Source organism: Mesorhizobium sp. WSM4833, from assembly GCF_055811095.1.
In genome coordinates, this window is record NZ_JBVVQG010000005.1 from 224,058 (window position 1) to 280,165 (window position 56,108).

At 64.1% G+C, this 56,108-nt stretch carries 57 protein-coding genes (2 of these 57 cut by a window edge); 35 read left to right on the plus strand and 22 right to left on the minus strand.

The window, feature by feature from the left end; translation table 11 throughout:
- On the minus strand, window positions 1-165 hold the start of the coding sequence (locus tag AC0L2D_RS11815) for a hypothetical protein (RefSeq protein WP_064992829.1). It extends 219 nt beyond the left edge of the window; 165 of the gene's 384 nt are visible here — the first part of the coding sequence; its start codon is at window positions 163-165; its stop codon lies beyond the left edge, outside the window.
- 182 nt (window positions 166-347) lie between these two features.
- Between AC0L2D_RS11815 and ureC the strand changes: the two genes are divergently transcribed.
- The 7 genes from ureC (at window position 348) to AC0L2D_RS11850 (ending at window position 6,086) form a co-directional block, all read left to right on the plus strand.
- Window positions 348-2,060 carry an urease subunit alpha gene (gene ureC / locus AC0L2D_RS11820; RefSeq protein ID WP_473541104.1) on the plus strand — a complete coding sequence of 571 codons (1,713 nt, stop codon included), beginning with the start codon at window positions 348-350 and terminating at the stop codon, window positions 2,058-2,060.
- 92 nt (window positions 2,061-2,152) lie between these two features.
- Window positions 2,153-2,746 (plus strand): hypothetical protein, encoded by a 594-nt coding sequence (locus AC0L2D_RS11825; RefSeq protein ID WP_013528402.1) that lies wholly within the window; start codon window positions 2,153-2,155, stop codon window positions 2,744-2,746.
- 159 nt (window positions 2,747-2,905) lie between these two features.
- Window positions 2,906-3,499: an urease accessory protein UreE gene (gene ureE, locus AC0L2D_RS11830; RefSeq protein ID WP_013528404.1), complete on the plus strand. Its 594-nt coding sequence runs from the start codon at window positions 2,906-2,908 to the stop codon at window positions 3,497-3,499.
- The gene (locus AC0L2D_RS11835; protein WP_473541235.1) at window positions 3,492-4,163 is read left to right on the plus strand and encodes an urease accessory protein UreF; all 672 of its coding nucleotides are present in this window, start codon (window positions 3,492-3,494) and stop codon (window positions 4,161-4,163) included. The genes ureE and AC0L2D_RS11835 overlap by 8 nt, the downstream gene beginning before the upstream one ends.
- Window positions 4,160-4,600, plus strand: coding sequence for a DUF3995 domain-containing protein (locus tag AC0L2D_RS11840; protein WP_024502040.1), 441 nt, complete (start codon window positions 4,160-4,162; stop codon window positions 4,598-4,600). The genes AC0L2D_RS11835 and AC0L2D_RS11840 overlap by 4 nt, the downstream gene beginning before the upstream one ends.
- The gene (ureG, locus tag AC0L2D_RS11845) at window positions 4,597-5,241 is read left to right on the plus strand and encodes an urease accessory protein UreG (RefSeq protein ID WP_473541105.1); all 645 of its coding nucleotides are present in this window, start codon (window positions 4,597-4,599) and stop codon (window positions 5,239-5,241) included. Before AC0L2D_RS11840 ends, ureG begins: the two co-directional genes overlap by 4 nt.
- Before the next feature lie 77 nt (window positions 5,242-5,318).
- Complete coding sequence (locus AC0L2D_RS11850; protein ID WP_473541107.1) at window positions 5,319-6,086, plus strand: class II aldolase and adducin N-terminal domain-containing protein; 768 nt, start codon at window positions 5,319-5,321, stop codon at window positions 6,084-6,086.
- Window positions 6,087-6,170: 84 nt separating this feature from the next.
- Here AC0L2D_RS11850 and AC0L2D_RS11855 read toward each other — a convergent pair whose 3' ends face one another.
- Window positions 6,171-6,803 (minus strand): HAD family hydrolase, encoded by a 633-nt coding sequence (locus tag AC0L2D_RS11855; RefSeq protein ID WP_473541108.1) that lies wholly within the window; start codon window positions 6,801-6,803, stop codon window positions 6,171-6,173.
- A gap of 259 nt (window positions 6,804-7,062) precedes the next feature.
- Between AC0L2D_RS11855 and AC0L2D_RS11860 the strand changes: the two genes are divergently transcribed.
- A complete protein-coding gene (locus AC0L2D_RS11860) occupies window positions 7,063-8,022 on the plus strand; it encodes a sugar-binding transcriptional regulator (RefSeq protein WP_013528410.1) in 960 nt (319 codons plus the stop codon).
- Between the two features lie 37 nt (window positions 8,023-8,059).
- On the opposite strand, the gene AC0L2D_RS11865 is transcribed toward AC0L2D_RS11860, so the two are convergent.
- Window positions 8,060-8,245 (minus strand): hypothetical protein, encoded by a 186-nt coding sequence (locus AC0L2D_RS11865; protein WP_473541236.1) that lies wholly within the window; start codon window positions 8,243-8,245, stop codon window positions 8,060-8,062.
- 110 nt (window positions 8,246-8,355) lie between these two features.
- On the opposite strand from AC0L2D_RS11865, the gene gcvA (AC0L2D_RS11870) reads away from it, so the two are divergent.
- The 10 genes from gcvA (AC0L2D_RS11870) (at window position 8,356) to AC0L2D_RS11915 (ending at window position 19,927) form a co-directional block, all read left to right on the plus strand.
- Window positions 8,356-9,261, plus strand: coding sequence for a transcriptional regulator GcvA (gcvA, locus tag AC0L2D_RS11870; RefSeq protein ID WP_013528412.1), 906 nt, complete (start codon window positions 8,356-8,358; stop codon window positions 9,259-9,261).
- A gap of 224 nt (window positions 9,262-9,485) precedes the next feature.
- The gene (locus tag AC0L2D_RS11875; protein ID WP_013528413.1) at window positions 9,486-10,796 is read left to right on the plus strand and encodes an ABC transporter substrate-binding protein; all 1,311 of its coding nucleotides are present in this window, start codon (window positions 9,486-9,488) and stop codon (window positions 10,794-10,796) included.
- Between the two features lie 123 nt (window positions 10,797-10,919).
- Window positions 10,920-11,792, plus strand: a complete 873-nt coding sequence (locus AC0L2D_RS11880; protein WP_013528414.1) for a carbohydrate ABC transporter permease — start codon at window positions 10,920-10,922, stop codon at window positions 11,790-11,792.
- An 11-nt stretch (window positions 11,793-11,803) separates the two neighbouring features.
- Window positions 11,804-12,628, plus strand: coding sequence for a carbohydrate ABC transporter permease (locus AC0L2D_RS11885; protein ID WP_013528415.1), 825 nt, complete (start codon window positions 11,804-11,806; stop codon window positions 12,626-12,628).
- Between the two features lie 49 nt (window positions 12,629-12,677).
- Window positions 12,678-13,676: an ABC transporter ATP-binding protein gene (locus tag AC0L2D_RS11890; RefSeq protein WP_013528416.1), complete on the plus strand. Its 999-nt coding sequence runs from the start codon at window positions 12,678-12,680 to the stop codon at window positions 13,674-13,676.
- 2 nt (window positions 13,677-13,678) lie between these two features.
- Window positions 13,679-14,449, plus strand: a complete 771-nt coding sequence (locus AC0L2D_RS11895) for an L-iditol 2-dehydrogenase (RefSeq protein WP_013528417.1) — start codon at window positions 13,679-13,681, stop codon at window positions 14,447-14,449.
- A gap of 146 nt (window positions 14,450-14,595) precedes the next feature.
- Window positions 14,596-16,074: a mannitol dehydrogenase family protein gene (locus AC0L2D_RS11900; protein WP_473541110.1), complete on the plus strand. Its 1,479-nt coding sequence runs from the start codon at window positions 14,596-14,598 to the stop codon at window positions 16,072-16,074.
- Window positions 16,075-16,089: 15 nt separating this feature from the next.
- Complete coding sequence (locus AC0L2D_RS11905; protein ID WP_024502046.1) at window positions 16,090-16,773, plus strand: HAD family hydrolase; 684 nt, start codon at window positions 16,090-16,092, stop codon at window positions 16,771-16,773.
- On the plus strand, window positions 16,770-18,356 hold the full coding sequence (locus AC0L2D_RS11910; protein ID WP_473541111.1) for an FGGY-family carbohydrate kinase: 1,587 nt from the start codon (window positions 16,770-16,772) through the stop codon (window positions 18,354-18,356). Before AC0L2D_RS11905 ends, AC0L2D_RS11910 begins: the two co-directional genes overlap by 4 nt.
- A gap of 167 nt (window positions 18,357-18,523) precedes the next feature.
- The gene (locus AC0L2D_RS11915) at window positions 18,524-19,927 is read left to right on the plus strand and encodes an MATE family efflux transporter (protein ID WP_473541112.1); all 1,404 of its coding nucleotides are present in this window, start codon (window positions 18,524-18,526) and stop codon (window positions 19,925-19,927) included.
- Between the two features lie 99 nt (window positions 19,928-20,026).
- Here the strand turns inward: AC0L2D_RS11915 and AC0L2D_RS11920 are convergent, their stop codons facing one another.
- The 10 genes from AC0L2D_RS11920 to AC0L2D_RS11965 form a co-directional block, all read right to left on the minus strand.
- Window positions 20,027-20,608 carry a cupin domain-containing protein gene (locus AC0L2D_RS11920; RefSeq protein ID WP_013528422.1) on the minus strand — a complete coding sequence of 194 codons (582 nt, stop codon included), beginning with the start codon at window positions 20,606-20,608 and terminating at the stop codon, window positions 20,027-20,029.
- 1 nt (window position 20,609) lies between these two features.
- Complete coding sequence (locus AC0L2D_RS11925; RefSeq protein ID WP_473541113.1) at window positions 20,610-21,866, minus strand: cysteine desulfurase-like protein; 1,257 nt, start codon at window positions 21,864-21,866, stop codon at window positions 20,610-20,612.
- 70 nt (window positions 21,867-21,936) lie between these two features.
- Window positions 21,937-22,695, minus strand: coding sequence for a cyclase family protein (locus AC0L2D_RS11930; RefSeq protein WP_013528424.1), 759 nt, complete (start codon window positions 22,693-22,695; stop codon window positions 21,937-21,939).
- Between the two features lie 2 nt (window positions 22,696-22,697).
- Window positions 22,698-23,876: an ABC transporter substrate-binding protein gene (locus AC0L2D_RS11935; RefSeq protein WP_473541114.1), complete on the minus strand. Its 1,179-nt coding sequence runs from the start codon at window positions 23,874-23,876 to the stop codon at window positions 22,698-22,700.
- Window positions 23,873-24,916 carry a branched-chain amino acid ABC transporter permease gene (locus AC0L2D_RS11940; protein WP_473541115.1) on the minus strand — a complete coding sequence of 348 codons (1,044 nt, stop codon included), beginning with the start codon at window positions 24,914-24,916 and terminating at the stop codon, window positions 23,873-23,875. The genes AC0L2D_RS11935 and AC0L2D_RS11940 overlap by 4 nt, the downstream gene beginning before the upstream one ends.
- Window positions 24,913-25,815, minus strand: a complete 903-nt coding sequence (locus AC0L2D_RS11945; protein ID WP_027161081.1) for a branched-chain amino acid ABC transporter permease — start codon at window positions 25,813-25,815, stop codon at window positions 24,913-24,915. Before AC0L2D_RS11945 ends, AC0L2D_RS11940 begins: the two co-directional genes overlap by 4 nt.
- Complete coding sequence (locus tag AC0L2D_RS11950) at window positions 25,812-26,543, minus strand: ABC transporter ATP-binding protein (protein ID WP_473541116.1); 732 nt, start codon at window positions 26,541-26,543, stop codon at window positions 25,812-25,814. The genes AC0L2D_RS11945 and AC0L2D_RS11950 overlap by 4 nt, the downstream gene beginning before the upstream one ends.
- Window positions 26,530-27,288: an ABC transporter ATP-binding protein gene (locus AC0L2D_RS11955; protein ID WP_473541237.1), complete on the minus strand. Its 759-nt coding sequence runs from the start codon at window positions 27,286-27,288 to the stop codon at window positions 26,530-26,532. Before AC0L2D_RS11955 ends, AC0L2D_RS11950 begins: the two co-directional genes overlap by 14 nt.
- A gap of 305 nt (window positions 27,289-27,593) precedes the next feature.
- Window positions 27,594-28,052 (minus strand): nuclear transport factor 2 family protein, encoded by a 459-nt coding sequence (locus tag AC0L2D_RS11960; protein ID WP_473541117.1) that lies wholly within the window; start codon window positions 28,050-28,052, stop codon window positions 27,594-27,596.
- Between the two features lie 86 nt (window positions 28,053-28,138).
- Window positions 28,139-28,498, minus strand: coding sequence for a hypothetical protein (locus tag AC0L2D_RS11965; protein WP_473541118.1), 360 nt, complete (start codon window positions 28,496-28,498; stop codon window positions 28,139-28,141).
- A gap of 80 nt (window positions 28,499-28,578) precedes the next feature.
- Here AC0L2D_RS11965 and AC0L2D_RS11970 point away from each other — a divergent pair, with 80 nt between their 5' ends.
- From AC0L2D_RS11970 to AC0L2D_RS11980, 3 genes are all read left to right on the plus strand, one after another.
- Window positions 28,579-29,157, plus strand: coding sequence for a TetR/AcrR family transcriptional regulator (locus AC0L2D_RS11970; protein WP_027161084.1), 579 nt, complete (start codon window positions 28,579-28,581; stop codon window positions 29,155-29,157).
- A 44-nt stretch (window positions 29,158-29,201) separates the two neighbouring features.
- Window positions 29,202-30,467, plus strand: coding sequence for a beta-ketoacyl-ACP synthase II (gene fabF / locus AC0L2D_RS11975; RefSeq protein WP_473541120.1), 1,266 nt, complete (start codon window positions 29,202-29,204; stop codon window positions 30,465-30,467).
- Between the two features lie 93 nt (window positions 30,468-30,560).
- Entirely contained in the window at window positions 30,561-31,376 is an 816-nt protein-coding gene (locus tag AC0L2D_RS11980; RefSeq protein WP_013528434.1) for an oxidoreductase, read from the plus strand.
- Window positions 31,377-31,398: 22 nt separating this feature from the next.
- On the opposite strand, the gene AC0L2D_RS11985 is transcribed toward AC0L2D_RS11980, so the two are convergent.
- The 4 genes from AC0L2D_RS11985 to speB all read right to left on the minus strand — a co-directional run bounded on the left by AC0L2D_RS11985 (window position 31,399) and on the right by speB (window position 34,656).
- Window positions 31,399-32,046: an amino acid ABC transporter permease gene (locus AC0L2D_RS11985; protein ID WP_024502056.1), complete on the minus strand. Its 648-nt coding sequence runs from the start codon at window positions 32,044-32,046 to the stop codon at window positions 31,399-31,401.
- On the minus strand, window positions 32,043-32,699 hold the full coding sequence (locus AC0L2D_RS11990; RefSeq protein ID WP_024502057.1) for an amino acid ABC transporter permease: 657 nt from the start codon (window positions 32,697-32,699) through the stop codon (window positions 32,043-32,045). The genes AC0L2D_RS11985 and AC0L2D_RS11990 overlap by 4 nt, the downstream gene beginning before the upstream one ends.
- A 6-nt stretch (window positions 32,700-32,705) precedes the next feature.
- Window positions 32,706-33,512, minus strand: a complete 807-nt coding sequence (locus tag AC0L2D_RS11995; RefSeq protein WP_473541121.1) for a transporter substrate-binding domain-containing protein — start codon at window positions 33,510-33,512, stop codon at window positions 32,706-32,708.
- A gap of 82 nt (window positions 33,513-33,594) precedes the next feature.
- Window positions 33,595-34,656: an agmatinase gene (gene speB, locus AC0L2D_RS12000; protein WP_024502058.1), complete on the minus strand. Its 1,062-nt coding sequence runs from the start codon at window positions 34,654-34,656 to the stop codon at window positions 33,595-33,597.
- A 206-nt stretch (window positions 34,657-34,862) separates the two neighbouring features.
- On the opposite strand from speB, the gene gcvA (AC0L2D_RS12005) reads away from it, so the two are divergent.
- The 8 genes from gcvA (AC0L2D_RS12005) (at window position 34,863) to AC0L2D_RS12040 (ending at window position 43,870) form a co-directional block, all read left to right on the plus strand.
- Window positions 34,863-35,837, plus strand: a complete 975-nt coding sequence (gene gcvA, locus AC0L2D_RS12005; RefSeq protein ID WP_473541122.1) for a transcriptional regulator GcvA — start codon at window positions 34,863-34,865, stop codon at window positions 35,835-35,837.
- A 136-nt stretch (window positions 35,838-35,973) separates the two neighbouring features.
- Complete coding sequence (pncB, locus tag AC0L2D_RS12010; RefSeq protein ID WP_027161087.1) at window positions 35,974-37,278, plus strand: nicotinate phosphoribosyltransferase; 1,305 nt, start codon at window positions 35,974-35,976, stop codon at window positions 37,276-37,278.
- A gap of 15 nt (window positions 37,279-37,293) precedes the next feature.
- Window positions 37,294-38,961 carry a hypothetical protein gene (locus AC0L2D_RS12015; RefSeq protein WP_473541124.1) on the plus strand — a complete coding sequence of 556 codons (1,668 nt, stop codon included), beginning with the start codon at window positions 37,294-37,296 and terminating at the stop codon, window positions 38,959-38,961.
- 127 nt (window positions 38,962-39,088) lie between these two features.
- On the plus strand, window positions 39,089-40,393 hold the full coding sequence (locus AC0L2D_RS12020) for an ABC transporter substrate-binding protein (protein ID WP_473541125.1): 1,305 nt from the start codon (window positions 39,089-39,091) through the stop codon (window positions 40,391-40,393).
- A gap of 180 nt (window positions 40,394-40,573) precedes the next feature.
- Entirely contained in the window at window positions 40,574-41,455 is an 882-nt protein-coding gene (locus AC0L2D_RS12025; RefSeq protein WP_013528443.1) for a branched-chain amino acid ABC transporter permease, read from the plus strand.
- Window positions 41,452-42,414 (plus strand): branched-chain amino acid ABC transporter permease, encoded by a 963-nt coding sequence (locus AC0L2D_RS12030; RefSeq protein WP_473541126.1) that lies wholly within the window; start codon window positions 41,452-41,454, stop codon window positions 42,412-42,414. The genes AC0L2D_RS12025 and AC0L2D_RS12030 overlap by 4 nt, the downstream gene beginning before the upstream one ends.
- Window positions 42,411-43,139, plus strand: coding sequence for an ABC transporter ATP-binding protein (locus AC0L2D_RS12035; RefSeq protein ID WP_063169740.1), 729 nt, complete (start codon window positions 42,411-42,413; stop codon window positions 43,137-43,139). The genes AC0L2D_RS12030 and AC0L2D_RS12035 overlap by 4 nt, the downstream gene beginning before the upstream one ends.
- Window positions 43,136-43,870 (plus strand): ABC transporter ATP-binding protein, encoded by a 735-nt coding sequence (locus AC0L2D_RS12040; protein WP_024502064.1) that lies wholly within the window; start codon window positions 43,136-43,138, stop codon window positions 43,868-43,870. Before AC0L2D_RS12035 ends, AC0L2D_RS12040 begins: the two co-directional genes overlap by 4 nt.
- Here AC0L2D_RS12040 and AC0L2D_RS12045 read toward each other — a convergent pair whose 3' ends face one another.
- Window positions 43,871-45,289 carry a sodium:proton antiporter gene (locus AC0L2D_RS12045; protein WP_473541238.1) on the minus strand — a complete coding sequence of 473 codons (1,419 nt, stop codon included), beginning with the start codon at window positions 45,287-45,289 and terminating at the stop codon, window positions 43,871-43,873.
- Between the two features lie 27 nt (window positions 45,290-45,316).
- Window positions 45,317-45,931: a bifunctional nicotinamidase/pyrazinamidase gene (pncA, locus tag AC0L2D_RS12050; protein ID WP_013528448.1), complete on the minus strand. Its 615-nt coding sequence runs from the start codon at window positions 45,929-45,931 to the stop codon at window positions 45,317-45,319.
- A gap of 251 nt (window positions 45,932-46,182) precedes the next feature.
- On the opposite strand from pncA, the gene AC0L2D_RS12055 reads away from it, so the two are divergent.
- From AC0L2D_RS12055 to AC0L2D_RS12080, 6 genes are read left to right on the plus strand one after another with little or no spacing between them, the layout of a single operon-like run.
- Entirely contained in the window at window positions 46,183-47,037 is an 855-nt protein-coding gene (locus AC0L2D_RS12055; protein ID WP_027161092.1) for an FAD binding domain-containing protein, read from the plus strand.
- Complete coding sequence (locus AC0L2D_RS12060; RefSeq protein ID WP_473541127.1) at window positions 47,034-49,868, plus strand: molybdopterin-dependent oxidoreductase; 2,835 nt, start codon at window positions 47,034-47,036, stop codon at window positions 49,866-49,868. Before AC0L2D_RS12055 ends, AC0L2D_RS12060 begins: the two co-directional genes overlap by 4 nt.
- Window positions 49,865-51,406 carry a hypothetical protein gene (locus tag AC0L2D_RS12065; RefSeq protein WP_063170955.1) on the plus strand — a complete coding sequence of 514 codons (1,542 nt, stop codon included), beginning with the start codon at window positions 49,865-49,867 and terminating at the stop codon, window positions 51,404-51,406. Before AC0L2D_RS12060 ends, AC0L2D_RS12065 begins: the two co-directional genes overlap by 4 nt.
- Window positions 51,406-52,290 (plus strand): UPF0280 family protein, encoded by an 885-nt coding sequence (locus AC0L2D_RS12070; RefSeq protein ID WP_027161095.1) that lies wholly within the window; start codon window positions 51,406-51,408, stop codon window positions 52,288-52,290. The genes AC0L2D_RS12065 and AC0L2D_RS12070 overlap by 1 nt, the downstream gene beginning before the upstream one ends.
- Entirely contained in the window at window positions 52,283-52,867 is a 585-nt protein-coding gene (locus AC0L2D_RS12075) for an amino acid synthesis family protein (protein WP_024502071.1), read from the plus strand. Before AC0L2D_RS12070 ends, AC0L2D_RS12075 begins: the two co-directional genes overlap by 8 nt.
- Window positions 52,864-53,325, plus strand: coding sequence for a MarR family winged helix-turn-helix transcriptional regulator (locus tag AC0L2D_RS12080; protein ID WP_013528454.1), 462 nt, complete (start codon window positions 52,864-52,866; stop codon window positions 53,323-53,325). The genes AC0L2D_RS12075 and AC0L2D_RS12080 overlap by 4 nt, the downstream gene beginning before the upstream one ends.
- Before the next feature lie 41 nt (window positions 53,326-53,366).
- On the opposite strand, the gene AC0L2D_RS12085 is transcribed toward AC0L2D_RS12080, so the two are convergent.
- The 3 genes in view from AC0L2D_RS12085 to AC0L2D_RS12095 are tightly spaced (each overlapping or abutting the next) and all read right to left on the minus strand, a layout consistent with a single transcriptional unit that may run on beyond the window.
- Window positions 53,367-54,335 (minus strand): substrate-binding domain-containing protein, encoded by a 969-nt coding sequence (locus tag AC0L2D_RS12085; RefSeq protein ID WP_013528455.1) that lies wholly within the window; start codon window positions 54,333-54,335, stop codon window positions 53,367-53,369.
- Window positions 54,332-55,648: an ABC transporter permease gene (locus tag AC0L2D_RS12090; protein WP_013528456.1), complete on the minus strand. Its 1,317-nt coding sequence runs from the start codon at window positions 55,646-55,648 to the stop codon at window positions 54,332-54,334. Before AC0L2D_RS12090 ends, AC0L2D_RS12085 begins: the two co-directional genes overlap by 4 nt.
- On the minus strand, window positions 55,645-56,108 hold the 3' portion of the coding sequence (locus AC0L2D_RS12095) for a sugar ABC transporter ATP-binding protein (RefSeq protein WP_127366601.1). The gene runs 1,120 nt beyond the window's last position; 464 of the gene's 1,584 nt are visible here — the last part of the coding sequence; the start codon falls outside the window, past its right edge; it ends in the stop codon at window positions 55,645-55,647. Before AC0L2D_RS12095 ends, AC0L2D_RS12090 begins: the two co-directional genes overlap by 4 nt.

Here is a 56,108-nt window from a genome sequence, read left to right on the forward strand (position 1 = left end):
GATGTTGACGCTCTGGATCGTCGGAACGGCCGGCTGAGCCTGGGGCGTGGCTGGAGCAGGCGTTGCCGGCGCCGGAGCGGGCTGTGGCGCGGGTTGCTGCTGGGCACTGGCGGCGCCCGCCAGCATCAGGCTGGCTGCGGCGGCAAGAGCTATCGTTTTGCGCATGGATTTTCCTTTCCATCGATTGGCAAACGGTCGGTCTGGGGTGACCCCCTAACCTCAACCGCCAAATGGGATCAGAAGGTGTCGCCCAGCAGGTCATTGCGTGACCATAGGATGGCAGCAATGTGCAGCCGCGCTTCAATCCAACCGCATTTCGGCAAACCGCATTTCGGGAGCAATCGCTGATGGCCAGAATTACCCGCGCCGCCTACGCGCAGATGTACGGCCCGACGGTCGGCGACAGAGTACGGCTTGCCGACACCGAACTGTTCATCGAGGTCGAGAAGGATCTCACCATCCATGGCGAAGAGGTGAAATTCGGCGGCGGCAAGGTGATCCGCGACGGCATGGGCCAGAGCCAGGTTTCCAAGGCGCAAGGCGCCGTCGATACCGTGATCACCAACGCGCTGGTGATCGATGCCAGTGCAGGCATCTTCAAGGCCGATGTCGGGCTTCGCGACGGGCGCATCGCGGCCATCGGCAAGGCGGGCAATCCGGACACGCAGGATGGCGTCACCATCATCATCGGCCCCGGCACCGAGATCATCGCCGGCGAAGGCAAGATCCTGACATCAGGCGGCTTCGACGCGCATATCCACTTCATCTGCCCGCAGCAGATCGAGGAAGCGTTGATGTCAGGCATCACCACCATGCTCGGCGGCGGCACCGGTCCGGCGCACGGCACGCTGGCCACCACCTGCACACCGGGGCCATGGCACATGGCCCGCATGATCCAGTCCTTCGACGCCTTTCCGATGAACATCGGCCTGTCGGGCAAGGGCAATGCCTCGCTGCCCGCCGCGCTCGAGGAAATGGTGCTGGGCGGCGCCTGCTCGCTGAAGCTGCACGAGGACTGGGGCACGACGCCGGCGGCCATCGATTGCTGCCTGTCGGTCGCCGACGATTACGACGTGCAGGTGATGATCCACACCGACACGCTGAACGAATCCGGCTTTGTCGAGAACACGGTCGCCGCCATCAAGGGCCGCACCATCCACGCCTTCCACACCGAGGGCGCCGGCGGCGGCCACGCGCCCGACATCATCAAGGTCTGCGGCCTGCCCAACGTCATTCCGTCTTCGACCAATCCGACGCGGCCCTACACGGTCAACACGCTGGCCGAGCATCTCGACATGCTGATGGTCTGCCATCATCTGTCGCCCTCGATCCCCGAAGACATCGCCTTTGCCGAAAGCCGCATCCGCAAGGAGACCATCGCGGCGGAAGACATTTTGCACGACATCGGCGCCTTCTCGATCATCTCGTCGGATTCGCAGGCCATGGGCCGCGTCGGCGAAGTCGCGATCCGCACCTGGCAAACCGCCGACAAGATGAAACGCCAGCGCGGCTCGCTGCCGCAGGAGACCGGCAACAACGACAATTTCCGCGTCCGCCGCTACATCGCCAAATACACGATCAACCCGGCCATCGCGCATGGGCTGTCGAAAGACATCGGCTCGATCGCGGTTGGCAAACGCGCCGACCTGGTGCTGTGGAACCCGGCCTTCTTCGGCGTCAAGCCGGACATGGTGCTGATCGGCGGTATGATCGCCGCCGCCCCGATGGGCGACCCCAACGCCTCGATCCCGACGCCGCAGCCGATGCATTACCGGCCGATGTTCGGCGCCTATGGCAAGGCCAGGACCAACTCGTCGGTGACGTTCGTTTCGAAAGCAGCGCTCGAGTCGGGACTGCATGGCAGGCTCGGTGTCGACAAGCAGTTCGTCGCCGTCGAAAACACCCGCGGCGGCATCGGCAAGCATTCGATGGTGCTCAACGACGCAACGCCGCATGTCGAGGTCGATCCGGAAACCTACGAGGTGCGCGCCGACGGCGAGTTGCTGACCTGCGAGCCGGCGACGGTGCTGCCGATGGCGCAACGGTATTTTCTGTTTTGAAGCGGCGCTTCCACCGGGCGAGCATTATCCGTTGCAGCCCTTGGTGGAAGGCAGCACTATGCGGCCAACCAACAGCTGCATTGTGATCGAGCATGACCACCGAAATCGCTTCCGCCCACGACATCTTCCCGCACATCCGCATCGTCATGGGCATGGTGATCGGGCTTGGTGTCGCCCGCCTGCTGTCGGGGGTGGCGCGCATCGTCCAGCATCCCGGCCAGTACAAGCTCTATACCGTGCATCTGGCCTGGGTCGTCTCGGTGCTCCTGATGCTGGTGCATTTCTGGTGGTGGGAGTTCGGCCTCTACGCCGTCGAGACCTGGACCTTCGGCAAATATTTGTTCATCATTTTCTACGCGATCACGCTGTTCCTGCTGTGCGCGCTTTTGTTTCCCGATTCGATGCTGGACTACACCAGCTACGAGGATTTCTTCTATTCGCGCCGGGCGTGGTTCTTCGGCCTGCTGGCGGCGACCTATCTGCTCGACGTGGTCGACACGCTGCTGAAGGGTCCGGAGCATTTCGCCCGCTTCGGCAGCGAGTATCTGTTCCGCACGCCGGTCTTCGTCGCGCTCTGCATCATCGCGATCCTGGTGCGCGACCGCCGCTTCCACATCGCCTTTGTCACGGCGGCGCTTATCTACCAGATATCGTTCATCCTGCGGCTCTTCGACACCATCGTCTGAACGAACGCGATGATCTAGCTTGTTGGGGAAAGGCAGGGTTCGACATGTACAAGGCCGTTGGATCCGCGTGGATCCCGGGTCAGCCGCGCGTCAACGCTTATTTCGACCGCTGGCGCGGCCTGCGCGTGTGCGGGCACAAGCAAATGGGAAATCCATGAAATGAAACTCAACCTCAACACCGACTTCACCAAATTCCCGCGCGCCGTCTCGGTGCTGTCCGCCGGCGCTGCCGGAACCACCCTACCGTCCGGCCGGGCCATTCTCGCCCATGACGAGCGGCATCTGCGCCGCCGGGCCATCGAACTTGCCGACGGCGGCAAGGTGCTGGTCGACCTGCCCGAACCCGTCGCCTTGAACGATGGCGACCGGCTGGTGCTGGAGAATGGCGGCCATATCGAGATCATCGCGGCACCGGAAGAGGTCTACGACATCCGCGCCCGCGATGGCGTGCATCTGGCCGAGCTCGCCTGGCATATCGGCAACCGCCATCTCGCGGCAGGCATCGAGGCCGGACGCATCCTCATCCTGCGCGACCATGTCATCAAGGCGATGCTGGAGGGGCTGGGCGCCACGGTGAGCGACGTTTCCGAACCGTTCAAGCCGGTGCGCGGCGCCTATTCCGGGCATGGCGGGCAAAGCCACGATCACGGCCATGCGCATGCCCACAGCCACGCCGAAGCGCACAGCCATTCTCATGGCGAAGCGCATTCCCATTCGCACAGTCATGCCGGCCATCACCACGATCATGACTGACCAGCCTTCGAACATCGCCCTGCTGCGGCTGATGGCGTGGCTGTCGCCTGCCTTTCCGGTCGGCGGCTTTTCCTACAGCCATGGTCTCGAGCGGGCGGTGCAGGACGGGTTGGTTGCCGATGCCGGGAGCCTCGCCGGCTGGCTGGAGACGCTGGTCGAGATGGGCTCGGGCTGGAACGACGCCGTGCTGTTCGCCGAGAGCTGGCGCCGAGCATGCGGCACCGGTGATCTCGATGAAGTGGCGGCACTCGCCGAAGCCCTGGCCGGCTCGCGCGAACGCCATACCGAGACCATGCTGCAGGGTGCGGCCTTCCTCAAAGCGGCGGCCGCCTGGCCTAATCCGGTGCTGGAGCGCTTACCGGCCGAATGCGCCTATTGCGTCGCCGTCGGCGCCATTGCGGGTGGCAACGGCATCGCGCTTCAGGATGCGCTGTCAGCCTTCCTGCAAACCTTCTTCTCCAACCTTGTGCAGGCAGCGATCCGGCTTGGCATCGTCGGCCAGAGCGGCGCGACCACGTTGTTAGCCGGCTTCGAGCCGCTGGCCCTGGCGACCGCAAGCCGCGCCGCGCGCTCGACACTCGACGATCTCGGTGGCTGCGCCTTCGTCTCCGATGTCATGGCGATGAAGCATGAAACCCAATATTCGCGACTGTTCCGCTCATGATTTTTCTCGCCTTCTCGCTATCCTTTGTCCTGCTGCTGATCACCGTTCTGCATGTCTATTGGGGCCTTGGCGGCATCTGGCCGGGCCAGGACGCAGCCTCCTGCGCTCGCGCCGTGGTCGGCTTTCGCGGCGTCGATGAGATGCCAACGCCGTTTGCCAGTTTCGCCGTTGCCGCGTGCTTGTGCCTGGCGACACTATGGCCGCTGGCGCTCATGGGAGTCTTCGCTTCACCCTTCCCCAAGGAGGGTCTCGCCGCCACGTCGCTGCTCATCGGTCTGGTGTTCCTGGGACGCGGCATAGCCGGCTTCACGCCATGGTGGCGGCGGCTGACGCCTGAACAGCCTTTCGCGCGGCTCGATGTCCGCTATTATTCGCCGCTGTGCCTGTTGATCGGGCTCGGCTTTGCCATCCTCGCCATCACGGAGTTTCCCGCATGACACAGACAAATGGTCCGCTGCGCGTCGGCATTGGCGGCCCGGTCGGTTCGGGCAAGACGACGCTGACCGAAAAACTGTGCAAGGCGCTGCGCGACGAGTTTTCCCTCGCCGTCGTCACCAACGACATCTACACCAAGGAAGACGCCATGATGCTGGCGCGGCTGCAGGCGCTGCCCGAGGACCGCATCATGGGTGTCGAGACCGGCGGCTGCCCGCATACCGCGATCCGCGAGGATGCCTCGATCAATCTGCAGGCGATCGCGCAGATGAACAGGAAGTTCCCGGATCTCGACATCGTCTTCATCGAATCCGGCGGCGACAACCTTGCCGCCACCTTCTCGCCGGATCTCGCCGACCTGACGCTCTATGTCATCTCGGTCTGCCAGGGCGAGGAGATTCCGCGCAAGGGCGGGCCGGCGATCACCCGCTCCGATTTCCTGGTCATCAACAAGAGCGATCTGGCACCCTACGTGAACGTCAATCTCGATGTCATGGAGAGCGACGCCGGCCGCATGCGCGGCAAGCGGCCGTTCGGCTTCACGGACCTGTCGCGCGGCAAGGGACTGCAGGAGGTGATCGATTTCATCATCGAGCATGGCGGCCTGCGAGCCGGCGCTGCCGCTGCCAGCACGGCGGCGTGAGCATCCCTGCACCAACCAAAACCGGTTGCGGGAATGGGCTGGCCACGGCATTCTTGCCGAAACCGGAGAATTTTTCGATGAGCCTTGCCCGTCTGCAAAAGGAAACGCTGACCAACCTGCCCTACTATGAGGAGCGCGTCGATCTCGCCTGTGCCTTCCGCTGGACGGCGCGGCTCAACATGCACGAGGCGGTGGCCAATCATTTCTCGCTGGCCGTCAACGATGAGGGCACACAATTCCTCATGAACCCCAACCAGGTGCATTTCTCGCGCATCAAGGCGAGCGACCTTCTGATGATCGATGCCAACGATCCGGAAACGCTCTCCGGCCCCAATGCGCCCGACCCGACGGCGTGGGGGCTGCATGGCGCCATCCATCGCAATGTGCGTCACGCGCGCTGCGTCATGCATGTGCACTCGATCCACGCCACGGTGCTGGCATCGCTCGCTGACTCGAAATTGCCGCCGATCGACCAGAATTCGGCGATGTTCTTCAACCGCCATGTCGTCGACGCGCACTATGGCGGGCTGGCCTTCGAGGAGGAGGGCGAGCGCTGCTCGCAGCTTCTCGTCGATCCCAAGGTCAAGGTGATGGTGATGGGCAATCACGGCGTGCTGGTCATCGGCGACACGGTCGCCGATGCCTTCAACCGCATGTTCTATTTCGAACGCGCCGCCGAGACCTACATCAAGGCGCTGTGGACCGGCCGCCCGCTGCGCACGCTGTCGGACGCGATCGCCGAAAAGGCGGCGAGCGAGATGGACGATTATCCCGGCCAGGCCGAACGCCATCTCAGCGAGTTGAAGGCGATCCTCGACGAGCAGGAACCGGTCTACCGGAATTGAGCGTCCTTCTCCCCGTGCCGTCACTATACGGGGAGAAGGTGCCGGCAGGCGGATGAGGGACGGCGCCGACCTGGGCGGTTTTCCTCAGAGCCCCAGCTCTTTCCCCAATTCCTCGGCGCTGTTGATGACGACGGCGCCAGTCGGGCCTTCCATCGGCTTTTCCGGCCAGAAAATCGTCTTCATTCCCGCTGCCAGCCCTGCCATGGCGCCCGGCCAGCTATCGTCGATCGCCACCGCCTGCGCGGGGTCGACATCGGCCAGATACGCGGCGCGCAGGAATGGCTCGGCGTGCGGCTTGCCTTCGCGCACGTCGTTGCGGCTGATCGTCTTCATGCCGGGGTAGATCAGGCCGACCATGCTCAGATTGGCGTCGACGATCATCCGGTCCGAATTCGAGACCACGGCCTGCTGGATGCCTCTTGCACGCAGCTCGTTGAAGATCTCGATCGCGCCGGGGCGCGGCTTCAAGCTCTCCACCAGCGGCAGGTAGTGTTCGTATTTGCGCAGGATCCAGTCGTCGAAAGGCAGGTCCAGGCCGAACTCGTCGCGCATCATCTCGTAGACCGGCCAGGCGGCGACGCCGAGCACGCGCTCATGCAGATCGTCCGGCGGGACAAGGCCGACATTGCGCATCGCCGCCACCAGGGCAGCTTCGTGCAGCGGTTCGCTGTCGACCAGCGTGCCGTCCATGTCCCAGAAAACCGCTTTCGGCGTCATGCGAGGCTCCTTTTTGCCATCCCTTAAAGGGTTTGAGCCGGGAGATAAACCTTCGGAGCGCAAGAACGTGCCGCCTGCCGGGACCGCAGCCAAGTCTCTTGGCGAGACAGACATCGTGGGGAGACGAGAAACTGGGCCGTGCCTACGCCGAGGGACAGCAAGCAATTGCCCCCGAGATTTGACAATTGCGCAGCAGGCCGTTCCCTGCGAAAGTGGGCATGGGCCGCTCTCATGACCGGCGGTCTCGGGAGGCAGGACTTTGAATAGCCGGCAGGATGGTGGCAGCAACAGGCTGGACGATGCGGCACGCGCCGGCTGGCTTTATTATGTTGCCGGCAACACACAGGACCAGATCGCTTCGACGCTTGGCATCTCGCGGCAAACGGCGCAGCGGCTGGTATCGCTGGCGGTGTCGGAGGGCTTGATCAAGGTTCGCGTCGACCATCCGATCGCCAACTGCCTCGATCTGGCGGCACGGCTGAGATCGCGCTTTGCGCTCGATCTGGTCGAAGTGGTGCCGAGCGACCCCAACTCGTCCTCGACCACGATCGGCATCGCCGAGGCGGCTGCCGCCGAGATCGAGCGACGGTTGCGTTCACCGACGCCGATCGTCATGGCGATCGGCACCGGGCGCACGCTGAAGGCGGCGATCGAGCAGCTGCCGCCGATGGAATGCCCGCAGCACAAGGTGGTGTCGTTGACCGGCAACATCTCGCCGGACGGCTCGGCCGCTTTCTACAATGTCATCTTCACCATGGCCGACAGGGTCAAGGCGCGTTCGTTCCCGATGCCGCTGCCGGTCATCGCCTCGTCGCCGGAGGAGCGCGAGATGCTGCTCAACCAGCCGATGATCCAGCCGACGCTTGCGCTTGCCGCCGAGGCCGACGTCACCTTCATCGGCATCGGCGACCTCGGCCCCAAGGCGCCGCTCTACGAGGACGGCTTCATTTCGGAGAGCGAATTGAAGGCGCTGCAGAAGGCCGGCGGCATCGCCGAGATCGTCGGCTGGGTGTTCGATAGGGAAGGCCGCATGATCGAGGGCATCACCAACGACCGGGTGTCGTCGGCGTCGCTGCCGTCACGCGAGAAATCGCTGGTCATCGCACTGGCGATGGGAGAACGAAAGCTGCCGGGCATCCTGGCGGCCGCGAACCGGCGGCTGATCAACGGCCTCATCACCGATGAACGGACCGCCGCCGCGCTGCTCGCCAGCATCTGACCGGAAGCACAACTGATTTGCGATAAAACCAACCGCGCTAGCTGTGCCGCCCGAAAGGGTCGTTGCCATCGAGAAAACCGAGATCGCGCTGCAGATGCGGCGACAGGTCCCTGATGTCGAGATGTGCCCGTTTTTGGGCTGCGAACCAGCCGAATCCATCCGTCAGCCACGAAAACCAGCGATGATCGGGTGCGGAAGTGCATTTTTGCTGCGCCATGGTCATGATCGTCAACCTTCGCTATCCTGAACCCGAATGACGGGTTGACTGGAAATGTCGGTCTTGACGGCGGCCTTTGCCAATCGAACGTCGATAAGGACCCATAAGGAGGCTTTATGCCGGACCTCAGCTCTCGGCAGGTTTCACAGCTTCCGCCGCTGCAGGCGATCCGGGTGTTCGAAGCGGTGGCGCGGCATCTTTCCTTCACCAAGGCGGCCGAGGAACTTGCCATGACGCAAGCGGCGGTCAGCTATCAGATCAAGGTGCTGGAGGAACGGGTCGGCGCGCCGCTGTTCCTGCGCCGGCCGCGCCAGATCGCACTCACCGAGGCTGGACAGCGCCTTGCGCCAGCGGTCAGCGAGGCCTTCGCCATTCTCGGCCAGGCCTATGCGGCGGCGCGTGGCGGCGCCGACGGATTGCTGTGCGTCACGACGGTGCTGACCTTTGCCTCGAACTGGCTGGCGCACCATCTGGGCTCATTCCAGATCGCTCATCCCTCCCTTGCCGTGCGGCTCGAAACATCGAGCCGGCTGACGGATTTCGCCCGCGAGGATGTCGACCTCGCCATCCGGTCGGGCGGCGGCAAATGGCCGGGGCTGGAAGCCTACAAGCTGCTCGATGCCGATTTCACGCCGATGCTGAGCCCGAAGCTCGCGGCAAGCATCGGCGGCGTCAGGGAACCGGCGGACCTGTTGCGGCTGCCGATCCTCGATCCCGGCGACATCTGGTGGACGCAATGGTTCGAGGCTGCCGGCGTGCACTCGCACGATCTCGCCAAACGGCCCGGCAGCAGCATGGGCGCGCAGGCCTATGAGGCCAATGCGGCGATCGCCGGTCATGGCGTCGCGATCCTGACCAGGGCGCTGTTCAAGGCGGAACTTGCCGGTGGGCGCCTGATCCAGCCTTTCGATCTGGTTGGCGACGACGGCCATGCCTTTTGGCTGGTCTACCCCGAAGCGCGCCGCAACGTGCCGAAGATCCGTGCCTTCCGCGACTGGCTGCTGGCCGAGATCGCCTGCTGACCGGCAGGCTTGCGGGCTGCACCTGGTCTCACAGATCCATCCGCTGTTGCCGCACTGTATCCGGCCAGGACGCTCTTCGTCCTGGCAATTTCCGCTCGTCCCGGCCTGCGGTGTCGCCCGGGTGCTGCGCTGCAGCATCGAATCCGACTTGACATAATTCACGCCAAGTGAGTAATTGCCCAAAGCCAAGGCAAATGCTCATCTTGGTTCAAGGGAGGAATTTGATGAAACTTCGCACGCTCACCCTGGGCTTGTTGTCGGCCAGCACGCTTGCGTTCGCCGCACACGCCGAATCCATCACCATCGCCACCGTCAACAATGGCGATATGGTCCGCATGCAAAAGCTGACCGAGGACTTCACCAAGGCGAACCCCGACATCCAGCTCAACTGGGTTACGCTCGAAGAGAATGTACTGCGCGAGCGCGTCACCACCGACATCGCCACCAAGGGCGGCCAGTACGACGTGATGACCATCGGCACCTATGAGGTTCCGATCTGGGCCAAGCAGAGCTGGCTTTTGCCGCTCGACAAGCTCGGCGACGACTACGACGCCAAGGACATCATCCCGGCCATTGCTGGCGGCCTTTCGGTCGACGGCAAGCTCTATGCCGCGCCCTTCTACGGCGAAAGCTCCTTCGTCATGTACCGCAAGGACCTGATGGACAAGGCCGGGCTGAAGATGCCCGACGCGCCGACCTGGGACTTCATCAAGCAGGCCGCCGACAAGATGACCGACCGCGCCAATGGCGTGAACGGCGTGTGCCTGCGCGGCAAGGCCGGCTGGGGCGAGAACATGGCTTTCCTGACCGCCATGTCGAACTCCTTCGGCGCCCGCTGGTTCGACGAGAACTGGAAGCCGCAGTTCGATCAGCCGGAATGGAAGAACACGTTGCAGTTCTATGTCGACCTGATGAAGGCCGACGGCCCCGAGGGGGCTTCCTCCAACGGCTTCAACGAAAACCTGGCGCTGTTCCAGCAGGGCAAATGCGGCATGTGGATCGACGCCACGGTCGCCGCGTCCTTCGTTTCGGACCCGAAGAACTCCACCGTCGCCGATAAGGTCGGCTATGCGCTGGCGCCCGACAATGGCCTGGGCAAGCGCGGCAACTGGCTGTGGGCCTGGTCGCTGGCCATCCCCGCCGGCACGCAGAAAGCGGATGCCGCCGAGAAGTTCGTCTCCTGGGCGACCAGCAAGCACTATGCGGAGCTCGTCGCTTCGAAGGAAGGCTGGGCCAACGTTCCTCCGGGCACGCGCTCCTCGCTCTACGCCAATGCCGAGTACCAGAAGGCGGCTCCGTTCGCCAAGATGACGCTGGACTCCATCAATGCCGCCGATCCGACGCATCCGACGGTCAAGCCGGTGCCCTATGTCGGCGTCCAGTTCGTCGCCATCCCTGAGTTCCAGGGCCTTGGCACCACGGTCGGCCAGCTCTTCTCGGCGGCGCTTGCCGGCCAGTCGAGCGTCGACGACGCGCTGAAGCAGGCCCAGGACGCTGCCACCGCGGCAATGACCGAGGGCGGATACATCAAGTAAGGCTCCTCCCGGTGCCGACTGCCGGTCGCCTCCTTGACCGGCAACGGCCGCCCGAGTTCCCAGTTCGGGCGGCCGCCTTTAACGCCTTTGAAAATTCCGTCTGACCAGTGAAGGGTGACCGTCATGGCTACTCAGCAGACCCGTTCGCTTGCCCGTTTCATGATGGCGCCATCCGTGGTGCTGCTGTTCGTCTGGATGATCGTGCCGCTGGTCATCACCATCTGGTTCTCCTTCCAGCAGTACAACCCGCTCAATCCGATCCGCGACGGCTTCGTCGGCTTCTCGAATTACGCGCTGTTCTATTCCAACCCGGCCTTCCTGCAGTCGATCCTCAACACGCTCACCTTGGTGGTCAGCGTGCTCCTGATCACGGTGATCGGCGGTATCCTTCTGGCGCTGCTGATCGATCAGCCGATGTGGGGCCAGGGCATCGTGCGCATCCTCGTCATCTCGCCGTTCTTCGTCATGCCGCCGGTGGCCGCATTGGTCTGGAAGAACATGATCATGCACCCGCAATACGGGGTGTTCGCTGATATAGCCCGCTTCTTCGGGGCCCAGCCGATCGACTGGTTCGGGCAACATCCGATGCTGGCGATCATCATCATCGTCGCCTGGCAGTGGCTGCCCTTCGCGACGCTCATTCTTCTGACCGCGCTGCAGTCGCTCGACGGCGAGCAGAAGGAAGCCGCCGAGATGGACGGCGCCGGCTTCATCAGCCGCTTCATCTATCTGACGCTGCCGCACATGTCGCGCGCCATCACGGTCGTCATCCTGATCCAGACGATCTTCCTTCTCTCGGTCTATGCCGAGATCCTCGTCACCACCAATGGCGGCCCGGGATACGCCTCCACCAACCTGCCCTTCCTCGTCTACCAGAAGGCGTTGCTGGAGTTCAAAATCGGCCAGGCATCCGCCGGCGGTGTGATCGCCGTCATTCTCGCTAACATCGTTGCCTTCTTCGCCATGCGCGCCGTCGGCAAGAACCTGGACAAGTAAGGGAGGCTACGATGGCACGCTCAGTCACCACCCGGCACAAGACGATCGCGACGGTTGCCGCCTGGATCGTCGCCCTGCTGATCTTCTTCCCGATCCTCTACACGATCATCACCTCGTTCAAGTCGGAGCAGGAAGCCATCCAGGGCTTCAGCATCATCCCGTCGGGAACGTTCGAGAGCTATACCGAGGTCCAGGCACAGAGCGGCTACTTCAAGTTCTTCTTCAACTCGGTGCTGCTCTCGGTCGGCTCGACCATCCTGGCCCTGCTGGTCGCCATACCGGCGGCATGGTCGATGGCCTTCTCGCCGACCAAGCGGACCAAGGACATCTTGATGTGGATGCTGTCCACCAAGATGATGCCGGCGGTCGCGGTGCTGTTCCCGATCTACCTGATCTTCCGCGACACAGGCCTGCTCGACAGCCGCATCGGCCTCATGATCATGCTGATGCTGATCAACCTGCCGATCGTGGTGTGGATGCTCTACACCTATTTCCGCGAAATCCCTGGCGAGATCCTGGAAGCGGCGCGCATGGACGGCGCATCGCTGTGGAACGAGATCGTCTATGTGCTGACGCCGATGGCGGTGCCGGGCATCGCCTCGACAATGCTGCTCAACATCATCCTGGCCTGGAACGAGGCGTTCTGGACGATCCGGCTGACGACGACGGAAGCCGCACCCCTGACCGCCTTCATCAGCTCGTTCTCAAGCCCGCAAGGCCTGTTCTGGGCGAAGCTTTCGGCCGCCTCGACGCTGGCCATCGCGCCGATCCTGATCATGGGCTGGTTCAGCCAGAAGCAGCTGGTGCGCGGCCTGACATTTGGTGCGGTGAAATAACGGAATTGCCCGAAGCAATCGGCAGAAATAACCCCTCGGGGAGGAAACCATGGGAAACATCACGCTCAAGAACGTCTCGAAATCCTTCGGAGCGACGTCCATCATCCCCGGTCTCGACCTGGTGATCGAGAATGGCGAGTTCGTCGTCTTTGTCGGCCCGTCGGGTTGCGGCAAGTCAACGCTGCTGCGCCTGATCGCCGGGCTCGAGGACACCAGCGGCGGCTCCATCAACATCGACGGCCGCGACGTCACCGGCGAGGCACCGGCCAAGCGCAAGCTCGCCATGGTGTTCCAGTCTTACGCCCTCTATCCGCACATGACGGTGGCCAAGAACATCGGCTTCCCGCTGAAGATGGCCGGTGAGGACAAGGCGACCATCGACAAGAAGGTGGGAGACGCGGCGCGCGTGCTCAACCTGACCAACTACCTCGAACGCCGGCCCGGCCAGCTTTCCGGCGGCCAGCGCCAGCGCGTCGCGATCGGCCGCGCCATCGTGCGTCAGCCGACCGCCTTCCTGTTCGACGAACCGCTGTCCAACCTCGATGCGGCACTGCGCGGCACCATGCGGCTGGAGATCAGCGAGCTGCACCATCAGCTCAAGACCACCATGATCTACGTTACCCACGATCAGGTTGAAGCGATGACCATGGCCGACAAGATCGTCGTGCTGAACGCCGGCAACATCGAGCAGGTCGGCTCGCCGATGGAGCTCTACAAGACGCCGAAGAACCTGTTCGTCGCCAGCTTTATCGGCTCGCCGAAGATGAACCTGATCGAGGGCGCGCCGGCTGCCAAAAACGGCGCCAAGACCATCGGCATCCGTCCCGAACACCTGGAGATCTCGACCACGGCGGGCGAATGGAAGGCGGTCGTCGGCGTCGCCGAGCATCTCGGCTCCGACACCTTCCTGCACGTCCAGGCCGACGGCGTCGGTCCGCTGACCGTGCGCGCCGACGGCGAACTCGGCGTCCATCACGGCGACACCATTTACCTGACACCAGACAAGGCCAAGCTGCATCGCTTTGGCGCCGACGGAAAGGCAATCTGAACATGCGACTGGCCGGCAAATCCGCGCTGATCACGGGTTCGGCCCGCGGCATCGGCAGAGCCTTCGCCGAAGCCTATGCCGGCGAAGGCGCAACCGTCGCCATCGCCGACATCAATCTCGAGGCGGCGCAGAAGACGGCCGCAGAGATTGGCGGCAAGGCCTATGCGGTCAAGCTCGACGTCACCGACCTCGCCTCGATCGAGGCGGCGGTGAAAGCCGTCGAGACGAAGACCGGTGGCCTCGATATCCTGATCAACAACGCCGCCCTGTTCGACCTGGCGCCGATCGTCGAAATCACCAGGGCAAGCTACGACAAGTTGTTTTCCGTCAATGTCGCCGGCACGCTGTTCATGCTGCAGGCAGCCGCCCGCTCGATGATCGCGCGAGGCAAGGGCGGCAGGATCATCAACATGGCGAGCCAGGCCGGACGCCGCGGCGAGGCGCTGGTCGGCGTCTATTGCGCCACCAAGGCCGCCGTCATCTCGCTGACCCAGTCGGCGGGGCTCGACCTGATCAAGCACCGCATCAACGTCAACGCGATTGCCCCTGGCGTCGTCGACGGCGAGCACTGGGATCACGTCGATTCGCTGTTCGCCAAATATGAGAACCGGCCGAGGGGCGAGAAGAAGAAACTGGTCGGCGAGGCGGTGCCGTATGGCCGCATGGGCACGGCACAGGACCTCACCGGCATGGCTGTGTTTCTCGCCAGCAGCGACGCCGAATACATCGTCGCCCAGACCTACAATGTCGATGGCGGCCAGTGGATGAGTTGAGGGCGGGGGACGGCCTCTGCTCCTCGTCCCTCCGCGGGGAGCAGAGGCCGACTTCAGCGGGCGCGTAGCAAGTGCCACCCCTTATCCTCTCCCCGACGGGGAGAGGAGCGTAACGAAGGCCGAAACCCGGCCAAAGGGTAAAACAGATGACCGTGAAACTCTCGTCCTCTAACCTCTCCAAGCTGCCCGCCAACGTCGCAGGTCCTAAGTATGACCGCGCGACGCTGAAGGCCGGCATCGTGCATTTCGGCGTCGGCAATTTCCACCGCTCGCATCAGGCCGTCTATCTCGACGATCTGTTCAATGCGGGCATCGGCCATGACTGGGCGCTGATCGGTGCCGGCGTGTTCGACGGTGAAAAGATCGGCCGCGCCAAGCTGGAAGAGCAGGACTGGCTGACCACGGTGGTCGAGCAGGACTCTGGCCATATGAATGCCCGTGTGACCGGCGCGATGATCGACTTCCTGATGCCCGGCGATGCGGCCGCTATCATCGAACGGCTTACCGACCCGGCGATCAAGATCGTTTCGCTGACCATCACCGAAGGCGGCTACTTCATCGACCCGGCTTCCGGCGTGTTCAACCCGACCCATCCCGACATCGTTGCCGATGCGCAGCCCGGCGCCACGCCGAAGACGGTGTTCGGCATCATTCTTGCCGGGCTGGTGCGCCGCCGCGATGAAGGCACCGTGCCGTTCACCGTGATGTCGTGCGACAACATTCCCCACAATGGCCATGTCACCTCCGACGGCGTCATCGGCCTGGCCCGTTTGATCGACCAGGATCTGGCGAACTGGGTCAGCGAGCATGTCGCTTTTCCGAACGGCATGGTCGATCGCATCACGCCGGCCACCACCGACCGCGAGCGCGGCATCCTGGCCAAGGATTTCGGCCTCGAGGACAACTGGCCGGTGTTCTGCGAGCCGTTCCGGCAGTGGGTGCTGGAGGACCATTTCACCGATGGCCGGCCGCCGCTGGAAAAGGTCGGCGTGCAGTTCGTCAAAGACGTTGCGCCTTATGAACTGATGAAAATCCGCATCCTCAATGGCGGCCATGCAGCGATCGCCTATCCGGCCGGCCTGATGGACATCCATTTCGTGCATGAGGCGATGCAGGAGCCGCTGGTGAGCGGTTTTCTGGCCAAGCTCGAACGGGACGAAATCATCCCGACGGTGCCGCCGGTGCCGGACACGGTTCTGGAAGACTATTACCAGCTCATCGAGAGCCGCTTCTCCAACCCGAAGATCGGCGACACGGTGCGCCGGCTCTGCCTCGACGGCTCCAACCGCCAGCCGAAGTTCATCATCCCGACCATCGCCGACCGGCTGAAGGCTGGGAAAAGCGTCGCCGGCCTGGCCCTGGAATCGGCATTGTGGTGCCGCTACTGCTTCGGCACGACGGACAGCGGCGCCGTCATCGAGCCCAACGACCCGAGTTGGGACCGGCTACAGGCGACGGCAAAGGCAGCAAAGGACGCTCCCGCCGCCTGGCTCGCCATGGAGGACATCTATGGCGATGTCGGCCGCGCAACGGCGTTTGTCGAGGCCTTTGCCCATGCGCTCAACGTGCTGTGGGCGAATGGCGCGCGCGCCACGCTGACGCGCTACCTCGCCGGCAAGCTCTGAGAGCCATTCTCGGCCATGACGCCTGAACTGGTCATTTTCGACTGCGATGGCGTGCTGGTCGACAGCGAGGCGCTCTCCGTCTCGGCGCTGCTCGGCATGGTCAGGCTTGCCGGCGGCAGCGTCAGTGAGGATGCCGCCTACGAGCATTTCCTCGGCAAGAGCATGAAAAGCGTGCGCGAGATCCTCGGCCGCGACTTCGGGCTCGATATCACCGACCTGCACCTGACCGAGATGCGCGTCGAATTGATGCGCAAATTCCGCGAGGAGCTGAAGCCGATCGCCGGTGTCAAGAAGATGCTGCCGAAGCTTGGGCTGCCGTTCTGTGTCGCGTCCTCGGGCACGCTCGACCGCATCCGCTACGCGCTCGACGTCACCGGATTGCTTGGGCTGATGGAACCGCACCTGTTCAGTGCCACCATGGTGGCCAAGGGAAAGCCCGCGCCGGACCTGTTCCTGCATGCCGCCGCCAGCATGCGGGCCCATCCACGCAAATGCCTCGTCATCGAGGACAGCCCGGCCGGCATCATTGCCGCGCGGGCGGCGGGGATGCGCGTGTTTGCCTTCACCGGCGGCTCGCATGCCGGCAACCCGACCTTGAAAGCGCGGCTTGCGTCGAGTGAACCGGACTTTATATTCGCTGACATGCTGCAATTGCCCGATCTGATTGCAGGCCTGGGAGCGAGAGACAGAGCATCTTGACGAAACAGTTCGTTTGCGCGGTCGATGTCGGCACCGGGAGCGCTCGCGCGGGCATTCTCGACACCAACGGCACCTTGCTCGGCCGCGCCGAGCGGCCGATCGCCATGAACCAGCCGAAGCCCGATCACGCCGAACATGATTCGCGCGATATCTGGTCGGCCGTCTGCGCCGCCGTGTGCGCTGCCCGCGAAAAGGCCGGCATAGCTGCCGAGGAGGTCGTCGGCATCTCCTTCGATGCCACCTGTTCGCTGGTGGTGCGTGACCGGCAAGGCGGCCAGCTCAGCGTCTCGACCACGGGCGACAAGCGCTGGGACACCATCGTCTGGCTCGACCACCGCGCCATCGCGGAGGCCGACGAATGCACGGCAAGCGGCCATGCCGTGCTGAATTACGTCGGTGGCGTCATGTCGCCGGAAATGGCGACACCGAAGCTGATGTGGCTGAAGCGCAATTTGCCGGAGACCTGGAATGAAGCCGGCTATTTATTCGATCTCACCGATTTCCTGACCTGGCAAGCGACAGGTTCGCTGGCCCGCTCGCAATGCACGCTGACCGCCAAATGGACCTATCTGGCGCATGAAGAGGCCGGCTGGCGGCGCGACTTCTTTGCGCTCGTCGGCCTCGGCGATCTTTTCGAGCACGGCAATTTGCCGGAAAAGGCCAGCCCGGTCGGCGCTTATATTGGCCAACTGACCGCCCAGGCAGCGGCCGAGCTTGGGCTGAGCGAGAAATGCCGGGTCGGCGCCGGCGTCATCGATGCCTATGCCGGTGCGCTTGGCGTGCTCGGCGGCTTTGCCGGCGACCAACAGGACATCGGCCGGCATTTGGCGCTGATCGCCGGCACGTCGAGCTGCGTCATGGCGATGTCACCGGATCCGCAGCCCTTCGCCGGCGTCTGGGGTCCCTATTACGGCGCGGCGCTGCCCAGGCTGTGGCTGTCGGAAGGCGGCCAGTCGGCGACCGGCGCCCTGCTCGACCACATCATCCGCTGGCACGGCGCCGGCGGCGAGCCGGATGCCGCCATGCATGCGAAGATCGCCAGGCGTGTCGCCGAGCTGCGCGCCACCGAGGGCGACAACCTTGCCGCGCGGCTGCATGTGCTGCCCGATTTTCATGGTAACCGCTCACCGCTCGCCGATCCGCATGCCGTCGGCGTCGTCAGCGGACTGACGCTGGACTCCTCCTTCGACAGCCTGTGCAAGCTCTACTGGCGCACCGCCGTCGGCATCGCGCTCGGCGTGCGCCACGTGCTGGAGGCGCTGAACGAGAACGGCTATCTGATCGATACGCTGCATGTCACCGGCGGCCACACCAAGAACCCGCTGTTGATGGAGCTCTATGCCGACGCCACCGGCTGCACGGTGATCGAGCCGCTGGCCGACGAGGCGGTGCTGCTCGGCACCGGCATGATCGCCGCCACCGCGGCCGGGCTGTTTCCCGACCTCAACGCGGCCTGTCTTGCCATGCAGCAAGGCGGCAGGAAGCGCGCGTCGAACCCGAAATCATCAGGGCGTTTCGACCGCGACTACAAGGTTTTCCTCGAGATGCACCGCCAGCGGCGGATGCTGGACGCGATCCGCTAGAGCATCGGGGCCGGTCCCTGGCTCAATCCGTTCCCGTCCCTCCTCTCTTGCCTTCATGTCGCGTTTCGTCCAGAAGCTGACGCAAACGCCGCGAAACCGAAGGTTTTGCCGTTTGACATGCGGCTTCCGGCTCTGGCCGACGCGCCGTAGCTGGAAAGAGCGGAACAATGTCTGCGATCGAAGCCGGCGCTCGCGCGCCGGAAAATCTTTGGCGTCAGGAAATCAGGGCGACGCTGGCGCTCGCCTGGCCGATGGTGCTGACCAATCTCGGTCAGACCGCGATGACGGCCACCGACGTCATGATGATGGGCCGGCTGGGGCCGGATACGCTGGCCAGTGGCGCGCTTGGCGCCAACCTCTATTTCATGCCGCTGATCTTCGGCCTCGGCCTGATGCTGGCGACATCGCCGATGATCGCCACCGAGCTTGGCCGCCGCCGCTATTCGGTGCGCGACCTGCGCCGCACCGTGCGCCAGGGCCTGTGGCTGGCGATCCTGATCTCGATCCCGATCTGGCTCGTGCTTTGGCACGGCGAAGGCATTCTGCTGGCCATGGGCCAGGAACCGGCGCTGGCGCATCAGGCCGGCATCTATCTACGCTGGCTCGAATGGGCGGTGCTGCCCTTCTACGGCTATATCGTGCTGCGCTCGTTCATCTCGGCGCTGGAGCGGCCGGGCTGGGCGCTGGTCATCGTCTTTGTTGCCGTCGCCTGCAACGCCTTCTTCAACTGGGTGTTCATGTTCGGCAATCTCGGCGTGCCGTCGATGGGCATTGCCGGGTCGGGCCTTGCCACCTCGCTGTCCTCAACGCTGATGTTCATCGGCCTGGCTGCCGTGGTGATGCTGGAGAAGAAGTTCCGCCGTTATCGTCTGTTCGGACGGTTCTGGCGATCGGACTGGCCACGCTTCAAGGGCCTGTTGCGGCTCGGCCTGCCGATTGCCGGCATTCTCGCCTTCGAGGTGACTATCTTCAATGCGGCCGCCCTGCTGATGGGCCTGATCGACGCGGATTCGCTGGCCGCGCACGCGATCGCCATCCAGATCGCCTCGATCTCCTTCATGGTGCCGCTTGGCCTCAACCAGGCGGTGACGGTGCGCGTCGGCCTTGCGCATGGCGCCGGCAATCCGCAAGGCGTGTCGCGCGCCGGCTGGACCGCCTTCGTCATCGGCGTCTCGTTCATGGCGCTGATGGGGCTGGTGATGATCCTGTGGCCGCATCCGCTGATCAGCGCCTTCATCGATCTGAGCAATCCGGCCAATGCCAGGGTGATCGAACTTGCCGTGTCGTTCCTGGTCTTCGCGGCGCTGTTCCAGGTCTTCGACGGCGCCCAGGCGGTGGCCGCCGGCATGCTGCGCGGCCTGCACGACACAAAGGTGCCGATGATCTATGCCGCGATCGGCTATTGGGGCGTCGGCCTGCCGCTCGGCGTGCTGCTCGCCTTCCATTTCGGCCTGCATGGCGTCGGCATCTGGATCGGCCTGTCGACGGGGCTGGCCGTGGTGGCCGCGCTGCTGCTGGCGCGCTGGCTGCGGCGCGACCGACTGGCGCCGCCGCTCGCGTTCGGGCATTGAACAGGACGGTTGGGCTCGGCGGCTGTTGTCCTGTGGACGTTGGCTCATTGAACGACGTCTTCAGAACTCCCTCGAAATCCGGCGCCGCGCTGGAGGCGGTCAGAATGTCGGCGGCGTGTTGACCCAGAGGATGCGGACCGTGGTCGAACCGATATTGCGGTAGCCGTGGCCGAGTTCGGAGTTGAAATAGAACGCGTCGCCTGCCTCGAGCGCCACCACGTTCGCCTCGACCAGCAATTCGACGGAACCTTCGAGCACGTAGCCGAACTCTTGTCCCTTGTGGCTGATCAACTCGGGGCTGCCGCCGCCGGCCTCGATCACATGAACGTTGATCTGCAGCAGATATTCCGGACCGGACGGCACCAATTGCTCGAGCACGACATGGTTGCCCGAACGCCGATGTCCCGTCTCCATGTGCGGACGCTCGTTTTGCCGCAAAACGAACACTTCCGAGGCATTGTGCTGCAGCGTGCCGAACATCGCGTTCATGTTGATGCCCAGTGCCTGCACCAGCCGGTGCAGAGCCGCCATGGACGGCGTAGCGCGGTCGTTTTCGATTTTCGAGAGATAACCCTCTGTCAGCCCGATGCGGGCGCCGAGCTCTTCCAGGCTGAGGCCAAGCACCTGTCTGGCATGGCGCAGCTTGACGCCGATCCTCGGGGTTCCGTTTCTGTCGCGCATGTCAGGTCCGCGTCTTCATCCAGTCCGCCAGCTTCGCCAGCAGGAAATCGACTTCCACCTCGGTGTTGTAATGGGCCAGCCCGATGCGGACGACACCGTTGCGGTCCGCAAGCCCCAGCCGCTTGATTGGCTCCAAACCGTAATTGTGACCGTGCCAGAGATAGATGCCTTCCTCTGCCATCGCCTTGGCGATGTCCGCGGGATCGGTTCCGTCAACGGTGATCGACACGGTAGGCACACGGCGCGCCAGCGCCGCCACATCGGATATGCCCTGGATCAAGACGCCATCAATTCTGGACAATCCGGCAATCAGCCGTGCTGTCAGGACACGCTCATAACGGTCGGCGACTTCAATGCCGGCGACGATGCGCTCCCGCCGCGTCGCCTGCGGGTGGACGTTGCCGAAGGACTGTCCGAGCCAGGCATAGTGCTCGACGGCGCCAAGCACCCCGGCAAGCGCCTCGCGGCTTGTCGTTCCCGTCTCGAATTTTCCAGGTGGCGTATTGGAAGCCGCGCGCACCTTATAGGCGGTCAGCGCCTGCAGCAGATCGAAACGGCCCCACAACACCCCGTGATGCGGTCCAAAAAATTTGTAGGCCGAGCAAACCAGGAAATCACAGCCGATCTCCTGGACGTCGATCACCCCATGCGGCGCGAACTGCACCGCGTCGATATAGCTCAGCGCCCCGATCGCGCGGGCGCGCTGCGCGATCCGCTTCACGTCGTTGATCGTGCCGGTAACGTTGCTGGCATATCCGACGGCGACCAGCTTGACGTCCTCGTCGATAGTCGCCTCCAGCGTCGACAGGTCGAGTTCGAACGTTTTTGGATCGAGGTCGATCCAGCGTACTTCAAGCCCCCGATCCTCCGCCAGCATCAGCCAGGGTGCGACGTTGGCGTCATGATCCATGCGCGTCAGCACGATGGCGTCGCCGGCGTTCAGATCGCGGCCGATGGCGCGCGAGACGGCGAAAGTCAGAGTCGTCATGTTCTGGCCGAACACCACCTCACGCCGGTCGGCGGCATTGAAGAAATCGGCCATCGCCTGATGCGCGTCGTCGACCATCGCCTGGGCCGCGAGTGAGGTTTCGAAATAGCCACCAAGATTGGCGTTGGTTTCGATCATGACACGCGTCATACGCTCGATCGAACGGCTCGCCATCTGGGTTCCCGCGGGATTGTCGAAGAAAATCCGCTTCTTCGGCTCGGCACCTCTCGCCATCGCCGGAAAAGCATCGCGGACTGTATCTATATCCATGTCTGAATTCCGTGTCTGATGATCGTTGTGCGGCGGCCCCTCGACCGCCGCCAGCAGCGGCTTCACGCGTTCAGCCGGCCGCTTCATGGATGGCGACAGCGCGAGCCGGGAAGCCAGATCCGGCCTTTGGCTTTGGCCAGCTTGCCATTATCAACGCGCCGGCTTCGGGCACCTTGTCGAGATTGGCCAAGAGCTCGATCTGCCAGCAGTCGCGCGACAGCACATAGTATTCCAGGCTTGCGTCACCTGCGGAAGTGGCACGGCCGGGATCAGTGTCCATGCCCTCGTGCCCGATCGCAGCAACACCGCGGCGTTCCAAAAGTTCCTCCAGCACCGGCTTCGACCAACCCGGCGCATGGGAGATACCGTCGGCCGACTTGTTCCGAAATGCCACGGGGTCCGGCCAGCGCGGCCACCAGCCGGTGCGAAGTGCGACAAAACACTTTTCCGGGATACGGCCGTTCCGCGTCTCCCAGGCCGAAATGTCGTCGAGCGTCGGCGTCGCGTCGGGATCGGCGGCGACCCTGTCGCTGATGTCGAGGATGACCAGCGGCAGAAGCATCTCCGCCACCGGCAGTTGGTCGATCGAGCGGCCGCCGTCGATGAAGTGCACCGGCGGATCGACATGGGTGCCCCACTGTCCGACGAAGGCGTAGTGGTGGACCTGGAAGGCATCGCCTTTCGAAAAATCGAGCAACGCACTGCGCTCCTCGTCCGGGAAGGCCGGGAAATGCGGCTGACCCGGATGAAACGCATGCGTCAGGTCGGTGAAGGTCGCGGCGGAGAGCCGCGACCTGTAGATGTCCCAAAGGGAGCCCGGAGTGGACAAGATCACGGCTCCGCGACGAAGGTCGGTGCCGCTTCACTTGCCAGGACAAGCTTGCCGTCCTTGACACCAATGACCGAGACCGACTTGTCCGGCACCGAAATACCCGGGCGGTAGGTGATCGTGCCGGTCACGCCGTCGAGCCCGGACGTAGCGGCCAGCGCGTCACGGATCTTGGCCGGATCCGGCGCACCGGCACGCTTGATCGCGTCGGCCATCAGCTTGACCGAGTCGTAGCCGAGCGCAGCGAACGCGTTCTCCGGGGCATTGCCGACCGACTTGGTGTAGGCGTCGATAAAGGCCTGCACCTTCGGGGTGGCGCCCTCACCGATATAGGCGTGGGTGGTGAAGTAGGTGTCCTTGGCCGCGTCGCCGCCGACCTGGATCAGCAAGGGCGTGTCGTAGCCGTCGCCGCCGACCACCGGCAGGTTGATGCCGGCCTGGCGCATCTGCTTCAAGATCAGGCCGATTTCCTCGGCATTCGACGAGGCATAGACGAAGTCTGGCTGCGGCGACAGCGCCTTCAGTTTGGCGATCTGCGCGGTAAAGGTCTTGTCGCCGATCTTGTAGGTGTCGCGCTCCAAAATCTTGCCCCCGCCATGCTCGTAGGCGGTGACGAAGTAGTCCGACAGCAGCGTTGTGTATTCAGTGCCGATGTCGGTCAGCAGGTAGGCGGTTTTGCCTTTCAGCTTGTTCAGCGCAAATTCCGCGCCAACCGCAGCCTGAACGTTGTCGCCGAAGGCGGCGAGGAAGATCTCGTTGCCGAGCTGGCTAGGCAATTTCGGCGAGGTCGCGCCTGGCGTTATGAACGGTATCTGCGCCGTCTGGACCTGCGGTCCGATGGCCAGCACCGAGTCGGAATCGGCGAAGCCGATGATGCCGACGACCTTGTCGCTGTCGATCAACTGGCTGGCGACGGTCGAGATCGTCGTCGAATCGCTCTTGGAATCGTAGATCACCAGTTCTATCTGCTGGCCGAGCACGCCGCCGGCGGCGTTGATTTCGCTCGCTGCCAGCTTGGCGCCATTCAGCATCGGACCGTCGAGCGAGGCCTGGATGCCGGTCAGGTTTGCCGGATAGCCGATCTTGATGGTGTCGGCAGCAAGTGCCGTGCTGGCCGAGGCAAGCGCGAAGAATGCGCCCAGTCCCAGGCCGATGGTACCGCGTCGAGTGAGTTTGATCATCGTTTTCGTTCCTCTGTCTGGTTCACCGTTGCCGATCTTTGGGTTGATCCGAACGTAAGTTCCCGGTCCCCCATGATCCCCTTCGGCCGGAAGATCATGACTAGAATGAAGATGAAGCCGAGCACGATCTGGCTGGCGCCAAACAGGGCCGGCACCGCGAAATCGCCGATCGTGAAGCCGCGTTCGACCGAGCGCAGGACCTCCGACAACAGCGAAACGCAGATGACGCCGACCACCGCGCCGGTCAGGGAGCCCATGCCGCCCAGCACCAGCATTGTGATCAGACTCATCGTCAGCGCGAAGTAGAACGTGTTCGGCGAAAACGAGCCGAGATAATGCGCATAGAGCGACCCGCCGACGCCCGAGAAGAACGCGCCGATGACGAAGGCGATCAGTCTGGTCCGCAACACGCCGATTCCGACAGCGCTGGCCGCGATCGTGTCGTCGCGCACCGCCTTCATGGCGCGCCCGAAAGGCGAATAAACCAGGCGTGCCAGAACGAACACCGTGATGGCGAGCCAACCCATCACCCAGGGCAACGTCGTCTCCAGCGGCACGCCGGTAAACGTGCGGGCGCCTCGGGTGAAATCCGACGCATTGATCAGCACCACGTTGACGATAATCAAGAATCCCATCGTCGCCACCGAAACGAAATAGCCCGACAGGCGCATCAAGGGATAACCGACGACCACGGCAAGTAGTGCCGTCAGAAGACCTGCCACCAGCGTCGCCGGCAGGAAGGGGAGGCTGAAAGCATGCAGAAACCCCGGCAGATGCGGCAGCAGTGCCATCTTCTGCTGCACCGGGATCGACAGGATCCCCGAAATATACGCGCCGGCGCCGATGAAGCCGACATGACCGAGCGAAAACACGCCCGTAAAACCGTTGCTCAGCGACAGCGCCAGCACCAGGATTGCATTCAGCGCGATCAGCAGGATAATCCGCACGAAATAGTCGCTCAGCACGTGCGGCGCACCGAATGCGACAGCTGCTCCCGCCACCACGGCGACGAGGAGTGTGATCCGCGCTTCCCGGCTCATAGCTTTATCTCCCGGTTTGGCTGGAGCAGCCCGCCCGGGCGCACCAGGAGAAAGGCGATCAGCACGGCGAAGACGATTGCGTCGCGATAAGACGAGACGCTGCCCGGCAGGAATGCGACGATGAAGATCTCCAGCGCGCCCAATATGTAGCCGCCGACCAGGGCGCCCGCGATCGACCCGAAGCCGCCGATGATTGCCGCCACGAAAGCCTTCAGGAGCGGCGTGAAGCCCATCTGCGGCTGCACCACGCCGGCCTGCGCCGCCCACAAAATGCCGGCGAGGCCGGCATAGGCGGATGCGACGATGAAGGCGACGATGATCAACCGGTTGACGTTCAGACCGACAAGGTGTGCCGCCGACATGTCCTCGGCTGCGGCGCGCATGCCGAGCCCAGTCGTGGTGCGCGTGATAAACCAGCCGAGGAGCAGCAGCGACACGAAGGTCAGCGCGATGGTCAGGAGATTGATGCTGGTGAAGGTGATGGCGCCGTTCGACATTTCCCAGGAGGTGTTGAGAATATCGGGGAGTGGAAAATTGCGCGGCGAGGAGGTGAACACCAGGATGCCGACATTCTCGATGATGTAGGTGACGGCGAGGCTGGTCAGCAGTCGCGCAACGTCGGGCGCGTCGCGGATCGGGCGGTAGGCGATGCGTTCGATGAGGAAGCCGGCGGCGGCGGCCGCGGCGATGCCGCAGATCACGGCGACCGGGAACGGAACGCCGATGCCGACCAGCAAGGCAACCCCGAAGGCACCTACCATCATGACGTCGCCATGCGCGAAATTGGTGAGCTTGAGGACGCCGAAGACGATCGACAGGCCGACCGCCACCAGTGCGTAGAGGCTGCCGAGGCTCACCGCATTGACGATCTGCTGCAGGATATAGTCCAGCTGGGTCATGTTGCCGCCCCGAGATATGCCTGCGCCACGCGTTCGCTGTCGCGCAGTTCCGCGGACCGGCCAGACAGCGCCACCTGGCCGGTGCGCAGCACATAGGCACGGTCGGCGAGGTCCAGCGCGAGCGTGATGTTCTGTTCCACCAGCAGCATCGTCATGCCCTGGCGCTTCAGTTCGGCAAGCGCGCTGAAGATGTGGCGGACCAGCAGCGGCGCAACGCCGAGCGAAGGCTCGTCGAGCAGCAGCAGGCGCGGCGCCGCCATCAGCGCGCGCGCCAAAGCAAGCTGCTGCTGTTCGCCGCCCGACAGCGTGCCGGCCAGCTGCTTCAGCCGCTGCTTGAGAATCGGGAACAGCATGAACATGCGCTCGCTGTCTCTGACGACGGCCTCCTTGTCGGTGCGGGTGCAGGCGCCGAGCCGCAGATTGTCAGCCACCGTCAGGCCGCCGAACAGGCGCCTGCCCTCCGGGCTCTGCGCGATGCCCAGACTTACGATGCGCGACGGAGCGACACCTCCAATCGGCTTGCCATCGAAGATGATCCTGCCGCCGCGCGGCCGCGACAGGCCGGAAATGGTGCGCAAGGTCGTGCTCTTGCCGGCGCCGTTGGCGCCCACCAACGCCACCACCTCGCCGGCATGGACGTCGAGCGAAATGCCCTTCAGCGCACGCACCGCGCCGAAATTGACCTCGAGGTTCTCGACACTGAGCAGAACGGGGCTAGGCGTGGCCAAGATACGCCTCCCGCACTTTCGGGTGTTCGCGTACCTGCTCCGGTGTTCCGACGCAGATCACCTCGCCAGTCGCCAGCACCTGGATGCGTTCGCACAGCGCCATGATCAGGTCCATGTCGTGCTCGACAACGACCACCGTTACGCCATAGCGGTCACGGACCGTCCGGATCAGCGCTGCCAACACCTTGGTCTCGTTGGAATCAAGACCGGCAGCGGGCTCATCGAGCAACAGCAGTTGCGGGCCGGTCGCCAACGCACGCGCAATCTCCAGCCGCCGCTGATCGCCGTAGGGAAGTTCCGCGGCGACCCTGCCGGCCTGATCTGTCAGGCCCATGAGGTCGAGGAGTTCGTCGGCCTTCTGCCGGGTCGCGGCCACCCGCTCGCGATAACGCCGACCGCGCAGCACGGTATCGGCGGCGCCGACAGGATGGCGCAACTGCGCCGCCGTCAGCACGTTCTGCGCGACGCTGAGGCTGCCGAACAGGCGAGAGCCCTGGAAGGTGCGGGCGATGCCCATCGCGACGATCTGCGATGTGCGCAGGCCGACGATCGACCGGCCCTCCATCTCGATGCTACCGGAATTCGGCTGGGAGAAGCCGGTGATCAGGTTGAAAAGCGTGCTCTTGCCCGAGCCATTCGGCCCGATTACCCCAATGATTTCACGTTCGTGGAGCTCGATGGAATGATCCCGCAGGGCAACTAGCCCTCGAAAGGCTTTTGTCAGCCCGACCGTCCTCAACAGCACTCGACTCGACTGTCTATCCACCCGCCGGTTTGCCCCTGTCCCTCGCCGCCCCGTTCGGCCCGGTCAAGCTTCAAATGGACAATTCGAACGGCAAGATGTCAAGTCCTATTCCCAACAGGAAAGCTATATGCCTGCCTCGGCTCGACCGTTGCCGCGACAGCACCGGAATCGATGCAGGGCCTGCAGTCCAGCGCGCCAGCGCTCGCTTCTCGAGCCTGCGCGCATAGTGCGTGGGCGCAAGGCACGAGACGAAGACGATCGGCGCCACCGGCCCGTAGACCTTGGGCGTCCTCGGACCGCTTGTGCTAGCTTGTTATCTGTTCGGCGACAGCTTCTTCGAGGCCGGCTGCGGCCTGGGCGGCGAGAGCGCGCGCCGCCGCCTTCGAATCGTAGAATTCCTCGAGCGCATGAACCCTGCCCCACCGCAGCGTGAACACGTGGAGACCACGGTTGACGTAGGACGTATCGCCGTTGAGCAGGGTAGCGGTGCCATCCCACTGGGCAAACACGGTGGTATGCCACGGCCAGCCCTTCACCCACACGTGGTTGACCGTGAGATGGAGAGTGGGCAGGACACGGCCGAGGCGCTCGAACCACCGGCGCAGGGCTTGCTTGTCGTGACGCTCGCCACCAAGCGCGTGTGCGCCACCAACCCGGTGATGGACATGCGGCGCGATGGCCTTCACCGCCGCATCCCAGCGATGGTTGTTGACGTCGTCGAAGCTCTGCCGGATCGATTTCTCGACAAAATAGCTGTAAAGCATGTGACCTCTCTCCAAACTTATCGGTGGCGCGCCGTTCCGACGCGAGACCCCGGCCAGCATCGCTCGGCCGCGGCCTGCGCGTCAGGTCAGGGCATTGTCGCGTCGGCTCGCAGGGATGTGTCCGTCTCGGTCGAGACCGTCACTTCCTCACCGGACCTTGAGAACGCGTAGAGCGAGCCCGGGTGGCCAGGTATGGAAAACGCCACGGAGTCACTGTTGGCGAGGCCCATGACAACCCGCAGCGGATCACCCCCGGTCTTCGGTGCGAAAGTGGCGGTGACCTCAAGCAGGTCGCCGCGCGGAACGTAGTAGGCCACCATGTCCAGGTGTCCCTGGTGCAGGCTACCGCCTTCGATCGGGCGCCCGATGGTGGCTTCCTCGGCAAGAGCCGGGGTTGCAAGAAACAGCGCCGCCAGCAGCGAGGCGCCCAAGGTTTTGCGGATCATCTCATTTGTCCTTTTTTAGATTGCGTTCACCCTCTATATAGGGTATAGATTACGAATGCAATCTAAAAAAGGAGATGACGATGCGTGTAAGTCGCACTCAGGCCGCGGAAAACCGTGAGACCGTGATCAATGTGGCAAGCCGGCTTTTTCGGGAGCGCGGGTTCGACGGCATCGGCCTCAAGGATCTGATGAAAGGGGCCGGGCTGACCCAGGGCGCCTTTTACAAGCAATTCGAGTCGAAGGACGATCTGGCGGCGCTGGCGTCCAGGCGGGCGATGGAAAGCGCCACCCACAAATGGTCGGCCGCGACCGCGGCAAATCCCGGGAACCCGCTCGACGGGGTGATCTCATTCTACCTCAGCATGGATCATCGCGGAGAAAAGATGGACGGCTGCCCGGTCGTTGCGCTGGGCTCGGATGCGGCCAGGCAAGGTGCCGAGGTGAAGGCATCATTCGAAGCCGGCATCAAGGCGTACCTTGAGATGCTCGGCGGTTGGGTTGGCGAGGGCGACAGCGAAAAGACCGGCAACAAGGCAATGGCCGTTCTCTCGACGATGGTCGGCGCGGTCGTGCTCTCGCGCGTCGTCAACGACCCCGACCTTGCGCAGGCTTTTCTGGATGCGGCGGCCGATCAGGTTCGCGAAGCAGTCGCTACTTGAACGGCGCGAGCAGCGCCGCCAGCACAGCAAGGATAGGAGAGCAGATGGAACGGATTGTCGTCACGGGCATGGGTGCGGTCACGCCCCTTGCCGCCAATGTCGAAGCGTCCTGGTCACGCCTGCTTGCTGGCCGGTCTGGCGTTCGCAGGCTTCCTGACGATGTGGTGGGAGAGCTGCCGGCTAAGATTGGCGGCGTGGTTCCCTCCCTGGGCGAAGACCCCGAGGCTGGTTTCGATGCCGATGCCGTCCTGTCCGCGAAGGATCAGCGCAAGGTAGACCGGTTCATTCTCTTCGCGCTGGCGGCGGCGGAAGAGGCGCTTGCGCAGGCGCAATGGAAGCCTGCCTTGGAGACGGATCGCCTGCGCACGGCCACGATCATCGCTTCAGGTGTCGGCGGGTTCCCGGCCATCACCGAGGCGGTGCGCACGGTGGACCTGCGTGGCGCCCGCCGCCTGTCTCCCTTTACGGTGCCGTCCTTCCTGGTGAACCTCGCGGCGGGCCACATCTCGATCCGTCATGGCTTCAAAGGTCCACTCGGCGCACCGGTGACGGCGTGCGCGGCGGGCATCCAGGCGATCGGCGACGCCGCCCGCCTGATCCGCGCCAACGAAGCCGACATCGCCGTGTGCGGCGGAACGGAAGCGTGCATCAATATCGTCAGTCTCGGCGGTTTCGCCGCCGCTCGTTCTCTTTCAACCGGCTTCAATTGGGCGCCGGCCCAAGCCTCGCGCCCTTTCGACACATCGCGGGACGGCTTCGTCATGGGCGAAGGGGCCGGCGTGCTGGTCATCGAGGCGTTGAGCCACGCGTTGGCGCGCGGCGCAAAACCGATTGCTGAGCTCGTCGGCTACGGCACGACGGCGGATGCCCATCACGTCACCTCCGGGCCAGAGGACGGCGACGGCGCGCGCCGGGCCATGCAGATCGCGATTGCCCAGGCAGGGATTTCGCCACGCGACGTTCGTCATCTCAATGCGCATGCGACCTCCACGTCAGTCGGCGACCTGGGTGAGATCGAAGCGATCAAGAGCGTGTTCGGGCGCGATTTCGCGATAGCTGTCAGTGCCACGAAATCGGCGACCGGACACCTGCTCGGAGCGGCCGGCGGGCTTGGTGCGATCTTCGCAATCCTGGCGCTCAGGGATCAGGTCGCCCCGCCCACCCTCAACCTTGGCGAGGCCGATCCGGCCGGCGACGGAATCGACTTCGTCGCCAACGCGCCCCGGCCCATGGAGATGGAGTACGCGATCTCCAATGGCTTCGGCTTTGGCGGCGTGAATGCCAGCGCCCTGTTCAGACGCTGGAACTAACCGGTGGCCAGACGCAGTCATGACCGACGCCCTTTGCCCCGGCCTCTCATGCTTTTCCCAATCCGGTCCAACGCAAAGAAGGATATGATTTCCATGAACAAGACCAATCCCGGCGTCGCCCTTGTCACAGGGGCATCCTCCGGCATCGGGCGCGCTACCGCCGACGCCTTGCTCGGCGCCGGCTTTCGCGTCTTCGGAACCAGCCGTCGCACGGCCTCACAGCAATCCGCCGGCGTGACCATGCTGACCTGCGACGTGACCGACGACGCGTCCGTCGCGACAATGGTCGATGACGTTCTGGCCGCGGCCGGACGCATCGACGTGCTTGTCAACAATGCCGGCATGGGCCTGTTTGGCGGCGCGGAGGAGTCCTCGACCGCCCAGGCCAAGGCGCTGTTCGACGTGAACGTCTTCGGCGTCTTGCGCGTGACCAACGCGGTGCTGCCGGCAATGCGGCGCCAAGGGAAGGGCAGAATCGTAAATTTGAGCTCGGTACAGGGGTTCATCCCCGCTCCCTATTTCGCGCTTTACTCGTCGACCAAACACGCCATCGAAGGGTATTCCGAGTCGCTCGATCACGAATTGCGCCCCTTCGGCATTCGCGTTTCGCTGGTGGAGCCCGCCTATACCCGCACATCATTCGAGGACAATCTTGCCGCCCCCGACCGGTCGCTCGAAATCTACGACTCCGCGCGCGCCGGGATGACTATGTCAGTGCGGAAATCGATGGAAAAAGGCGATGCGCCCGAGGTGGTCGCCAAGACCATTCTGGCAGCAGCGACCGATCCCGCGCCGAAGAAACGCTATGCGGCGGGAAAAATGGCGCGCCAGGTCAGTTTCCTGCGCCGTTTCGTCCCCGCATCCGCATTCGACAAGAGCCTGCGCAAGCAGCTTGGGTTGCCGGTCTGAAATCGGGCGCTGCCTTGGCGCGTCAGCGAGCAGCCGCCTGTTTCTCGAGCCTGCGGGCGTATTGCGTCAGCGGAAAGCACATGACGAAGAAGATCAGCGCCACCAGCCCGTATACCTTGAACGGTTCGAAGGTCGCATTGTTGATGGCGTTGGAGGTCCGCACCAGCTCCTCGAAGCCGATGATCGAGGTCAGCGCCGTCGATTTGATGAGCTGCACCAGGAAGCCGACGGTGGGTGCGCGGGTGATCGAAAACGCCTGCGGCAGGATGATCAGCCTCAGCTCCTGCAGATAGTGCAGGCCGAGGCTGGCGCCGGCGTCCCATTGGCCGAGGGGCAGCGCCGCGACGCCGGAGCGCCAGATTTCGGCAAGATAGGCGCTGGCGAAGAAGGTGAGGCCGAGCGCCGCCGCGGTCCACGGCTCGATGCGCAGGCCCAGCATCGGCAGGCCGAAGAACATCAGGAACAGCTGCATCAAGAGCGGCGTCCCCTGGAACAGGGCGATGTAGCCGGAGGCGACACGCCGGCTCCATTTGTTCTCAGCGATCCTGAAGAACAGCACGATCATGCCGACGATGCCGCCGCCGATAAAGGCGGCCAGCGATAGCAGCACCGTCCAGCGGGCGGCGAGCAGTAGGTTGCGGACGATGTCCCAGAAGGTGAACTCGATCATGACACACCGGCTCCGAGCGCGCGGCGCCCGCCTGACACCAGCAGCCGGCGCAAGGCCATCGACAGAGCGAGATAGACCAGCGTCACGACGAAATAGGTCTCGAAGGAGCGGAAGGTGCGTGCCTGCAGCATGTCGGCCTCGTAGGTCAGCTCACGCACGGCGATCTGCGACACGACGGCGGACTCCAGCATCATGATGACGATCTGGCTGGTGAGCGCGGGGTAGATGATCTTGAGCGCCTGCGGCAGCACGATCTTGACGAACACCTGGCGTGGCCGCAGCCCAAGGGCCAGCGCTGCTTCCGTCTGCCCGCCGGGCACGGCGTCAAGCCCGGCGCCGACGATCTCGATGGTGTAGGCCGCCATGTTGAGCGTCATCGCCAGCATGGCGGCCAGGAGCGGGTCGAGCCGGACGCCCAGGCTGGGCAGCCCGAAGAAGATGAAGAACAACTGCACCAGGAACGGCGTGTTGCGCATCACCTCGACATAGCAGGCGATTGCCCGCTTGAGCAGCACCGGGCCGTTTCGCCGCCCCGCGGCACCCAGGATGCTGAGCAGCGTTCCGGCCAGCGTGGTCACGGCGATCAGCAGGATCGTCGTGGCCGCGCCATGCGCGATGTCGCCCAGGGCACCCGGGAGCCAGCCAAAGGCCACGGAAACTCAATCCTTGAGATTGTCGGGATTGAGCGGCGTCTTCAGCCAGGCTTTCGAGCTTTCGTCCAGCTTGCCGTCGGCCAGCATCTTGGCGAACGCATCGTTGACGGCCTTCTTCAGGCCGTCTTCGTTCTTGTTGAGGCCGATATGCGAAGGCGAGGTCAGAAGCTGGAACTTCTGCTCCGGCTTCAGTGCGTCCTGCTTGGCCAGCACCTGCGCGCCGACGTCGTTGCCGACGACCATCAGCTGCGTCTGGCCGGAGATGAAGGCCTGGATCACCGAATTGTAGTTGTCGAAGCGCTTTATGTCGGCCGATGCCGGTGCTGCCTCGGTGAGCGAGGTGTCTTCCAGCGTGCCGCGATTGACGGCGATCGACTTGTCGGCGAGGTCTTCCTTGCCTTTGACGGCAAGCGCTGCCGGACCGATCACGGCGATGTAGTAGGGCGCGTAGGCAGCGGCGAAGTCGATGACCTGCTCGCGTTCCTTCGAATAGCCGACGCTCATCAGCAGGTCGACGCGATGATCGTTCAGATACGGGATGCGGTTCTGGCCGGTGACGGCGATGGGATTGAGCTTCACCTTGAGCGTATCGGCGATGTATTGCGCGACATCCATGTCATAGCCCTTGAGGCTCATATCGGCGCTGGCCGAGGAGAAGGGCGGAAAGTCGGCGAAGACGCCGACATTGATGGTGCCGGCCTTGGTGATGTCCGCCAGCGCATCGGCGCTAGCGGCCTGAACTGCGAGGCCGAAACCGGCCGTGCCGAGCATCAGCACGGCGGCGATGGAGGCAAATGTCTTACGGATTGTCATTGTCATTCCCCTGTCTGGAAGCTTTGTTTGTTCGGGTCGGCCGCCGGCTCCAGCGCGGCGGCTGCCTTTGCTTTTCTAGACGTCAGGCGCCCTTGCCTGTTATCGCCGGGCTGAACACCATCAGGCTCAGTATCTCGAACAGCACCTGTGCGGCGGCATGCGCGGTGTTGGTGGTGGCGTCATATTGCGGCGCCACCTCGACGACGTCGCCGCCGACGATGTTAAGACCTTTGAGGCCGCGCAGCAGTTCAAGCACTTCGCGCGTCGTCAGACCGCCGACTTCCGGCGTGCCGGTGCCGGGCGCGAAGGCCGGGTCGACGCTGTCGATGTCGAAGGAGACATAGGTCGGGCCGTCGCCGACGATCTTGCGCGCCTTCTCGATGATCGCCGGAATGCCGAGGCCGGTCACCTCCTCGGCATGCACCACGGTCATGCCGGACTCGTAGGTGAACTCCCACAGATATTCGGCCGAGCCGCGAATGCCGATCTGGATCGTGCGCGTCGGGTCCAGCACGCCGTCAAGCACCGCGTTGCGGAACGGGCCGCCATGGTGGAACTTGGTCATGTCGAACAGGCCACTGGTGTCGCAGTGGGCGTCGATATGGATCAACCCCACCGGGGCCTTCTTGCCGACGGCCTTCAGGATCGGATGGCTGATCGAATGGTCGCCGCCGATCGACAGCGGAATGACCCCGGCATCGACGATCTGGTTGGTGCGGCGCTCGATATCCTCATGGCTGGTCTCAAGCCGGTAGCGGCTGCGGAACGGCGTGTCACCAATGTCGGCGACCCTGAGCTCATGCGTCGGCGCGCATTCCAGCACGTGATTGTAGGGCCCGATGCGCTCGATGGCGCGCAACGCCCTTGGCCCGAAGCGCGAGCCTGGGCGGTTGGTGACGCCGAGATCCATCGGCACGCCGATCATCGCCACCTGCAAATCGCCGAAATCCGGATTGTCGGCCGATATTTCGCGGTAGGGCGCGGCAAGAAAGGTCGGGATGCCTGAATAGGGCGCCAGCCGCGTGCCGCTCTTGGAGAAGATCTTGTCGGCGACCTTGCGGAATTTCGGGTCGAACATCTCGCCGCCATGGCTTTCACCATATTTGCGACGCAACGCATCGAGCTTGCCGCGATCGTATCCCATGTCCGCTCCTCCTGGGCTGATGCAGTGCCGGCGCGGGTGACGCCTGCGAACCGACCGTCATCCGGCCGGGCCGCTGTCCCGCTGGCTGCCTGCAGATTTCATGTCTTGATGCTGTTCTGAACTCAAGTGTCTGGCAGTGGCATTGAAAAATCAATTGATATTGTTAGGGTGTTTTCTGTGAGAAAATCTCACAACAAAGTGGTACCATGACCAAGCGCCTGCCACCGCTCAATCCGCTGCGCGCCTTCGAGGCAACGGCTCGCCACGGTTCACTGACCAAGGCGGCCACTGAGCTGAACGTCACGCATGGCGCCGTCAGCCACCAGATCAAGGCGCTCGAGCAGTCGCTCGGTGTCAAGCTGTTCGAGCGGGTCGGCCAGCGGGTCAAGCTGACACCGCATGGCGCGGAGCTTCTGCCGGCGGTGTCGACCGCGTTCGACGGCATCGCCGCCGCCACCCAGCGCATGACAAGGCCGGCGAGCAGCGGCACACTTTCGGTCTCCTGCGTGCCGGCGCTACTGTTGCTGTGGATGACACCGCGGCTCGGCAGTTTCATGGCGCAATATCCCGACATAAGGCTGACGCTTATTCCTTCCAACGATCCGAAGGATTTGCGGGCGCCCAATATCGATGTCTGCGTGCATTATGGCGACGGCAGCTGGACCGATTGCTGGATGCGCAAATGGTCGGGCCTCGAACTGTTTCCCGTGGTCAGCCCGACCTTGATCAACAACCGGCCGATCCGCAGCGTCAGGGATCTCGCCGATCATGTCTTCCTGCATGGCGATGACGGCCGCGAATGGCACACCTGGCTGGCTGCCGCCGATGCGCTGGACCTGGAGCGGGGCCGCCGCCATCACCTCGGCGATGCGCGTATGGCGACCGAGGCAGCGGTGCACGGCCATGGCGTGGCGCTGGGCGACTCGGTGACGGCAAGCGCGCTGCTGGCCAGGGGCATGCTGGTCGCGCCGTTCAGCCTGTCGGTGCCGGCGGTCGACGATTTCTATGTCGTCTGCCGCAACGAGATGCGGGCGACGCCGATCGTGCAGGTGTTCATCGACTGGCTGTTCGCCGAGAAAGCGGGGGACGACGGGCGCGCCGACGCCCCGGTGGCCGGCCGCATCGTCAGCCGCCGCAAGCGTCCGGCGCTCAGGGTGATGGGCGGCAAATCCGCAAGCTGATGCCGAGCTGCGCGCCGCCGCATGCAGGCAGCTCTTTTTGTCGGGCCAGCCTGAAAGCGGGCAGCGTTGCGGCCGATTCGATGCTATGAGGCCTGTCGCGATTGTGGATGGCAGGCAGCGAAGGCGGTGTTGAAACATGGCTAAGACCGATATTGCGCGGCGCGTCTACAACCACACCTGGAAGCTCGACCCGATCGTGCGCAGCCTGCTCGACACGGATTTCTACAAGCTTTTGATGCTGCAGATGATCTGGGGCATGTATCCCAAGGTCGACGCAACCTTCTCGCTGATCAACCGCACGACGTCGGTGCGGCTTGCCGACGAGATCGACGAGGGCGAATTGCGCGAACAACTCGACCATGCCCGCACGCTGCGCTTCTCCAAGAAGGAGATGATCTGGCTCGGCGGTAACAATTTCTACGGCCGCAAGCAGATCTTCGAGCCGGAGTTCCTCGCCTGGCTGGAAGGCTTCCGGCTGCCCGAATACGAACTGTCAAAGCGCGACGGCCAGTATGAGCTGACCTTCAGCGGGGCGTGGATGTACACCACGCTGTGGGAAATCCCGGCGCTCGCCATCATCAATGAACTCCGATCTCGCGCGGCGATGCGGGCGTTCGGGCCTTTCGCGCTCGACGTGCTCTATGCCCGCGCCAAATCCAAGATGTGGGCCAAGACCGAGCGGCTGAAGGCGCTGCCCGGCATCCGCATCTCGGACTTCGGCACGCGCCGGCGCCATTCCTTCCTATGGCAGCGCTGGTGTGTCGAGGCGTTGAAGGAAGGCATCGGCGAGGCGTTCACCGGCACCTCCAACGTGCTTTTGGCCATGGACAACGACCTCGAAGCGCTCGGCACCAACGCACATGAGCTGCCCATGGTGTTTGCCGCGCTTGCCGACTCGGAAAAAGAGCTGAGACAGTCGCCCTACAAGGTGCTGCAGGACTGGCAGCGCTACTATGGCGGCAATCTCTTGATCGTGCTGCCCGACGCCTTCGGCACAGCCTCATTCCTGCGCGATGCGCCGGACTGGGTGGCCGACTGGACGGGCTTTCGCCCCGACAGCGCGCCGCCGATCGAAGGCGGCGAAAAAATCCTGTCCTGGTGGCGCGACAAGGGCAAGGACCCCAAGCAGAAACTGCTGATCTTCTCCGACGGGCTCGAGGTCGAAACCATCGAGGAGACCTATCGCCACTTCAAGGGCAAGGTGCGCATGTCCTTCGGCTGGGGCACCAATCTGACCAATGATTTCGAAGGCTGCGCGCCGACGGAAACCAACAGCCTCGACGCCATATCGCTGGTTTGCAAGGTCACCGAGGCCAATGGCAGGCCAGCGGTCAAGCTGTCGGACAATCCGGCCAAGGCGACCGGCGATGTGAAAGAGATCGAGCGGTATCTCAGGATTTTTGGCGAGAAGGACCGCGTGGAGCAATTGGTCAAGGTGTGAGGGGTGGTGGGGCTCTTGGATAGGCCGAGTTCCTTGGCGCCCCCCTCTGTCCTGCCGGACATCTCCCCCTCAAGGGGGGAGATTGGACGTCATCTCCGCTTTCGCCAATTTTCGACGCCCAATGAAAAGCGCCGATCGAGCGAACTGCCAATCTCCCCCCTTGCGGGGGGTGAGGAGTGGTCCGCGCAGCGGACGGAAAGCCAATTGCTTGGCTTTCCGAACGACGAACGCCCGGAGCGACGGCGAAGGGCCGGGTCCGGCAGGACAGAGGGGGGCGCCGCAGGGTGCCGTCATCTATCGTTGGCATTGTTGCTTACAGCCGCATCGCTCGTATTGCCCGCCCCCGCCTGCGCACACGCCTCCGACCGGGGCCACGTCCTGCTGTTGCCGACCGGCTACTATCTGGTTGGAGGCGCTTTCGCCGTGGCGATCAGCTTCCTCGTCCTGGCGCTGCTGCCGGCGGCTTCGCTTGACCGCTTCTGGCGCCGATGCCTGCCGCTGTTCACCTTCGGCGAGAGCGCCCGCGCCGCCATCAGCCTGATATCCTTTGCCGGCTTTGCAATTCTCATCGCCGCCGGCCTTTTCGGCAGCCGCGACCCGCTTTCAAACCCGCTGCCTCTGGTGATCTGGACCCTTTTGTGGGCCGGCGTCACGCTGTTGCAAGGCCTCTTCGGCGATCTCTGGTCATGGCTGAACCCCTGGTATGGACCATGGCGTATCGCCTCGCGCCTGTTCGGGACCGGGACATGGCGCCTGCCCCGATGGCTCGGTTGCTGGCCAGCGTTCATCCTGTTTTTCGCCTTTGCCTGGTTCGAACTCATCGATCCGGCGCCCGACGATCCGGCGCGGCTGGCATATGCTGCCGGCTTCTATTGGCTGCTCACCCTCATTGCCATGCTGGCATTCGGCTATCGCGGCTGGAGCCGCGGCGGAGAATTCCTGACGGTCTTCTTCTCCATGGTGGCGCGTTTCGCAATTGTGGTACGGAACGAACATGGCCGGCTTGCCCTGTGCTGGCCGGGCGCCAAGCTGCTGGCCGCGGAGCCCTTGCCGGCCAGCGGCATGGCTTTCCTGCTGCTCGCCCTGTCGTCGGTGTCCTTCGACGGCCTGTCGAAAACCTTCTTCTGGCTCGGCCTGTTCGGCATCAACCCGCTCGAATTTCCCGGCCGCACGGCGCTGATCGGCAGCGGCACTTTCGGGCTGATCCTGACATTCGCGCTGCTGGCGGCGGTGTTCCTGCTTGCCGTCTGGCTCGGCCAACGTCTTGCCGGCAGCGACCACATTCTTAACCAGGCGGCCGGTCAGCTGGTGTGGTCGATCGTGCCGATCGCGCTTGCCTATCACATTGCGCATTATCTGACGGCGCTGCTCGTCGACGGCCAATATGCGCTTGCGGCACTTTCCGATCCGTTCGCGATGGGCTGGAACCTGTTCGGCACCGCCGATATGCAGATTGAGGCCGGCATCGTTGCGGGGGCGGACTCTGCGTGGTGGCTGTGGAATATCCAGGCTGGCGCCATCATCCTGGGCCATGTGCTCGCCGTCCTCGTCGCTCACGGCTTCGCCTGGCGCCTGCACCCACAGCCCTCCCGCGCGGCCCTCAGCCAGTTCCCGCTTACCTTGCTGATGATCGCCTACACCGTCTTCGGCCTCTGGTTGCTTGCCACGCCGACTGTCGGATGAGAAAGGCGACCAGCATGCCTTCGGGGAAAGCCCGCTTGCCACGTCGGGGCTTTGGTGATTTAGTTTGTACACATGCGATTTTTTGCCTCGTTGCAGCCAGTCAAAACTCAAAAACAGGGGAACTGCCGTGACTGACAAGAATGGGTTTTTCGATCTCTCCAGATCCACGCTCACCCGCCGCACCGCACTGAAAGGTCTGGCCGCAGGCGCCGGCCTCGGCCTTGCCCCTGGCTTCGTCCGCTATTCCCAGGCGCAGAGTTCGGCGCCGATCAAGATCGGCTTCCAGTCGCACCGCACCGGCATCGGCGCTGCCTATGGCCGCTGGTACGAAAAGACCACGGCTGCCGCGGTCAAGGCGATCAATGCCGCCGGCGGCATCAATGGCCGTCAGGTCGAGGTGATCATCGAGGATGACGGCACCGATCCCGGCCGTGGCGCCGAGGTGGTCGGCAAGTTCGCCACCCAGCACAAGACCGACATCGTCTTCGGCACGCTGTTCTCGCATGTCGTCATCGGCTCGGCGCCCGCCGCCGGCGAAAACAAGATGCCCTATTTCGTCGTCAGCGAAGGCCATCACGTCGCCTCGACCAAGCTGAACCGCTATGTCTTCCAGCCCGGCATCACCGACGTGAAGAGCCAGATCCAGTCGATGGCTCCGTGGATCGCGGCCAACGCCGGCAAGAAGGTGACGCAGATCTTCCCGGATTTCGCCTTCGGCTACGACCACCGCGACTACCTGCCGCCGGCGCTGAAGGCGCAAGGCGGCGAGGTCATCGCGCAGATCGCCATCCCGCCGACGGAATCGTCCTTCACCAAGTATTTTCCGCAGATCCCGGCCGAGACCGAGGTAATCTACCACGTCATGGTCGGCCCGGCCGTGCTCACCTTCGTCAAGGAGCTTGGTGAGTTTTACGGCTCCAACCGGCCGCAATTGTTCGGCTTCATCGATTCGCTCGAAGCCACCGACATCAACAGCCCCGGCCTCGAATTCCTCGATGGCAGCCATTTCTGGGAAGGCTCGCCGCGCTATGCGCAGGCCGATGATTCCGAGGCGCAGAAGGCCTATCGCGCTGGTGTCGGCATCGACGACAATGGCGCCGCCGTCGGCGACCCCAAGGACGTCTCCACCGCAGCCCACATGTTCGGCTGCTGGGAAACGCTCTACGTCGTCAAGAAGGCGATGGAGGACGCCGGCTACAAGGGACCGGAAGACCGCGCCAAGCTGGTCGAGGCGACCGAGGCGCTGACCGAGTTCGCCGAAGGTCCGGAACATCCGCAGGGACCGAAGACCTTCAACGGCAAGATCCACCAGTGCTTTGGCATCCAGAACATCTCCAAGATCGAAGGCGGCAAGCTCAAGGTCGTGCACAAGACCAAGATCGAGGACGGACTTTACGAGGCCGAAGGGGATTATACGACGCAGGCGCTGTGAGCTGCTCCAGCACAAGCGTGAGCGCCAGGCCGCCCCCCTCTGTCCTGCCGGACCCGGCCCTTCGCTGTCGCTCCGGGCGTTCGTCGTTCGGAAAGCCAAGCAATTGGCTTTCCGTCCGCTGCGCGGACCACTCCTCACCCCCCGCAAGGGGCGCGATTGCGCTATCGCTGGGCGTGTAGCATGCACTTCGGTCCCCACCTCCTCCTCGCCGCCCTCGAAGGCCTCGTCACCTCAGCCGTGCTGGCGCTGACCGCGCTCGGCCTGTCCTTGGTGTTCGGCGTCATGCGGGTGGTCAATGTCGCGCATGGCGAGTTCTTCATGCTGGGCGCCGTGCTCGCCTGGGCGATCACCACAGCCATTGGCGGCCATCCCGCGCTCGGCTTCCTGGCCGCACTTGTGATTGCTCCGCTAATCGTCGGCGCCATTGCGCTGGTCGCCGAACGGCTGGTGCTGCGCCGGCTCAACTACAATCCGGAAGCCACCATCGTCGCCACCATCGGCATGCTCTACATCATCCAGCAGCTGGCGCTGACCTTCTACGGTCCGGAGGCGCGGCCGGTGGAGCCGCCGTTCAGCTACCGCATCCTTCTACCGTGGTTCGGCTACTCCGGCTACAAACTGTCTGTCATCGCCGCCTCCGCGCTGCTGCTCACCGCGACATGGCTGGTGCTGACGCGCACCAGGATCGGCCTCGTCATGCGCGCCACGCAGTATGACAGCGAGACGGCGCAGGCCTTCGGCATTCCCGTCGGCCGCGTCTATGGCGGCGTCTTCGCGCTTGGCGCCATGCTGGCGGCCATTGCCGCGGTGCTGATCGTGCCGATCAGCCAGGCGCACTACCTGATGGGACAGGACCCGCTGCTGCTCTCCTTCATCGTCGTCATCATCGGCGGCCTCGGCTCGCTGCGCGGCACGGTCGTCGCCGCCGTGCTGATCGGTCTCTCCGACGGCATCATCTCGATGTTCTTCTCGCCGACGCTGGCCAAAATCATCGCCACGCTGCTGGTCGCCATGGTGCTGGTGTTCCGTCCGCAAGGCTTGTTCGGGACGAGGTCGCGATGAGCGAAGCTTCGCCGGTAAAAGCCTATGCCCTGCATCTCGGCGTCGTCGCGCTGCTTTTCGTGCTGAGCTTCCTTCTGCCGGAATACTATCACGGCCTGCTCGCCCGCATCATGGTGCTGGCGGTGTTCGCCATGGGCTACAACATGCTGTTCGGCTATGTCGGCCTGCTCAGCCTCGGCCATGCCATGTTCTTTGCCGCCGGGCTCTATGGCGCCGGCCTTGCCGTCATCCAGCTCGGCTGGAGCGTACCAGCGGCGTTCGCCACCGGGCTTGCCTGTGGTGTTGTTGTGTCACTCGTGATCGGCCTGCTGGCGCTGCGCACCACGGGCGTCGCCTTCATGATCGTCACCATGATGTTCGCGCAAGTGTTCTACCTCCTCATCCTCTACTTCGCGACGTGGACCGGCGGCGACCAGGGCATGGTCGTGCCGCAGCCGGCCCGTGTGCTCACCTTCGGCGCGACGTCGCTCGAGCTCACCAATCCGACCGTTCGCTACATGACGGCGCTGGCGCTGTTTTCGATCGTGCTTCTCGTCACATTGGCCATCGTCCGCTCCCGGTATGGCCGCGTGCTGGTCGCCATCCGCGAGAACGAAGAGCGGACGAAGATGCTGGGATACGACACTTTCTCCAACAAGCTCGCCGCCGTCGTCATCTCCGGCATCATCTGCGCCGGCTCGGGTGCCGCCTATGCGCTGCTGTTCGGCTATGTCGGATCGAGCTTCGCGTCGGTGCAGTATTCGATCCTGCCGCTGCTGTGGGTGCTGCTGGGCGGTGCTGCAACAACGCTCGGGCCGCTGATCGGCACGCTGTTCATGTACTATGTCATCGATATCACCAGCGGCTACACCTCCGCCTATCTACTGATTGTGGGCATCGCGCTGATCCTGCTTGTGCTGTTTTTCCCCAAAGGCATTCTGGGCAGCATTAGGCAGCGCTGGCTCGGGTGGCTGCCATGATGCCGCTTTTGACCACCAAGGGCCTTTCTCGCGACTTCGGCGGCCTGCGTGCCGTCGACCGTGTGGATTTCTCCTTGATGCCGGGCGAAATCCGCGCCGTGATCGGCCCCAATGGAGCGGGGAAGACCACCTTCGTCAGCTTGGTCAGCGGCCGCATCCAGCCGTCTGCCGGCATGATCGTCTTCGACGGCGCCGACATCACCAATCTGCCTGCCTATGTCAGGGTCCGCAGGGGGATCGCCTACACCTTCCAGCTCACCAGCGTCTATGCCAACCTGTCCGTCTACGCCAACGTCGCGCTGCCCGCGCAACTGACGCTGCGGCATGGCAGCCATTCCAGGAGCGCGATACAGGCCGCTGTCATGACCGCACTCGAACGCACCGGCCTGGCCGATCGCGCCCACATGCCGGCCGGGCAGTTGTCCTACGGCCATCAGCGCCTGCTGGAAGTGGCGATGGGCCTGGCGCTGAAGCCGCGCCTGCTGATCCTCGACGAGCCGACGCAAGGGCTGGCCGACAGCGAGATCGACAATTTCATCACCCTGGTGCGCGAGATCGCCAAGAACGCCACCGTGCTTCTGATCGAGCACAACATGCCTGTCGTCATGCAACTGGCCGACCGCATCACGGTCTTCAATGCCGGCAAGATCCTCGCCGAAGGCACGCCCGAAGCGATCCGCGAAAACGCGGCGGTGCAGGAAGCCTATTTGGGGACTGCCCCATGACCGAGGCAAACCAGGCCGAGGCCACGCCTCAAGCACTCACCATTTCGGGGCTCGACTGCTTCTATGGCGAGGTCCAGGTACTCTATGGCCTCGACCTGGTGCTGAACAAAGGCGAGGTGCTGTGCCTGTTCGGCCGCAATGGAGCCGGCAAGACGACGACACTCAAGGCCATCATGGGGCTGGTCCCCTCGAGCGCCGGCTCGATCAGGCTCGATGGCAAGGAGTTGACCGGCCTGCCGGCGCATGAGGTGCCCAAGGCCGGCGTCGCCTATGTGCCGCAGGGAAGGCGATTGTTCGCCGAGATGACGGTGGCGGAAAACATCGAGATCGGCCTGATGGCGCGCGGCAAGGGCAAGGCGACGCGTGAAAACGTGCTCGACCTCTTTCCATTGCTGCGCCAGCGGCTGCGGCAGCGTTCCGGCACACTGTCCGGCGGCGAACAGCAGATGCTGGCGATGGCGCGTGCACTCTGCCTCGAACCGCAGGTGCTATTGCTCGACGAGCCGACCGAAGGGCTGATGCCGTCGATGATCGCCAAGATCCGCGAGACGGTGTCGACGCTGCGTGACATGGGCGTGTCGACCATCCTGGTCGAACAACGGGTCGATGCAGTGCTTTCTGTCGCCGACCGCGTTGCCTTCGTCGAAAACGGCCGCAACCGCGAGACGGTCGATGTCCAAGAACTGCGCGCCGATCCGTCAGCGGTGCGCCGTTATGTCGGCGTGGGTTGATCAGCCGAAGAACAGAAAACCCGCTATCAAAAATGTCGGGATCAGCACCAGGCCCGACCATGCCATATAGCCGAAAAAGCCCGGCATCTTCACGCCGCGATGTCGGGCGATGGCGTAGACCATGAAATTCGGCGCATTGCCGATATAGGTGTTGGCGCCCATGAACACGGCGCCGGCCGAGATCGCGGCAAGCGTCGAAGCGAACTCCGTCATCAGGTGCCGGGGGTCACCGCCGGCAAGCTCGAAGAACACCAGATAAGTCGGCGCATTGTCGAGGAAGGATGACAGCGCCCCGGTCAGCCAGAAATAGGCGAGATCGTTGGGCTGGCCGGAGGAAGAACTCACAAGCGACACCAGCGGCGCCAGCGCACCCTCATGGCCTGCCCTGAGGATGGCGATGACCGGCACGATGCAGATGAAGATGCCGGCAAACAATTTGGCCACCTCTGCTATCGGACCCCAGTTGAAGCCATTGGCCTCGCGGTATTCCTTGCGCGAAATGACAAGTGAAACGAGGGCGAGCGCCAGGATCATGGCGTCGCGCACCAGGTTCTGCAGTTCCAGGCTGACGCCGAACACGGAGAAGCTGACGCCCGGCTTCCAAGCCGCCGATAGCAGGATGGCGACGATCACCCCCGCCAGGAGCGGAAGGTTGGCCAGGCCGCGCAGGCGCACCTTGGTATCCGGTGTCGGGTCCTTGATCTTCGGCGCGCCAGCCTCGCGCCGGTGCAGGATGATGTCGATCACCAGAAAAATGCCCAGGACGACACCGCCGACGAACAGCGTCTCGTGCCAGAGGTTCGTCGTCGTCCAGAAGAAGTCGACGCCGCGCAGGAAGCCGACGAACAGCGGCGGATCGCCAAGCGGCGTCAGCGAGCCGCCGATGTTGGACACCAGGAAGATGAAGAAGATGACGACATGGGCGTTGAACGGCCTGTTATCGTTGGCGCGGATGATCGGCCGGATCAGGATCATCGAGGCACCGGTCGTGCCGATCACCGAGGCCAGCAGCGCGCCGACCAGCAGCAGGCCGGCATTCACCAGCGGCGTGCCGTGAATGTTGCCGGCAAGGAGAATGCCGCCGGAAATGGTGAACAGCGCAAACAGCAGGATGATGAACGACATGTATTCGGTGAGCAACGCATGCAGCACCGCTTCGGTCGCTGTGGGGACACCGAAGGCGACCGCCAGCGGCAGGACCACCAGAGCGCCCCAAAGGGCCGCGATCTTGCCGTAGTGATGCTCCCAGACATGAAGAAACAGCAGCGGACCAGTGGCGATCGACAACAGCAGCCCGGCAAAGGGCAGCGCCCACCACAGCGACATCGAAGCGCCGGGCAGGCCGTGTTCCTCCGCCCCGAAAGCCTGTGCCGGAAACAGCACGGCCACGACGATTGCCGCTTTCGTCGCGACCCACAAAAAGCCCCTCTTGTGCCTCACGATCCGTCAGTCCGACAAAGGGTCTTCGAGCCTCACGCCGGCGTCGCGCATGCGCTGCAGCATGGCATTGAGCGAACCGTTGAGATCGATGCCGCGGCAGGCATCCAGCCGCACTGTGGTTTTGAAGCCCTGGCTGACGGCATCCAGCGCCGAAAAGCCGACGCAGAAATCGGTCGCCAGCCCGACCAGGGTCAGCGTGTCGATGCCGCGCTCCCGGAGGTAGCCGGCAAGGCCGGTCTGGGTCGTGCGGTCGTTCTCGAAGAAGGCCGAGTAGCTGTCGATATCAGGCCGAAATCCCTTGCGAATGACGAGCTCGGCCTTGGTCCAGGCGAGGCCGGAATGGAAATCCGAGCCCAGGCTGCCCTGGATGCAGTGGTCCGGCCACAGCGTCTGCTGGCCGTACGGCATTTCGATCATGGTGAAGGGCTGCGCGCCCGGATGGCTGGAAGCAAAGCTGGAGTGACCGGCGGGATGCCAGTCCTGCGTCAGCACGACATGGTCGGTTCGCCGGATCAGGTCGTTGACCAGCGGCACGATCTCGTCGCCGCCGGCAACCGCCAGCGCGCCGCCGGGACAAAAATCGTTCTGCAGGTCGATGACGACAAGCGCTTCGTCGGCCATGGGCTTTCCTCTTCCGTATGCAGGCTCCAGTGCCGCTGACGCGACCGGACGCAGAAACTTGACCAGATGGCCGGCCGCGTCAACCTCTCAAGCCATAACAAATGCGTGCCGGCGGCGCCGCGGCAAACTCCGGCTTTGACAAATCCTGCCAGCTTGATATCATTTGCATACGAATGAATTTTCCGACCCCTGTGCTGGAAGGATCTTTCTAAGTACCAGCTCTGGAAGGCCTCTTTTCGGGAAGGCAAAGCGTGATCCGTTACGCGAAACCCACCTCGGTCGACGAAGCGCTCGCTTTGCTTGGCGAGGGCGCCTGGCGCATCCTTGCCGGTGGCACCGATTTCTATCCGGCACAGGGCAGCAAACCGATCCGCGACAATGTTCTCGACATTAACGGCCTGGCGGCGCTTTGCGGCATTGCCGAGACGAGCGACCATTTCGTCATCGGCGCGCGCACGACCTGGACCGACATCGTCCGCCATCCCTTGCCGCCGGCCTTCGAGGCGCTGAAGCAGGCGGCGCGAGAGGTCGGCTCGGCGCAGATCCAGAACGTCGCCTCGGTCGCCGGCAATCTCTGCAACGCCTCGCCTGCCGCCGACGGCGTGCCGGCCCTGCTCGTCCTCGATGCCGAGGTCGAGCTGCGCTCGGTGGCAGCGACGCGGCACCTGCCGTTGCAGGACTTCATTCTCGGCAACCGCCGCACGGCTCTGCTGCCCGGTGAGATGGTCACGGCGATCCGCGTGCCGAAGCCCAGCGGCACGTCGGCTTTCGTCAAGCTCGGCGCCCGGCGCTACCTCGTCATTTCCATCGCCATGGTGGCAGCACGTCTGGCCGTCGACAATGGCACCGTCCGGCAAGCGGCGGTCGCGGCCGGCTCCTGTTCGGTGGTGGCCAAGCGGCTGGCCGGCGTCGAAGCCGCGTTGTGCGGGCTGCCGGTGGATGGCGAGCTTGCCGATGCGGTCCTGTCCGCGCCGATGAGCGAACTGTCGCCGATCGCCGATGTGCGCGGCAGCGCCGAATACCGGCTCGATGCAGTGCGCGAGATTGTTGCCCGCGCCGTGCTTGCGGCTGTGGGGCGGACGACTGGCGAAGAGGTGGCGGCATGAGCCAGGTTCAACCTGACGTGCGTGAAGCAGTGCCCGACCTGGGCGCCGTTCGGCCTGCTCGCGGCCCGGAGCGCGTTGACATCGCCTTCGAGGTCAATGGCAGCGCCGTATCGGTCACTGTGCCGCCGCTGCGCCGGCTGTCCCTGGTGCTGCGCGACGAACTGGGGCTGACCGGCACCAAGGTCGGCTGCGATGCCGGCGATTGCGGCGCCTGTACGGTGCTGGTCGACGGCGATCCCGTCTGCGCCTGCCTGATGTCGGCGGCGTCCGCTGCCGGCGCATCGGTGACGACCGTGGAAGGGCTTGCCAACGGCCGGCTGTCGGCGTTGCAGGCCTCTTTCCTCGCCCATGGCGCTGCGCAGTGCGGGATTTGCACGCCCGCCCTGTTGGTTGCGGCGACGGCTCTGCTGGAGAAGAAGGCGAGCCCCACCGAGGTCGAGGTACAGGACGCGCTCGGCGGAATTCTGTGCCGCTGCACCGGCTACCGGAAGATCATTGCCGCAGTGATGGATGCCTCCCTGCAGGCAGCAAGCCTGGATTTCCGCTTGCCCCGGTCAGGCCACGCGATCGGTTCCTCGCCCATCCGGCTCGACGGCGTGCCGAAGGTCACCGGGGCTGAGAAATTCGGCGGCGATTCTTTCCCCGCCGATGCGCTGGCCGTGCTGGTGGTCCGCTCTCCGCATTACCACGCCAGCTTCGCCTTCGGTGACCTCGATGGCTGGGCGAAGGCACATCCCGGCGTTGCCGGCGTCTTCACCGCAGCCGACATTCCGGGAAAAAATTGTTTCGGCGTCATCGGCCCGTTCGCCGACCAGCCGGCACTGGCCGAAGGGTTTGCCCGCCTTCGCGGTGAGGCGGTGGCGTTGGTCGCTGGCGAGCGCGAGGCGATGCTCGATATCGACCTCTCGGATTTTCCGATCCGCTGGACCGAATTGCCGCATGTTCTCCAATCCTGCGAAGCGCGCGCCGGCGGTGCCAAGCTCATCCATGAGAACAGACCGGCAAACCTGCTGACCTCCGGCTTCGTCGAACGCGGCGATCCGGAAGGGGCCCTTGCCGGTGCAGCGTTCACGGTTTCCGGCGTCATCGACACCTCCTATGTCGAGCACGCCTATATCGAACCGGAAGCCGGCTATGCCTATGTGGACGGCGACACGCTGGTCGTCGTCGCCTGCACCCAGGCGCCCTATATGGACCGCGACGAGACGGCGAAGGTGCTCGGCCTTGCCGTCGACAAGGTGCGTATCGTGCCGACCGCGACCGGCGGCGGTTTCGGCTCGAAGCTCGACGTCTCGCTGCAGCCGCTGATCGGCCTTGTGGCGATGAAGACAGGGCGGCCGGCGGCACTTGCCTACACCCGCACCGAATCGATGATGTCGACCACCAAGCGCCATCCGGCCGAGATGAAGGCGACCATCGGCGCCGATGCCGACGGCCTTGTCACCGGCATGATTTTTGAAGGCGATTTCAACACCGGCGCCTATGCAAGCTGGGGCCCTACCGTGGCCAACCGCGTGCCGGTGCACGCCTCCGGACCCTACGCGACGCCGAACTACCGCGCCGAAGGCCGCGCCATCCATACGCATGGGCCGATCTCCGGCGCCTTCCGCGGCTTCGGCGTGCCGCAAGCGACGATCATGCAGGAGACCCTCTACGATGAGCTGGCCGGCAAGCTCGGCATGGACAGGCTCGATTTTCGCTTGAAGAACTGCCTTCGGAACGGCTCCGAAACGGTCACAGGACAGCTTCTGGACTCGGGCGTCGGCATTGCCGAATGCCTCGAATCGCTACAGCCGCATTGGGCGCGCGCGGCGGCCGATGCGGAGGCATTCAACAGTGCCAACACAGATAGAAAGCGCGGCGTCGGCGTCGCGTCCTGCTGGTATGGCTGCGGCAACACCTCGCTGCCCAATCCGTCGACCATTCGGGTCGGCATCGCGGCCGACGGCACGGTCATCCTGCACCAGGGCGCGGTCGATATCGGCCAGGGTTCGAACACGGTCATCGCCCAGATCTGCGCCGACGCGCTCGGCCTGCCGCTGGAGAGATTCCAGCTGAAGAGCGCCGATACATCAATTACTCCCGATGCCGGCAAGACATCGGCCTCGCGCCAGACCTTCGTCACCGGCAAGGCGGCCGAAAAGGCCGGCCGCGCCTTGCGTGAAAAGATTCTGCGTTTCGCCAATGTTTCGGAAAAAGCCGCTCTCCAACTCGACGGCCCGGCGATCGTCATCCGCGAGGGAGAAGCCACCCGCCGCATCGACCTCACGACGTTGGACCTGGATGCCCAGGGCTTCGTCTTCCGTGCCGAGGAGAGCTACGACCCGCCGACGCTGCCCCTCGATGCCAAGGGCCAGGGCAAACCCTACGCCGTTTACGGCTATGGCGCGCAGATCGCCGAACTGGAGGTCGATCTCAAGCTCGGCACGGTGAAGCTCATCAAGATCACCGCCGCGCATGATGTGGGCAAGGCGATCAACCCGCTGCTGGCCGAAGGCCAGATCGAAGGCGGTATCGCGCAAGGCATCGGCATGGCGCTGATGGAAGAGTACATCCCCGGCCGCACCGAGAATCTGCACGATTATCTCATCCCGACCATTGGCGACGTGCCGCCGATCGAGACCATCCTGATAGAAGTTCCGGATCCGGAAGGACCCTTTGGGGCCAAGGGTTTGGGCGAGCATGTGCTGATCCCGACGGCGCCGGCAATCCTCAACGCCATCCGCCACGCCACCGGCGTTCTGATCACCAAGGTTCCGGCGACGCCGACGCGTATCCGCGCTGGCATCCGCGAAAAAGATGGCATCCGCGAAAAGGAGGCACGCCGATGAGCGAGCTTGCCGAACGCTTCGAGACCCATGATCCCGGCGAGAAGCTGGTTGCGGAGAAGATCCGCTGCGATGCCTGCCCGGTGATGTGCTACATATCAGATGGGCGCACCGGCGCCTGCGACCGCTACGGCAATGTCGGCGGCAGGATCGTGCGGATGGACCCGCTGACCATCCTCGACCATGCGGCCGAGACCGGCGCGGCAATCGTGCCGTTCGTCGCCGAGGGCGAACAATGGGACGGCGAACTGGTCAACACCGGCCGCCGCTTCGTTACCGCAATCGGCGCCGGCACCACCTATCCCGACTACAAGCCGGCGCCGTTCATCGTCAGCCAGGAAGTCGAAGGCGTCGATCTCGTCACCGTCGTAACGGAAGGCATTTTTTCGTACTGCGGCGTCAAGGTGAAGATCGACACCGACCGGCATATCGGACCCGAGACGGCTATTGTGCGATCGCAAGGCGAGGCAATCGGCCATGTCACGACGGGCGAGTATGGCTCGCAGATGCTGTCGCTGGGCGGCGTGCATCATCTGACCGGCGGCTCCAAGGCGGAGGGCCGCGCCACCTGTGACGCGCTGCTCAATCTGTGCAACCGCAAGCCGGTGGAACTCGCCATCGACGGCGGCGCCGCCATAACAGTCGAAGCCGGCAAAGCGCCTGTCATCGACGGCAAGCAGGAACATCGCATGCGCGTCGGCTGCGGCTCGGCGACCATCGGCATGTTCGCCACGCAATGGCGCGGCCTTGTCGACGAGGTGGTGGTGGTCGACGACCACATCACCGGCGTCGTTTCCGAGCATCAGGCCGGCAAGGTGCTGGGCTGGCAGGACACAGGGATAAAGATCATCGGCCGCCGTTCGACGCCAGGCCGCTATTTCAAGGTGTCCGAGCCAGGCCTCGGCTGGGGCGGCACCAGCATTTCAGACCCGCTGTCGATCCTTGGCGAGTGGAACGCCAAAAAGGGTGCGCGGCCGGGCCTGTCGCTGCTGATGGTTTCGACCACCGGCGAGCAATTCGCCTATTACGAGCTCGACGACGAGTTGAAGCCGGTGCAAAAACCGTTTCCGGAACGGCTGCAAAAGTCGGTCGGCCTGATCGAGGACAATTGCGAGCCGGCTTTGTGCACGGTGCTGTTCATCGGCGGCGCCGGCGGTTCGTTGCGCGCCGGTGTCACCGAAAACCCGGTCAATCTCACCCGCTCGGTTCAGGGCCTGACCACCTATGTCACAGTCGGCGGCGCGCCGGTCTATGTCTGGCCGGGCGGCGGCATCACGCTGATGGTCGATGTCACACGGGTGCCGGAAGGCGCCTTCGGCTATGTGCCTACACCGGCGCTGGTGGCGCCGATCGAATTCACGCTGCGCCGCGACGACTATGTCAGGCTCGGCGGGTACGAGGCGGAGATCCGCAGCGTCGAGGATATTGTCGCAAAAGGCGGTGAGTACCTGAATCCGCGCCGCGGCACAGGCGCCGAAACCAACAATCCATGGCCGCCACTCGCGCAGCTACGTCGTGCCGGCTCGAACGGGACCGGGTGATGCAAGGCCCGCAAGCGCATTGGCTGCAGGACGGCAAGCGGCTGCATCTCAACCACGGGCCGATCGACCTGATCGTCGAGGTTTTTGGTGAGGCGGATGAATGCCGCCGAGCCTATGAACAGGCCATAGCGCGGTTCCAGACAATCCTGGTGGAGCTGGTCGAGGAACTCCCCGAATTGCGGCTGCCGGCGTTTTTCCTGGCGCCGCGCACCTTCGCCGGCCCGACGGCGCGCCGCATGGAGGCAGCCGTCATGCCCCTGGCGGAATGCTTTATAACTCCGATGGCGGCCGTCGCGGGATCGGTAGCCGACGAAATGCTCGCCGCATTGCTTGCCGGTCGCAAGATCGAGCGCGCCTATGTCAACAATGGCGGCGACTGCGCGCTCCATATCGGCAAGGGCCAGTCGATGGGTCTGGCGGTAGCCGGTACCGGCAACGGCATGGCCGACCGGATCACGATCCGCGCGGAAGATGGCGTTCGCGGCGTCGCCACCAGCGGTTGGCGTGGCCGCTCCTTCTCGCTTGGCATTGCCGACGCCGTCACCGTTCTGGCGCGGACCGGCGCCGAAGCCGATGCGGCGGCGACGCTCATCGCCAACGCGGTGGACCTGCCCGGCAATCCCGCCATCAAGCGCATTTCCGCACACGAACTGTCGCCCGACAGCGATCTCGGCTCGCGGCTGGTGACGCAAGGCGTCGGCACGCTTGCCCTTGGCGAAGTGGCGCGCGCGCTGGACAATGGCCTTGCCGTCGCCGAAGATTTTCGCCGCCGGGGGCTTATTGCCGGGTCGGCGCTGTTTCTCGGCGGCGAGATCCGCATCAGTGGCTCGGTTGCGCTTGCCGCGCCCAACGAAACTTCGAGGGAGGAAGTTGCCCATGCCTGAGTTTCCGATCCGCAAGATCGCGGTTCTGACCGAAGAGATCTTTCACGAGGGCGGGCCGGTGGCCAAGGTGCCGCGCCGCCGTGCCGCCGCCATGGCGCTGGTAAAGAACCCGTTCGCCGGGCGCTATGTCGAGGAGCTGCAGAGCGCCATGGACGATCTCAAGCCGCTCGGCCTGCTGCTCGCCGACCGGCTGATCGCGGCGCTCGGCGGCGACGTCAAGCAGATCGACGGCTACGGCAAAGGCGCCATTGTCGGCACCGCAGGTGAGCTGGAACACGGCGCCCTCTGGCATGTGCCCGGCGGCTACGCCATGCGCGAGCGGCTCGGCGACGCCAAGGCGATCGTGCCGTCGGCCAAGAAGGTCGGCGCTTTCGGTTCGAAGCTCGACGTGCCGCTCGGCCACATCAACGCCGCCTATGTGCGCAGCCATTTCGACGCCATGGAAGTCGGCATGTCCGATGGTCCGCGCCCCGACGAGATTCTGTTCTGCCTCGCCATGACTTGTGGCCCGCGCATCCACGATCGCATGGGTGGTCTCGCGGCCGATGACATCAAAGCCTGGGATGGGCTGCGGTGAGCGGCGAGGACAATCTGCTCAAGCTGGTCGAGGTCGAGGCGCCGGACGACCAGGATTACCTCCTGCAGGAGCAGGTCGGCTTCATCCTGCGCAAGGCGCATCAGCGCCATGTCGCGATCTTTGCCGCGCATATCGGCGATCTGACGCCGCCGCAATTCGCGGCGTTGGCCAAGCTGCGTGACGTCGGCGAGACCTCGCAGAACCAGCTCGGCACGCTGATCGCGATGGATGCGGCGACGGTGAAGGGCGTCATCGACCGGCTGAAGGCGCGCGGCCTGGTCGAGCTTTCCAGGCACGAGGTCGACAAAAGACGGCTGCTGGTCAATCTGACCGCGGCAGGCCGCGATGCCATCGAGCGCCTGATCCCGCTGGCGCGCGAGATCACAAAGGAGACGCTGGCGCCGCTCTCGGCCAAGGAGATCGCCACCTTCATGAAGCTGCTGGTGAAGCTGGCTTAGACCCGCCGGGCGCCAAAGGAGCACCCGGCAGGAAGTTTGCCTCAGAGGCCGTTGTCCTTCAGCACCTGGGCGGCGTTTTCCTTGGTGATCTTCTCGGTTGGTAGGGTAATGGTCTTTTCGACTTTCTCGCCGTTGAGGAACTTGATCGCCTGGCGCAGGCCTTCGGCACCGGGAGTGACATAGGTGAAGGTCGCCGTCAGCTCGCCCTTGTTCACCATCTGCACGCCTTCATTGGGCAGGCCGTCGATACCAATGAACTTGATGTCCTTCTCGCGGCCGACATCCTTGGCGGCGAGATAGGCGCCATAGGCCATCGGGTCGTTGTGCCCGTAGACGAGATCGATCTTCTCGTTGCTCTTCAGCGCGTTGGCCATCAGATTGTAGGCCTGGTCCTGCTTCCAGTCGCCCGATTGCTGGTCAAGCAGATATTTGATGCCCGGCTCCTTGTCGGTGAATTCGTGAAAGCCGTCATGGCGGTCATGCGCCGGCTGGGTGCCCATGCCGCCCCAGATCTCGACGACATTGCCTGCAGCCTTGCCCTTGCCGCCCAGCAGTTCGACGGCATATTCGCCGGCCGCGCGGCCGATCAGCGCGTTGTCGCCGCCGACGAACTGCGTGTAGTCCTTGGTGTCGACATTGCGGTCGAGCACGAAGACCGGGATCTTGGCGTCGATCGCCTGCTGCACGACGCCGGTCAGGCCGGCCGATTCCTTCGGTGACACCAACAGCGCATCGACCTCCTGGCGGATCAGGTTCTCGACATCGGCGACCTGCTTTTCGGTCTTGTCCTCGCCGTCGGTGATGATCAGCTCGACCTCGGGGTGCTTGGCGGCTTCGGCCAGGATGTCCTTGTTGAACTGCGCGCGCCAGGGCTCGATGGTCGTCACTTGGGAGAAGCCGATCTTCCACTTCTTGTCCTGAGCGTAAGCGTTGCCAGTGGTCAGCAGCGCGGTGGTGGTCAGCAGTGCCGCGGTCACGGCGGCAAGCTTCAGCATGTCACGTCGTTTCATTTTTTGTTTCCTCCGAGATTGAGAGACGGTGTCTCTTGCGACGGCCGCTTTGCCGCGGCCGTTTCCTTGTGCGCCGATTGCCCGCCGGGCAGGCGCAGATAGGCCAGGAGATCACCGGCATTGCGCTCCTGCACGAGCACGGTGCCGATGATGATCATCCCCTTCAGCACCAGCTGAAGGTTCGAATTGATGTTGTGGAGTTGCAGGATGTTGGAGAGCAGACCGAAGATCAGCACGCCGCAGAACGTGCCGATGAGGCTGCCGCGCCCGCCCATCAGGCTGGTGCCGCCTATGACCACAGCGGCAATGGCGTCGAGCTCCAGCCCGGCGCCGGCATCCGGCTTGCCTTGCCGGTACTGCGCAACATAGAGCACGGCGGCAATGCCGGCGAGCAGCCCGGAGACAGCATAGGTGGCGATCTTGACGCGGCCGGCGGCGATGCCGGAGAGGCGCGCCGCCTCCTCGTTGCCGCCGATGGCATAGACATAGCGGCCGAACGGCGTGAAGCGCAGCACCGCGCCGTAGATCACGATGGCGCCGAGGAAGAACAGGCCCGGCATCGGGATGATGCCGAACACCAGCGAGCGCAGGATCTCGAAATCGGCGGTGGCGTTGGAGCCGGTATAGACCGGCAGCACCGCATTGTTCTGGCCGGCGGTCAGCCGTGCGATGCCGAGCGCCGTCACCATCATAGCCAAGGTGACGATGAAGGGCTGCAGCCGTCCGGCAACGATGATGAAGCCGTTGAGCGCGCCGAACAGCAAACCAACGCACGGCGCCACCAGCAGCACGCCGAGCACGCCGAATTTCGGCTCGATCTGCGGCAGCAGAAACCACAGCGACAGGCAACACAAGACCACGCCGACGACGGCGGGCGTGATCAGGCCGCGAATCCCGTCCAGCCTGATCTCGCGGACGAGATCGGCGCCGGCACGGGACTTTGCCAGGTTCTGGAAGATGAAGCGGGTGACGACGAAACCGAGGCAAAGCGCCACCAGCGCGACGGTCGGCACGCCCAGCACGACGCCCGGCGTCACGCCTGGGACCGTCAGCAGCATGGCACAGACCACCGAGCAGATGGCCATCAGCGAGCCGACGGAGAGATCGATGCCGCCGGTGATGATGACAGCCGTCATGCCGGTGGCGATCAGCCCGGTGGTCGAGACCTGGCGCAGCACGTCGAGCAGGTTGCCGTAGGAGAGGAAGATGTTGTTGCCCTTGGAACTCATCGGCGAGCCCAGCACGCCGATCAGGAAGATGGCGATCAGGCCCCAATAGAGCTTGGTACGGGACAGGAGTTTCAGGGCAGTCATGCGGCTGGTCTCGATATGGTCCTGCGCGGGGCGGCGAGACGCATGATGGCCTCCTCGCTGGCCGCATCGCGGGAAAGAATGCCTGTCTGGCGGCCATCGGCCATCACCAGGATGCGGTCGGAGAGATGCAAAAGCTCCGGGAGTTCGGAGCTGATGACGGCGATGGCCAGTCCATCGCGCGCCAGCTTGAAGATCAGGTCGTAGATCTCGCGTTTGGCGCCGACATCGATGCCGCGCGTCGGCTCGTCCAGCAACAGCACCCTTGGCCTGGTCGCCAGCCACTTGCCGATGACGACCTTCTGCTGGTTGCCGCCGGACAGCGTGCCGGCAGGCTGGTCGATGTCCCGGCAGCGGATGCCGAGCGCCTTGACCGCCTGCCGCGCCAGCCCCTGCTCGGCGGCCAGCGAGCGGATGCCGAAGCGGGACAGCGACCCGACCAGCGGCAGCGCGACATTGTCTG

Coding starts and splice junctions, on each gene's coding strand:
- AC0L2D_RS11840 (WP_024502040.1), top strand. CDS start 4,160: ATGATTTTTCTCGCCTTCTCGCTATCCTTTGTCCTGCTGCTGATCACC.
- AC0L2D_RS12040 (WP_024502064.1), top strand. CDS start 43,136: ATGACCGAGGCAAACCAGGCCGAGGCCACGCCTCAAGCACTCACCATT.
- AC0L2D_RS11920 (WP_013528422.1), bottom strand. CDS start 20,608: ATGCGCGACAGAAACGGAACCCCGAGGATCGGCGTCAAGCTGCGCCAT.
- ureE (WP_013528404.1), top strand. CDS start 2,906: ATGAAACTCAACCTCAACACCGACTTCACCAAATTCCCGCGCGCCGTC.
- AC0L2D_RS12070 (WP_027161095.1), top strand. CDS start 51,406: ATGCAAGGCCCGCAAGCGCATTGGCTGCAGGACGGCAAGCGGCTGCAT.
- AC0L2D_RS12025 (WP_013528443.1), top strand. CDS start 40,574: ATGCACTTCGGTCCCCACCTCCTCCTCGCCGCCCTCGAAGGCCTCGTC.
- AC0L2D_RS12030 (WP_473541126.1), top strand. CDS start 41,452: ATGAGCGAAGCTTCGCCGGTAAAAGCCTATGCCCTGCATCTCGGCGTC.
- AC0L2D_RS12090 (WP_013528456.1), bottom strand. CDS start 55,648: ATGACTGCCCTGAAACTCCTGTCCCGTACCAAGCTCTATTGGGGCCTG.
- AC0L2D_RS11995 (WP_473541121.1), bottom strand. CDS start 33,512: ATGACAATCCGTAAGACATTTGCCTCCATCGCCGCCGTGCTGATGCTC.
- AC0L2D_RS12085 (WP_013528455.1), bottom strand. CDS start 54,335: ATGAAACGACGTGACATGCTGAAGCTTGCCGCCGTGACCGCGGCACTG.
- AC0L2D_RS12060 (WP_473541127.1), top strand. CDS start 47,034: ATGAGCCAGGTTCAACCTGACGTGCGTGAAGCAGTGCCCGACCTGGGC.
- AC0L2D_RS11825 (WP_013528402.1), top strand. CDS start 2,153: ATGACCACCGAAATCGCTTCCGCCCACGACATCTTCCCGCACATCCGC.
- gcvA (WP_473541122.1), top strand. CDS start 34,863: ATGACCAAGCGCCTGCCACCGCTCAATCCGCTGCGCGCCTTCGAGGCA.
- AC0L2D_RS11855 (WP_473541108.1), bottom strand. CDS start 6,803: ATGACGCCGAAAGCGGTTTTCTGGGACATGGACGGCACGCTGGTCGAC.
- AC0L2D_RS11875 (WP_013528413.1), top strand. CDS start 9,486: ATGAAACTTCGCACGCTCACCCTGGGCTTGTTGTCGGCCAGCACGCTT.
- pncB (WP_027161087.1), top strand. CDS start 35,974: ATGGCTAAGACCGATATTGCGCGGCGCGTCTACAACCACACCTGGAAG.
- AC0L2D_RS11890 (WP_013528416.1), top strand. CDS start 12,678: ATGGGAAACATCACGCTCAAGAACGTCTCGAAATCCTTCGGAGCGACG.
- AC0L2D_RS11915 (WP_473541112.1), top strand. CDS start 18,524: ATGTCTGCGATCGAAGCCGGCGCTCGCGCGCCGGAAAATCTTTGGCGT.
- gcvA (WP_013528412.1), top strand. CDS start 8,356: ATGCCGGACCTCAGCTCTCGGCAGGTTTCACAGCTTCCGCCGCTGCAG.
- AC0L2D_RS11835 (WP_473541235.1), top strand. CDS start 3,492: ATGACTGACCAGCCTTCGAACATCGCCCTGCTGCGGCTGATGGCGTGG.
- AC0L2D_RS11985 (WP_024502056.1), bottom strand. CDS start 32,046: ATGATCGAGTTCACCTTCTGGGACATCGTCCGCAACCTACTGCTCGCC.
- AC0L2D_RS11970 (WP_027161084.1), top strand. CDS start 28,579: ATGCGTGTAAGTCGCACTCAGGCCGCGGAAAACCGTGAGACCGTGATC.
- AC0L2D_RS11865 (WP_473541236.1), bottom strand. CDS start 8,245: ATGACCATGGCGCAGCAAAAATGCACTTCCGCACCCGATCATCGCTGG.
- ureC (WP_473541104.1), top strand. CDS start 348: ATGGCCAGAATTACCCGCGCCGCCTACGCGCAGATGTACGGCCCGACG.
- pncA (WP_013528448.1), bottom strand. CDS start 45,931: ATGGCCGACGAAGCGCTTGTCGTCATCGACCTGCAGAACGATTTTTGT.
- AC0L2D_RS12065 (WP_063170955.1), top strand. CDS start 49,865: ATGAGCGAGCTTGCCGAACGCTTCGAGACCCATGATCCCGGCGAGAAG.
- AC0L2D_RS11945 (WP_027161081.1), bottom strand. CDS start 25,815: ATGACCCAGCTGGACTATATCCTGCAGCAGATCGTCAATGCGGTGAGC.
- AC0L2D_RS11900 (WP_473541110.1), top strand. CDS start 14,596: ATGACCGTGAAACTCTCGTCCTCTAACCTCTCCAAGCTGCCCGCCAAC.
- AC0L2D_RS11940 (WP_473541115.1), bottom strand. CDS start 24,916: ATGAGCCGGGAAGCGCGGATCACACTCCTCGTCGCCGTGGTGGCGGGA.
- AC0L2D_RS11925 (WP_473541113.1), bottom strand. CDS start 21,866: ATGGATATAGATACAGTCCGCGATGCTTTTCCGGCGATGGCGAGAGGT.
- fabF (WP_473541120.1), top strand. CDS start 29,202: ATGGAACGGATTGTCGTCACGGGCATGGGTGCGGTCACGCCCCTTGCC.
- AC0L2D_RS11895 (WP_013528417.1), top strand. CDS start 13,679: ATGCGACTGGCCGGCAAATCCGCGCTGATCACGGGTTCGGCCCGCGGC.
- AC0L2D_RS11880 (WP_013528414.1), top strand. CDS start 10,920: ATGGCTACTCAGCAGACCCGTTCGCTTGCCCGTTTCATGATGGCGCCA.
- ureG (WP_473541105.1), top strand. CDS start 4,597: ATGACACAGACAAATGGTCCGCTGCGCGTCGGCATTGGCGGCCCGGTC.
- AC0L2D_RS12035 (WP_063169740.1), top strand. CDS start 42,411: ATGATGCCGCTTTTGACCACCAAGGGCCTTTCTCGCGACTTCGGCGGC.
- AC0L2D_RS11980 (WP_013528434.1), top strand. CDS start 30,561: ATGAACAAGACCAATCCCGGCGTCGCCCTTGTCACAGGGGCATCCTCC.
- AC0L2D_RS11960 (WP_473541117.1), bottom strand. CDS start 28,052: ATGCTTTACAGCTATTTTGTCGAGAAATCGATCCGGCAGAGCTTCGAC.
- AC0L2D_RS12075 (WP_024502071.1), top strand. CDS start 52,283: ATGCCTGAGTTTCCGATCCGCAAGATCGCGGTTCTGACCGAAGAGATC.
- speB (WP_024502058.1), bottom strand. CDS start 34,656: ATGGGATACGATCGCGGCAAGCTCGATGCGTTGCGTCGCAAATATGGT.
- AC0L2D_RS11885 (WP_013528415.1), top strand. CDS start 11,804: ATGGCACGCTCAGTCACCACCCGGCACAAGACGATCGCGACGGTTGCC.
- AC0L2D_RS11905 (WP_024502046.1), top strand. CDS start 16,090: ATGACGCCTGAACTGGTCATTTTCGACTGCGATGGCGTGCTGGTCGAC.
- AC0L2D_RS11965 (WP_473541118.1), bottom strand. CDS start 28,498: ATGATCCGCAAAACCTTGGGCGCCTCGCTGCTGGCGGCGCTGTTTCTT.
- AC0L2D_RS11935 (WP_473541114.1), bottom strand. CDS start 23,876: ATGATCAAACTCACTCGACGCGGTACCATCGGCCTGGGACTGGGCGCA.
- AC0L2D_RS11850 (WP_473541107.1), top strand. CDS start 5,319: ATGAGCCTTGCCCGTCTGCAAAAGGAAACGCTGACCAACCTGCCCTAC.